General features: G+C 59.9%; 50 protein-coding genes, 3 pseudogenes and 4 other annotated features (2 of these 57 only partly in view). Of the genes and pseudogenes, 19 read left to right on the forward strand and 34 right to left on the reverse strand.

What is annotated here, in order from left to right:
- The 3 genes in view from E4191_RS19440 to E4191_RS19450 are tightly spaced (at most 14 nt apart) and all read right to left on the reverse strand, a layout consistent with a single transcriptional unit that may run on beyond the window.
- Positions 1–360, reverse strand: partial view of an ATP-binding cassette domain-containing protein gene (locus E4191_RS19440; RefSeq protein ID WP_228461853.1) — the 5' portion only. It extends 396 nt beyond the left edge of the window; the window shows 360 of its 756 coding nt (coding positions 1–360); the start codon lies at positions 358–360; its stop codon lies off the left edge, out of view.
- A gap of 14 nt (positions 361–374) precedes the next feature.
- Positions 375–1304: a substrate-binding domain-containing protein gene (locus tag E4191_RS19445; protein WP_139616051.1), complete on the reverse strand. Its 930-nt coding sequence runs from the start codon at positions 1302–1304 to the stop codon at positions 375–377.
- Positions 1305–1306: 2 nt separating this feature from the next.
- Positions 1307–2350, reverse strand: coding sequence for a LacI family DNA-binding transcriptional regulator (locus tag E4191_RS19450; RefSeq protein WP_139616052.1), 1044 nt, complete (start codon positions 2348–2350; stop codon positions 1307–1309).
- A gap of 703 nt (positions 2351–3053) precedes the next feature.
- On the opposite strand from E4191_RS19450, the gene E4191_RS19455 reads away from it, so the two are divergent.
- A complete protein-coding gene (locus E4191_RS19455; protein WP_139616053.1) occupies positions 3054–4010 on the forward strand; it encodes a hypothetical protein in 957 nt (318 codons plus the stop codon).
- Positions 4011–4177: 167 nt separating this feature from the next.
- Here the strand turns inward: E4191_RS19455 and E4191_RS19460 are convergent, their stop codons facing one another.
- The 5 genes from E4191_RS19460 to E4191_RS19480 all read right to left on the reverse strand — a co-directional run bounded on the left by E4191_RS19460 (position 4178) and on the right by E4191_RS19480 (position 8819).
- Positions 4178–5221 (reverse strand): substrate-binding domain-containing protein, encoded by a 1044-nt coding sequence (locus tag E4191_RS19460; protein ID WP_139616054.1) that lies wholly within the window; start codon positions 5219–5221, stop codon positions 4178–4180.
- Positions 5221–5733 (reverse strand): gluconokinase, encoded by a 513-nt coding sequence (locus E4191_RS19465; RefSeq protein WP_139616055.1) that lies wholly within the window; start codon positions 5731–5733, stop codon positions 5221–5223. Before E4191_RS19465 ends, E4191_RS19460 begins: the two co-directional genes overlap by 1 nt.
- Positions 5734–5764: 31 nt before the next feature.
- Entirely contained in the window at positions 5765–7249 is a 1485-nt protein-coding gene (locus E4191_RS19470; protein ID WP_139616056.1) for a tripartite tricarboxylate transporter permease, read from the reverse strand.
- 75 nt (positions 7250–7324) lie between these two features.
- Positions 7325–8275: a Bug family tripartite tricarboxylate transporter substrate binding protein gene (locus E4191_RS19475; protein WP_135816459.1), complete on the reverse strand. Its 951-nt coding sequence runs from the start codon at positions 8273–8275 to the stop codon at positions 7325–7327.
- A 58-nt stretch (positions 8276–8333) separates the two neighbouring features.
- Positions 8334–8819 (reverse strand): tripartite tricarboxylate transporter TctB family protein, encoded by a 486-nt coding sequence (locus tag E4191_RS19480; RefSeq protein WP_139616057.1) that lies wholly within the window; start codon positions 8817–8819, stop codon positions 8334–8336.
- A 381-nt stretch (positions 8820–9200) separates the two neighbouring features.
- Here E4191_RS19480 and E4191_RS19485 point away from each other — a divergent pair, with 381 nt between their 5' ends.
- Positions 9201–10223, forward strand: a complete 1023-nt coding sequence (locus E4191_RS19485) for a Gfo/Idh/MocA family protein (RefSeq protein WP_139616058.1) — start codon at positions 9201–9203, stop codon at positions 10221–10223.
- Between the two features lie 171 nt (positions 10224–10394).
- On the opposite strand, the gene E4191_RS24635 is transcribed toward E4191_RS19485, so the two are convergent.
- From E4191_RS24635 to E4191_RS19515, 7 genes are all read right to left on the reverse strand, one after another.
- Positions 10395–10517, reverse strand: a complete 123-nt coding sequence (locus E4191_RS24635; protein ID WP_269436680.1) for a hypothetical protein — start codon at positions 10515–10517, stop codon at positions 10395–10397.
- 45 nt (positions 10518–10562) lie between these two features.
- Positions 10563–10796: a hypothetical protein gene (locus E4191_RS19490; RefSeq protein WP_139616059.1), complete on the reverse strand. Its 234-nt coding sequence runs from the start codon at positions 10794–10796 to the stop codon at positions 10563–10565.
- 55 nt (positions 10797–10851) lie between these two features.
- Positions 10852–11190 carry a TraR/DksA family transcriptional regulator gene (locus E4191_RS19495; protein ID WP_139616060.1) on the reverse strand — a complete coding sequence of 113 codons (339 nt, stop codon included), beginning with the start codon at positions 11188–11190 and terminating at the stop codon, positions 10852–10854.
- Positions 11191–11275: 85 nt separating this feature from the next.
- Positions 11276–12130, reverse strand: a complete 855-nt coding sequence (locus E4191_RS19500; protein WP_139616061.1) for a universal stress protein — start codon at positions 12128–12130, stop codon at positions 11276–11278.
- A 13-nt stretch (positions 12131–12143) separates the two neighbouring features.
- Positions 12144–13640: a SulP family inorganic anion transporter gene (locus E4191_RS19505; RefSeq protein ID WP_139616062.1), complete on the reverse strand. Its 1497-nt coding sequence runs from the start codon at positions 13638–13640 to the stop codon at positions 12144–12146.
- 72 nt (positions 13641–13712) lie between these two features.
- Positions 13713–13768, reverse strand: a sequence feature (sul1 is cis-regulatory element that is thought to sense ions involved in sulfur or methionine metabolism; They are found in Alphaproteobacteria).
- Positions 13769–13786: 18 nt separating this feature from the next.
- Positions 13787–14380, reverse strand: coding sequence for an NYN domain-containing protein (locus E4191_RS19510; RefSeq protein WP_135816197.1), 594 nt, complete (start codon positions 14378–14380; stop codon positions 13787–13789).
- A 72-nt stretch (positions 14381–14452) separates the two neighbouring features.
- Positions 14453–14511, reverse strand: a sequence feature (sul1 is cis-regulatory element that is thought to sense ions involved in sulfur or methionine metabolism; They are found in Alphaproteobacteria).
- Between the two features lie 253 nt (positions 14512–14764).
- A complete protein-coding gene (locus tag E4191_RS19515) occupies positions 14765–16015 on the reverse strand; it encodes an IS256 family transposase (RefSeq protein WP_139616104.1) in 1251 nt (416 codons plus the stop codon).
- Between the two features lie 168 nt (positions 16016–16183).
- Between E4191_RS19515 and E4191_RS19520 the strand changes: the two genes are divergently transcribed.
- The 6 genes from E4191_RS19520 (at position 16184) to E4191_RS19550 (ending at position 21424) form a co-directional block, all read left to right on the forward strand.
- On the forward strand, positions 16184–17383 hold the full coding sequence (locus tag E4191_RS19520; protein WP_407947090.1) for a D-alanyl-D-alanine carboxypeptidase family protein: 1200 nt from the start codon (positions 16184–16186) through the stop codon (positions 17381–17383).
- The gene (locus tag E4191_RS19525; RefSeq protein WP_139616063.1) at positions 17367–17732 is read left to right on the forward strand and encodes a hypothetical protein; all 366 of its coding nucleotides are present in this window, start codon (positions 17367–17369) and stop codon (positions 17730–17732) included. Before E4191_RS19520 ends, E4191_RS19525 begins: the two co-directional genes overlap by 17 nt.
- 12 nt (positions 17733–17744) lie before the next feature.
- Positions 17745–17800, forward strand: a sequence feature (sul1 is cis-regulatory element that is thought to sense ions involved in sulfur or methionine metabolism; They are found in Alphaproteobacteria).
- Positions 17801–18073: 273 nt separating this feature from the next.
- The gene (locus E4191_RS19530) at positions 18074–18964 is read left to right on the forward strand and encodes a glycosyltransferase family 8 protein (RefSeq protein ID WP_176562813.1); all 891 of its coding nucleotides are present in this window, start codon (positions 18074–18076) and stop codon (positions 18962–18964) included.
- Between the two features lie 63 nt (positions 18965–19027).
- Positions 19028–20059 carry a polysaccharide pyruvyl transferase family protein gene (locus tag E4191_RS19535; RefSeq protein ID WP_176562814.1) on the forward strand — a complete coding sequence of 344 codons (1032 nt, stop codon included), beginning with the start codon at positions 19028–19030 and terminating at the stop codon, positions 20057–20059.
- 699 nt (positions 20060–20758) lie between these two features.
- Positions 20759–20917: an integrase core domain-containing protein gene (locus E4191_RS19545; protein WP_139616066.1), complete on the forward strand. Its 159-nt coding sequence runs from the start codon at positions 20759–20761 to the stop codon at positions 20915–20917.
- Positions 20918–21139: 222 nt separating this feature from the next.
- A complete protein-coding gene (locus E4191_RS19550; RefSeq protein ID WP_228461854.1) occupies positions 21140–21424 on the forward strand; it encodes an HU family DNA-binding protein in 285 nt (94 codons plus the stop codon).
- Between the two features lie 237 nt (positions 21425–21661).
- On the opposite strand, the pseudogene E4191_RS19555 reads toward E4191_RS19550, so the two are convergent.
- Positions 21662–22333, reverse strand: a pseudogene (locus tag E4191_RS19555) (ATP-dependent DNA helicase); the annotation flags it as partial.
- A gap of 314 nt (positions 22334–22647) precedes the next feature.
- Between E4191_RS19555 and E4191_RS19560 the strand changes: the two are divergent.
- Entirely contained in the window at positions 22648–22923 is a 276-nt protein-coding gene (locus tag E4191_RS19560) for a hypothetical protein (protein WP_139616067.1), read from the forward strand.
- Positions 22924–23388: 465 nt separating this feature from the next.
- Here the strand turns inward: E4191_RS19560 and E4191_RS19565 are convergent, their stop codons facing one another.
- From E4191_RS19565 to E4191_RS19605, 9 genes are all read right to left on the reverse strand, one after another.
- On the reverse strand, positions 23389–24018 hold the full coding sequence (locus E4191_RS19565) for a histidine phosphatase family protein (RefSeq protein WP_139616068.1): 630 nt from the start codon (positions 24016–24018) through the stop codon (positions 23389–23391).
- 191 nt (positions 24019–24209) lie between these two features.
- Positions 24210–25016, reverse strand: coding sequence for a phosphonate ABC transporter, permease protein PhnE (gene phnE, locus E4191_RS19570; protein ID WP_139616069.1), 807 nt, complete (start codon positions 25014–25016; stop codon positions 24210–24212).
- Between the two features lie 25 nt (positions 25017–25041).
- On the reverse strand, positions 25042–25842 hold the full coding sequence (phnC, locus tag E4191_RS19575) for a phosphonate ABC transporter ATP-binding protein (RefSeq protein WP_139616070.1): 801 nt from the start codon (positions 25840–25842) through the stop codon (positions 25042–25044).
- 17 nt (positions 25843–25859) lie between these two features.
- On the reverse strand, positions 25860–26747 hold the full coding sequence (phnD, locus tag E4191_RS19580; RefSeq protein WP_139616071.1) for a phosphate/phosphite/phosphonate ABC transporter substrate-binding protein: 888 nt from the start codon (positions 26745–26747) through the stop codon (positions 25860–25862).
- Positions 26748–26998: 251 nt separating this feature from the next.
- The gene (gene tnpC / locus E4191_RS19585; RefSeq protein ID WP_139616072.1) at positions 26999–28555 is read right to left on the reverse strand and encodes an IS66 family transposase; all 1557 of its coding nucleotides are present in this window, start codon (positions 28553–28555) and stop codon (positions 26999–27001) included.
- Positions 28556–28609: 54 nt separating this feature from the next.
- Positions 28610–28963 (reverse strand): IS66 family insertion sequence element accessory protein TnpB, encoded by a 354-nt coding sequence (gene tnpB / locus E4191_RS19590; protein WP_136886773.1) that lies wholly within the window; start codon positions 28961–28963, stop codon positions 28610–28612.
- On the reverse strand, positions 28960–29349 hold the full coding sequence (gene tnpA / locus E4191_RS19595; RefSeq protein WP_139616073.1) for an IS66-like element accessory protein TnpA: 390 nt from the start codon (positions 29347–29349) through the stop codon (positions 28960–28962). The genes tnpB and tnpA overlap by 4 nt, the downstream gene beginning before the upstream one ends.
- Before the next feature lie 681 nt (positions 29350–30030).
- Positions 30031–35343 (reverse strand): ExeM/NucH family extracellular endonuclease, encoded by a 5313-nt coding sequence (locus tag E4191_RS19600; RefSeq protein ID WP_139616074.1) that lies wholly within the window; start codon positions 35341–35343, stop codon positions 30031–30033.
- Between the two features lie 222 nt (positions 35344–35565).
- The gene (locus E4191_RS19605; protein WP_139616075.1) at positions 35566–35868 is read right to left on the reverse strand and encodes a hypothetical protein; all 303 of its coding nucleotides are present in this window, start codon (positions 35866–35868) and stop codon (positions 35566–35568) included.
- Positions 35869–36330: 462 nt separating this feature from the next.
- On the opposite strand from E4191_RS19605, the pseudogene E4191_RS19610 reads away from it, so the two are divergent.
- A pseudogene (locus tag E4191_RS19610) lies at positions 36331–37602 on the forward strand (IS3 family transposase).
- Positions 36618–36734, forward strand: a sequence feature (AL1L pseudoknot). Its footprint overlaps the pseudogene before it by 117 nt.
- 409 nt (positions 37603–38011) lie before the next feature.
- Positions 38012–38419, forward strand: a complete 408-nt coding sequence (locus tag E4191_RS19615) for a BLUF domain-containing protein (RefSeq protein WP_139616076.1) — start codon at positions 38012–38014, stop codon at positions 38417–38419.
- A 600-nt stretch (positions 38420–39019) separates the two neighbouring features.
- Here the strand turns inward: E4191_RS19615 and E4191_RS19620 are convergent.
- The 3 genes and pseudogenes from E4191_RS19620 to E4191_RS19630 form a co-directional block, all read right to left on the reverse strand.
- Positions 39020–39256 (reverse strand): hypothetical protein, encoded by a 237-nt coding sequence (locus tag E4191_RS19620; protein ID WP_139616077.1) that lies wholly within the window; start codon positions 39254–39256, stop codon positions 39020–39022.
- 80 nt (positions 39257–39336) lie between these two features.
- A pseudogene (locus E4191_RS24925) lies at positions 39337–39507 on the reverse strand (HU family DNA-binding protein); the annotation flags it as partial.
- A gap of 1050 nt (positions 39508–40557) precedes the next feature.
- Positions 40558–40809: a WGxxGxxG family protein gene (locus E4191_RS19630; RefSeq protein ID WP_228461855.1), complete on the reverse strand. Its 252-nt coding sequence runs from the start codon at positions 40807–40809 to the stop codon at positions 40558–40560.
- Positions 40810–41388: 579 nt separating this feature from the next.
- Between E4191_RS19630 and E4191_RS19635 the strand changes: the two genes are divergently transcribed.
- Positions 41389–42951: a polysaccharide pyruvyl transferase family protein gene (locus tag E4191_RS19635; RefSeq protein WP_139616078.1), complete on the forward strand. Its 1563-nt coding sequence runs from the start codon at positions 41389–41391 to the stop codon at positions 42949–42951.
- A gap of 269 nt (positions 42952–43220) precedes the next feature.
- Here E4191_RS19635 and E4191_RS19640 read toward each other — a convergent pair whose 3' ends face one another.
- Positions 43221–43637, reverse strand: a complete 417-nt coding sequence (locus E4191_RS19640) for a response regulator (protein WP_139616079.1) — start codon at positions 43635–43637, stop codon at positions 43221–43223.
- Between the two features lie 265 nt (positions 43638–43902).
- Between E4191_RS19640 and E4191_RS19645 the strand changes: the two genes are divergently transcribed.
- From E4191_RS19645 to E4191_RS19655, 3 genes are all read left to right on the forward strand, one after another.
- Positions 43903–44196, forward strand: a complete 294-nt coding sequence (locus E4191_RS19645; protein ID WP_139616080.1) for a hypothetical protein — start codon at positions 43903–43905, stop codon at positions 44194–44196.
- Between the two features lie 246 nt (positions 44197–44442).
- Positions 44443–44688 (forward strand): hypothetical protein, encoded by a 246-nt coding sequence (locus E4191_RS19650; protein ID WP_139616081.1) that lies wholly within the window; start codon positions 44443–44445, stop codon positions 44686–44688.
- 951 nt (positions 44689–45639) lie between these two features.
- A protein-coding gene (locus E4191_RS19655) for an IS630 family transposase (protein WP_135314267.1) occupies positions 45640–46706 on the forward strand; the annotation gives its coding sequence in 2 pieces (ribosomal slippage) (positions 45640–46126 and positions 46126–46706; 1068 coding nt in all).
- A 109-nt stretch (positions 46707–46815) separates the two neighbouring features.
- On the opposite strand, the gene E4191_RS19660 is transcribed toward E4191_RS19655, so the two are convergent.
- The 3 genes from E4191_RS19660 to E4191_RS19670 all read right to left on the reverse strand — a co-directional run bounded on the left by E4191_RS19660 (position 46816) and on the right by E4191_RS19670 (position 52724).
- Positions 46816–48168, reverse strand: a complete 1353-nt coding sequence (locus E4191_RS19660; RefSeq protein ID WP_139616082.1) for an IS5 family transposase — start codon at positions 48166–48168, stop codon at positions 46816–46818.
- A 288-nt stretch (positions 48169–48456) separates the two neighbouring features.
- Positions 48457–49593, reverse strand: a complete 1137-nt coding sequence (locus E4191_RS24930) for a UPF0149 family protein (RefSeq protein WP_407947092.1) — start codon at positions 49591–49593, stop codon at positions 48457–48459.
- Positions 49594–50939: 1346 nt separating this feature from the next.
- Positions 50940–52724 carry a PAS domain-containing protein gene (locus E4191_RS19670; protein ID WP_176562816.1) on the reverse strand — a complete coding sequence of 595 codons (1785 nt, stop codon included), beginning with the start codon at positions 52722–52724 and terminating at the stop codon, positions 50940–50942.
- A 259-nt stretch (positions 52725–52983) separates the two neighbouring features.
- Between E4191_RS19670 and E4191_RS19675 the strand changes: the two genes are divergently transcribed.
- Together E4191_RS19675 and E4191_RS19680 are read left to right on the forward strand one after the other, a co-directional pair.
- A complete protein-coding gene (locus E4191_RS19675; RefSeq protein ID WP_139616085.1) occupies positions 52984–53175 on the forward strand; it encodes a hypothetical protein in 192 nt (63 codons plus the stop codon).
- 583 nt (positions 53176–53758) lie between these two features.
- A complete protein-coding gene (locus E4191_RS19680; RefSeq protein WP_139616086.1) occupies positions 53759–54226 on the forward strand; it encodes an NAD-dependent epimerase/dehydratase family protein in 468 nt (155 codons plus the stop codon).
- 275 nt (positions 54227–54501) lie between these two features.
- On the opposite strand, the gene E4191_RS19685 is transcribed toward E4191_RS19680, so the two are convergent.
- Entirely contained in the window at positions 54502–54954 is a 453-nt protein-coding gene (locus tag E4191_RS19685) for an Lrp/AsnC family transcriptional regulator (RefSeq protein WP_139616087.1), read from the reverse strand.
- Positions 54955–55044: 90 nt separating this feature from the next.
- Here E4191_RS19685 and E4191_RS19690 point away from each other — a divergent pair, with 90 nt between their 5' ends.
- Both E4191_RS19690 and E4191_RS19695 read left to right on the forward strand, forming a co-directional pair.
- Positions 55045–55737 (forward strand): AzlC family ABC transporter permease, encoded by a 693-nt coding sequence (locus E4191_RS19690; protein WP_228461856.1) that lies wholly within the window; start codon positions 55045–55047, stop codon positions 55735–55737.
- Positions 55734–56030, forward strand: coding sequence for an AzlD domain-containing protein (locus E4191_RS19695; protein WP_139616088.1), 297 nt, complete (start codon positions 55734–55736; stop codon positions 56028–56030). The genes E4191_RS19690 and E4191_RS19695 overlap by 4 nt, the downstream gene beginning before the upstream one ends.
- 360 nt (positions 56031–56390) lie before the next feature.
- Here the strand turns inward: E4191_RS19695 and E4191_RS19700 are convergent, their stop codons facing one another.
- Positions 56391–56600: the 3' portion of a RidA family protein gene (locus E4191_RS19700; RefSeq protein WP_139616089.1), read on the reverse strand. It continues 192 nt past the right edge of the window; 210 of the gene's 402 nt are visible here — the last part of the coding sequence; the start codon falls outside the window, past its right edge; its stop codon occupies positions 56391–56393.

Here is a 56600-nt window from a genome sequence, read left to right on the forward strand (position 1 = left end):
GAGAAAGGGGCCCCGTTTCAGCTCGCGCCCCAGAAACAGGTTGCCGACGACATCGACGTGATCGCACAGCGACAGATCCTGATAGACCATCTCGATCTTCTGGGCGCGCGCTTCGGAGGGGGTCGAGAACCGCACCGGACGGCCGTCCAGCAGGATCTGCCCGCCATCGGGGACATAGGTTCCCGACATAACCTTTGACAGGGTTGATTTTCCGGCGGCATTGTCGCCAATCAGGCCGATGCACTCGCCCGCGCGGATATCCAGATCAACGCCGCGCAGCGCCTGGTGCGAACCGAAGGTCTTGGTGATGCCGCGCAGTGATAAGATGGCGGGGGGATGATCCCCCCGCGCCGCTGTCATGGGGGCGGCCTGCATCACTCGAAGACCGCGCGGAAATCGTCCACGTTTTCGGAGGTGACGATGGTCACGGGGACCGAGATCTCGGCCTCGACCGTGCCGCCATCGGACAGCGTGCCAAGAGCATCTACCGCAGCGGCGCCCATTCCCGCCGGGTCCTGCTGGATCACCGCCTTGACGTAGCCCGCATCGATCCCGGAAATCGCCTGCGCGGTCAGATCCCAGCCATAGACGGCCAGATCGGCCTGCCGCCCCTGACTTTCCACCGCCGCGACCGCACCCAGCAAAGCCGGTTCCCCGGTCGCATAGATCGCGGTCAGCGTGGGGTTGGCCGTCATCAGGTTCTCTGCGGCCCCCAACGCCGTGTCCTGGACGTTCTGGCCGTCCACGGTCCCCGCGACGGTGACCTTGGCGCTGTCCAGCGCCTCTTCGAACCCATCCATCCGCACGTTTTGAATGAACGAATTCAGCGCGCCCACGATGCCCAAGGTCGAACCCTCGGCCAGAGCATCGTTCACGACGGCGGCCAGATCGGCCCCGGCCTGCGCATTGTCCACGCCGATCTGCGCCGACTGAGGTCCTTCAGGGAGGATCGCGTCGATCGCCACGACCGGGATGCCCGCATCCACGGCCTGCTGCACGGCGGGCATGATGCCGTTCACGTCGATGGCTACGACCGCGATGCCGTCCACGCCCTCCTGGATATAGGTCTCGATGGCGCTGTTCTGCGCCGCCGGATCGTTGTTCGCGTTGAAGATCAGCAGGGTCGCGCCTGCGGCATCCGCAGCCTCTTGCGCGCCGCGGTTCATGTCGTTGAAGAACAGCGCCTGCTGGTTGATCTGGACCAACGCAAAGGTCTTGCCCTCCTGCGCCAGCGCGGGGAGGGCTGCGGCGATTAGGCCGGTGGTCATCAGCGCACCCAAGGTGCGGCGGGTCAGGGTGGTCATGGTCAGTCCTCGCTGTTGGGGTTGCGGTGGAAAGGGCGGATCGGCGGCGCAACAGAATTCCGTTCGATCAGCGTGACATCCAGCAGCTCCTCTGACGGGGGCTTGTCCGGATCGGTCCCGTCCATGGCCAGCAACCGCCGTAGCGCGCGCTGGCCTAGTTCACGGACAGGCTGACGCACCGCGGTCACGGCGGGTGCGAACAGGTGCAGAGGCCCGACATCGTCGAAACCGATGACCGAAACCTGATGGGGGATGGCGATGCCCGCTTCGGACAGGATCTCGTAAAGACCGATCAGCAGTTCATCCGAGGTGGCAAAGATCGCCGTGGGCCGAGAGGCCGGATCCCGGGCGACAAAGGCATGCCCCGCGTTGCGGCCGGCCTCGACGGTATAAGGGCCGCAGGTTCGTTCGATCCTGTAGTCTGGCCCTGCGACCTCGCTTATCGCAGAGGCGAACCCCGCGAAACGATGAGCTCCGCTGACCATTTGGTCCACTCCGCCAATGAACAGCACGTGTCGATGGCCTGCCTGCGCCAGATGGCGCCCCGCCAGCCAGCCACCTTGCCGATTGTTGCAGAATATTTTGGGGACATGAGTGCCGACCACGTTTTCGTCCACGACCACGCAGCGGGGCAGCCGATTTATCTTGGCGGCCAACATGTCAGTGCCGGCATGGTTCGTGATGAAGATCAGGCCGTCGGCATGCCCCGTGCGCACGAGGTCCAGATAGGACAGCTCTCGGTCCGGACGGTTCAGCGTCGCATAGAGCGCCAGTGCCAGCCCCATATCGCTGGCCTCGGCTTCGACCGCAGCTACAAGCGCCGCGAAAAAGGGGCTCGAGATATTGGGAACGATCAGCGCGATGGTATCCGAGCGCCCCAGGCTGAGACGCCGGGCATGGGGGTTGGGGGTATAATCCAAGTCAATGATCGCGGCATCAATCAGCTTTGCGGTCCTGTCCGGAAGCTCCAAAGATCTGTTCAGGTAACGCGATACAGTCGCCTTGGAGACGCCGGCAGCAGTGGCAACATCCTGCAAATTGGCCAAGCAATCTTTCCCCAACGCTCAATAAAGCGGTTTAGTAAACTGGTTTATAAGAGAACGATGAGGGGAGAGGCAGCGCCTGTAAAGAAAAATTTCACCGGCAGGATGGCCACTGCTCGTTTTCTCAGCTGCGACGACAGTGAAGGAATGGTTGAAACAGTCGGTAGAGTTCCTTTTAACGGCGGCGGCAAACAGTCGCAGAAACGTCAGCTATAAGGAGTCCACCTTGGTGGCAACGTCGGCTCGGCCTGAGTGCTGCAACTACCTACATTGCATTCTGCTTCATATGCGCCCTTATTTGCAGTCCATAAAGGCGATGGATGCCCAGCAGTATGCCACCATTCCGAGATCTAAAATACGTACCTCATTTTCTGACGATTTTTTCGGGGATAGCTAAATTTTCTGGTTTGGGTGAAAACTAATTGAGCTCACAAGTTCCTCGCAGTGGAGCTACTCCGAGGGATAGTGCTCATCCGCTGCCAGTTAGGTGAAGCGCGTCATAGACCCGCATCCCGGCAGCCAACTTTCAAAAATCGCCCTGTCCGCAACATCTATTGTTCATGAGCCAAAACTGTAAGTGAGGTCACTTTGCGACGCCGGCATCATGCCGAAGGCAACAAAATCAGAGGGGCTGGAGACTGAGGTGCAAAGGGCTTATACTTGGCAGGATTGAAGCGAATGTTTCTTGATAAGGAGTACGCCTTTAATGACTGAGTTGCGAATGGGGAATAATAGAGATCGTCATGCAATCAATAACAAGTCTGCCCTCTTTAGCAGGCGGGGGTTCTTGTATGGAACAGCGGCTGTTACGGTAGGAACTCTGATAACATCAGGACTGGCACAAGCGTCCGAATTGAACTCATTCTCGATGCGCGTGGTTCACTCTGGTCATTCGCTGACTGATCCAATTGTGCCTGTATTGGACATGATGGTTGCTGCTGCAGGTCAACAAGAAGCGCGTAGTCGCGTGATCGACCGTTCAACCACCCCTGGCAGTCCGATGGACTGGCGGTGGGATCACCGCAACGAGTACATGCCGGACGCCCGCCACGATATCGCTGACTATGACACGTTAGTGCTTACTGAACGCGCGCCTCTATCCAACACAGTTCAGTGGCATGATTCAGAAAACATGGCGTTGAAATGGTTTTCCCATGCCTGGAACGAGGGAAATAAGGGTGCGGGTGCCCGAACCATTCTGTATGCTACCTGGGTTCACACAGACAGCGGACCCGATTTTGATAATCCTTACGATGACCCAGATGGACATCTAACTTTTCGAGAACGATTGCCACTGGAGATGGAGCGCTGGCAAATTACTGCAGATGAAGTCAATGAAAACCGCCCTGACGGTTCTGCACCTCTGCGAGTTATTCCGGGACCGCTCATCATGGCTGCTGCTCATGACGCTATCGCTGCGGGCACAGCACCGGGCCTGAATGAAATAGAAGATCTTTTTCTGGATACCATTCATCTCAATGCTCAAGGCTCTTACTTAATTGCGCTAGCGCATCTTGCGGTAATATACGGATTTGATCCGCGCAATCTAACGAATTTTCCCGTGCGCGTTGAGGTACCTGATCCTGCGACGGCAGATTGGATGAAGCAGCTCGTCCACGACGTGCTAAAAGACTATCCGGATGCTGCCTATGCAACTTCCTGATAATTAATTCTGGTGAGCCAGCAGAAAAACCGGCGCTGATGATAGGTTGGGTGCCTCCTTCTGCCGGCACTTCCGCTGCTACTTGCAGAACAAGGTCAGGAGGAGAAACTCATCCCGTTCATGATGCTCTGTCTGTTCATCAGTAAACCTCCAAGGCCGTTCTAGATTTAAGATCGTACTTTTCCCGCAGCGCCGACCGTCTCGCCCAGATCGATTTCATAGCCGAGGTCGATCACCATCTGCGCCGCAGGCTTTCCCGCCAGCCGGTCCAGCAGCTCGGACGCGGCGCGGGCGCCGATGCCGTAGCGGTCGGTGCGCACGCTGGCCAGACGGGGGATCATCGCCTGCCCGATATCGAGCGCATGAAACCCCGCGATGGCCATCCGGTCCGGGACGGCGATCTCCTGGCGGACGCATTCGAAATAAGCGCCAATCGCCACGTCGTCATTAGTGCAGAACACCCCGTCGGTCGCCGGATAGTCCGCCAGTACCTGCTGCATCAGGGACGAGCCGCCGGTGAACGAGGATTTCTCAGTCGTCTCAACGCTGACCGGCACCAGACCGTGATCGATCATCGCGGCGGCGTAGCCGTCGAAGCGCTGCAGCGTGCGGGCATCCAGGCGCACACCCAAATAGACGATGTTGCGGCACCCCTCGGCCAGCATGGCCCTGGTCATTGCCTGGGCGGCAGCGAAATTGTCATAGCCGACGGCCTGCTGCAGGGCGGGGCTGCGGCTGTCCATCACCTCGACCACTGGGATGGCGGTGATGTCGATCATGCGCAGCGCGTCATCGGTATGTGCACGGTCGCCCAGGATCAGTCCGTCGATATTGGCGGCGATCAGCGAGGCGATGCCCCGTTGCTCGGCCAGCGAGTCATATCCGTAATGGGCGATCATCACCCGGTATCCGGCAGCCTCGGCGGTTTCCACCACGCCCGCCAGGACCTGCGCGAAGACATGGTTGGTGACCGAGGGCACCATCATCCCGATGGACCTGCTGGGCGCGCCCGCCAGCATCATCGGCGCGTTGTTGGGCAGATAGCCAATTTCGCGCGCCGCCTCCAGGATGCGGTCGCGCAGGGGCTGGCCGACCGAGGCGGGCAGGCGCAGGCAGCGGCTGACGGTCATCTTGGTCGTGCCGACACGGTCGGCGATGGCCTGCAAGCCGGGGCGCCGGCGCTTGCGCCACGGCTCGGCCGGGGTTTCCATCAGCGGGCCGGGGCGGCGCCTAGGGCCGCCAGCGAGGCGTCGATAACCGCCTCCAGGCCGGGCTCGACCGAGACATGCAGAACCCCCTCGTCCCGGGGCTCTTCCAACTGATCGAACTGGCTTTTCAGCATATGCTCCCCGGCAAAGTAATGGTCGTCGCGCGACCGCATGCGGGTGCTGATCGTCCGGAAGCTGCCATGCAGATAGAGGAAGGTCAACGCGGGATCGCTGCGCCGTAGCCTGTCACGATAGCGTCGCTTGAGCGCTGAGCAGGCCAGCACCAGCCGGTCCTCGGTCGCGATCAGATCAGCCAGCGCCTCCAGCCAGCCGGCGCGGTCCGTGTCGTCCAGCGGCTGGCCGGCCGCCATCTTGGCGATATTCTGGGGGCTGTGCAGGCTGTCGGCATCGACGAAGCGCAGGCCGAGGCTGGCGGCCAGCGCCCGCCCCACGGCCGTCTTGCCGCAGCCCGACACGCCCATCACCACGATCCGTCCAGGTTTTGTCTTGTCCATGTCCAGCCTCAAGCGTTATGATTGCGGGGCATCAGGCGCGGGCAGCCTTGCGGCGCATCTGCACGACCATGGCCAATAGTGCCAGCACGATCGCGACTAGCCCCTTGGACAGGTCCGAGGCCAGCAGATACTCGACCAGTCCCTGCCCACGGGCATTCGCGATCAGCAGCGACCGCGACAGGTTCGATTCGATCAGCGGGCCCAGCACGACGCCGATGATGATGGGGGCGGGCGGCACGCCGATCTTCTTGAAGACCGCTCCGATGATGCCCAGGGTGATGGCGATCAGCACGTCGAAGACGCTGTTGCGCAGCGAGTAGGCGCCGATCAGTGACATGACCAACACCGTGGGCACGATGTATTCCATGCGGATCTTCAGAATATAGGCGAAATACTTGATCCCGAAGGCGCCGATCAGCGCCATTGCCACCACGGTCAGGATCATCCCGTAAAGGAAGATGAAGGCCACGTCCGGGCGGGTCTGGAACAGGCTGGGCCCCAGCACGATGCCATGGACGACCAGTGCGCCGGCGATGATCGCCGTGGTCGGGCTGCCCGGCACGCCAAGCGCCAGCAGCGGCACCATCGACGAGCCCACGGTAGCATTGTTGGCGGCCTCGGCGGCGATGATGCCCTCGACATTGCCCTTTTCAAAGGTCTCGGGCTGCTTGGAACTACGCTTGGCCTCGGCATAGGACATGAAGACGGCCAGAGTGGTGCCCACGCCCGGCAAGAGCCCGATCAGGTTGCCGATAGCATTGGCCTTCAGAAGCAGGATCTTGTGGCGGAAGATGTCACGGATGACGGCCAGCCGGGTGATCGACTGTTCAACATAGCTGACCTGCTGGTCCGACCGCTTGCCGATGTTCAGGATCATCTCGGCGATGCAGAAGAGGCCCAACACCACCGGCACGACCGAGACGCCCGTCCGCAGGTCCGGCTGGCCGAAGGTGAAGCGGTCCTGCCCCGACACCTGATCCAGCCCGATGGTGGAGATGAACAGCCCGAACAGCACCGCGAAGGCGGCCTTCAGCAAGCTGCCTGCCAGCGCGCCCACAATGATCAGCCCCGACAGGGAGATGAAGAACATCTCGGCCGGACCGAACTGCAGCGCGAAGCGGGCCAGCGGCGGTGTGAAGAGGATCAGGACGATCACGCCCACGAAGCCGCCAATGGTGCTGGAAAAGATCGAGTAATACAGGGCCTCTTTCGACCGGCCCTGCTGCGTCAGGGGATAGCCCTCCATCGCGGCGGGGGCGGCGACCACGTCGCCCGGCACGTTGATCAGGATGGCGGTGATCGAGCCGCCATACATGCAGCCCATGTAGATGCCACCCAGCAGCAACAGCCCGACCTCGGGCGGCAGCGCGAAGGTCAGCGGAAGCAGCAGCGAGATGCCGACCGCCCCGTTCAGGCCCGGGATGGCGCCCACGACGATGCCGATCAGCACGCCGGAAAACACCGCCGCAAGGACGGGCCAGCTCAGCAGCATGGGAAGATAGGTCAGGATGTCCATGGGCCACGGCCTTTATGCGGGCGGAAAGCGAGGGCAGGCGGTGGGGACCGCCTGCCCGGGGATCAGATCCGCGGATCAGAACTGATCGCGGTTGGCCTCGATGACCTCGGCCAGGGCGGCGTTGGTTTCTTCAACCTTGGCGCTGACCGCATCGCTGTCCAGATAGGCATAGGGCAGTGCTGCCGTCTCGAACCGGGCAATCAGCTCTTCGTCGGTCGAGATCGCGTCCAGCGCCTCGGTCAGGCGGGCGCGGACGTCATCGGGTAGGCCCGAGGGTGCGACCACGACGCGGCCGACCTCCATCACCTGGTCGATGCCTAGCTCGCGCATGGTCGGCACGTCGGGAAACATCTCCATCCGCTCGGCCGAGGCAAAGGCCAGCGGCGTGCCGCCCGCATCCACGATCGGATCGTGGCTCATCGACGAGGTCGAGGCCAGGTCGATATGACCGCCCAGCACCGCGTTCATCAGCTCTCCGCCGCCGGCATAGCGCACCGGGGTCAGCACCGATTCCAGCTTGTCGCCGAAGGCCAGCGCATTGAGCAGGCCAAGCGATCCGCTGTCGCCCACGATCACTGCGCCCGGGTTCTGTTCAGCATGGGCGCGCAACTCGTCCAGCGTCGAGAATGCGGCACCGGGCTTGGCAAAGACGCCCATCGGCGTGCTGTCGAACTGCGCCAGAAAGTCCAGATCCTCGGCGGAATTGAACGCCACCTCCCGGGTGCTCTCGATGACGAAGTTGTCGGGATAGCCGAAAACGCCGATCGTGTAGCCGTCGGGATCGGCCGCCGCGATCTCGGCAATGCCAATCTCGCCGCCCGCGCCGGGGCGGTTCACAACGTTCAGCTGCACACCCAGCTCTTCGCCCAAGCGTTCAGACACGAGGCGCGCGACGGTGTCGCCACCCCCGCCCGCGCTGTAGGGCACGACGACGGTGATCGCCTGGCCGGGGTAATCCTGCGCGGCTGCCGCCATGGGCAGCAGGATCGCGGCGGTTCCGCCCATCAGGGCCTTTGCAAAAGTCATGGTGTTCTCCTCCTTGAAACGTCAGTCGATGTCAGGGTGGTGCCCCGAGAGCGCAGTGTCAGAGCAGCGCCCCTGTGGGCGCGGGCAGGCCGATCAGCCGGTCGAAGACCAGATACAGGACCAGCGTGGCCCCGACCGCCAAAACCAAAGCGACACCCGGATCGCGCCACAGCCGGACGGCTCCGTTCGCGACACGGCAATGCCACAGGTAGACGGCGATAATCAGCAGGGGCGAGGTGAGGTAGAAGCCGATCGCATAGAGCAGCACGCCCGCCGCGATCAGGATGATCGCCGGCACACCGACGCTGCGGCCCCAGTCCGCCTGTGCGGCCTCGGCCGGGCGGCCGCGCATCCCGGCCAGGATCGCAAGCGCCACGATGCCCGCCCCGGTCGCCGTCATCAGCGCCAGGACGAAGCGCGGGAACAGGCCCGGCCCGGGCGCCAGCGATTGCGCCTGCAGAAACAGCGCCAGACCAATGGTGAAGATTACCCCGCCCAGCACGATGTCGCCTGCATGGCTCTTCCACCCGGTACGAATGCTCATGTTCCCTCCCCGAAACAGCTCCCACGACGCTGTTACGCGTAATGTTACGCGTAAAGCAAGAGAAAAATACTATTCCTGGAAACGCCCATCACCTACGTTATGCCTGAAAACCGCTGCCAAAGACGGTGGGTGCAGCCCAAACTCGCCCTGCCCGCAATGCCATCTCTCGCTTCTGGGCGGCGCCGAAGCGGGCGCAAAATGCGGTGTGATCGGGGCCTATACGGTCCTGGAATTTGCGCGGGTGATGGTGTTTGCGCTGGTGGTTAATCGCTGTAGCGTCAGCGGCATGTCGGCGGGCGCTGTCAGGGGATAGGTCTATGGCATGTTACTCGTAGCGCCTGACGGATCGGGGTACGGGCTACGGATGAGGAAGAGGAAGCGATGACCGAAACACGAAAGACAGTCTGGGGGGTGCTGAGCACCGCCAATATCGCCGTCAACCAGGTCATTCCTGCCTTGCAGAAAAGCGAACGGCTGGTTGTCGGCGCGATCGCTTCAAGGGATGAGGACCGGGCTACGGCGGTCGCGCGAAGCCTCGGGATCGCCCGCGCCTATGGCGACTATGATGCCCTTTTGGACGATCCCGAGATCGACATCGTTTACAACCCGTTGCCCAATCACCTGCATGTTCCTTGGACCCTGAGGGCATTGGAGGCGGGCAAGCATGTCCTATGCGAAAAGCCCCTTGCGCTAAGTGCAGCAGAGGCCGCATCTCTGATTGAGACCAGCCAACGCACCGGAAAGAATGTGCGCGAGGCGTTCATGATCCGCGACCATCCGCAATGGTTGCGCGCCCGCGAACTCGTCCAGGGCGGCGCACTCGGGGAGGTCCGGGCAATCCATGTCAGCTTTTGCTACGACAATCGCGATCCGGCGAATGTGCGCAACCAGTTGGATATTGGCGGAGGTGCGCTCTTTGACATCGGCTGCTATGCCGTCGCGGTAGGCCGTTTCATCTTCGCCTGCGAGCCCGAGCGGGTCGTGGCAGAGGTCGATCGAGATCCGGATTTTGGAACCGACCGCCTGACCAGCGCCATCATGGTCTTCCCCGGGGGACGCCGCCTTGTCTTCACCTGTGCCACGCAGCTTGTGCGCAGCCAGGACGTTCAGATTATCGGCACCACGGGGCGGGTCTCGATTGCTGTTCCGTTCAACCAATCTCCCGATCGCGAAGCCCGGCTACTGATGGATGACGGCACGGTCCTCAAGGGCGGGGACCCCGCGGTCGAGACCTTCGGGCCGGTCGATCAGTATCTGCTGCAGGCGGAGGCCTTTTCAGACCTGTGTGTGTCGGGGAGTGTCGACCCGTATGGCCTGCAGGATGCCATCCGCAACATGAGCGTCATCGATGCCCTCTGGTCGTCTGAAGAGACAAGGGGCTGGGCCGACGTCAGGCAGGACTGATATGCGCTGGCCTGCCGCAGAACTTTCCCCGCGGGAGATTAGGTAGGCTGGCCGGGATCTGACTAACTGGCAAATCGGCTGCATGTAATCTGCTATCCGAAGCGCGGTACCAAATCCAGAAGGGGACAGTTCAACGGAGTTGTTGCGGTATCGTGGGCAATAGCCACAATATCATTCAAGCGTGTGGAGTGGTTCTGAGCGCGCAGCGGTCTTGCACGAGCCAAAGTCATTCCTGCGGATAAACCAGAACAAGCAGGCCACGGCGGTGGTGTCCACATGGTCCGGCTTGATCATGAAGTTTCCTTGCGGTGTGATGGTGAGAGTGTTCGCATGCCCCTTTCAAATGGCTGACGGCGCGGGGGGCGGTGCGTCTCCTTCGTTGAGGACGCGCATGTCGATCTCGGGGAACTGGGCGCGGATCAGGGCAAGCGCCTCGACAGAGGCCAATTCAAGGAAGACCTGATCGCCGACCCAGAACGCCGACAGCTCTCCGGGGCAGAACGCGCGCATATATTCATCCAGATCGGACATGGTCTTCTTGCTGATCCGGCCGACGGCAATGTTGAGGGTCATGGTAGGGTCGCCTTGTAAAACTATCAGGGGGTCTGGAAATCGAGAAAGCCGTTGGTTAGCCGCGACACCCCACACAGCGGGTGAAGGTCGGATCAAGCTCTAGACGCTTGACGGGGATCGGATCGCCGCAGTCTTCGCAGGTGCCGAATTCGCCGGTATCGATACGTGCCAGAGCGGCGTGGATTGCCCCGATGCGGGCATGACGACGAACGTCGACCGCGCTGGCCATAGCCTGGTTCTGCATCGCATCCATCCGGGACAGACGACCAACGCTCTGCTGGTCCAGTTCGACCGGCTTGCGGGCCTCGACCGTATCACCCGATGCCTTCTCCAACTGCGACAGTTCCAGCTTCAGGCGGGGCGAAAAATGGGTAGCAGCATCCTGTGGGTCCAACTGCCTCTCCTCGGTCCAATCCGTCAGGTATTCGGTGAACCTGCTCCCGGGCAAGCCGGAAACAGGGTGAGACGTCCGGGCGATCTCAGCGATACATCAGGACCGGGATCCTGACGGCCTGGACCATCGCGGTGGTGGTCGATCCGATGATCAGGCTGCGGATGCGGGAATGGCCGTAGGCGCCCATGACCAGCAGGCCGAAGCCCTCGGCGGCGACCACCGAGTGCAGCACGTCCTCGGGCTCGCCCGGCGCGATGCGCGTGTCGGCGGTCAGGCCTGCGGCCCCAAGGGTGCGCACTGCATCGTCCAGCTTGCCGCGCAGCGCGGGCGTGGCCTCGCCCACATAAAGCAGCGTGATCTGCAGCCCCTGAAAGACCGGGCTGTCCGACATGCGCTGGACCGCCCTCTGGGCCGAGGTGCTGCCGTCGAAGGCCACCAGCACGCGGCTGATGGGCGCGAAGGCGCGCGAGGCCACGAAGACCGGCACCTTGGAGGCGCGCACGATGCGCTCCAGGTTCGAGCCCAGATGCGCCGTGGCGTACTCCGCCCCCTCGCCGCGCTTGCCGATGACGATGGCGCGCAGGTCGGGCTCGACCTCCTGGACGGCCTCCAAGATGTCGCCCTTGCGCAGATGCGGGGTGACCTGGCCCACGCCGTCGGTCTGCAGGATCGCCTGCGCGTCCTCCAAGATGGCGCGGCCCCGGGCCTGGGCCAGCCGGGCGCGGCTTTCGTCGGCGCTGGCCAGCTCTTCCAGCAGGGCCGAGCGTGCGCCAAGCGTCAGCGCCCCCGAAAGGTTCTGCGAGCTGCCGATTTCGCGCCGGCCCAGGACGTGCATCACGTCGACCGCGGCGCTCAGGCGGGCCGCGATCCAGGCGGTGTGGTGGCAGACGCTTTCCGAATAGGCCGAACCGTCGACCAGTGCGAGTATTCTGTCGGTCATGATCTTCCCTCCCTCAATGTGACATCAGCTTGTCGAGCGCGCCGGGCTTGTCGTGGATGGCCAGCTTGTCGACCAGCGTCTCGGACGCCGCGTTCATGCCGATCAGTTCGACCTCGGCCCCGTCGCGGCGGAACTTGAGGATCGCCATGTCCAGCGCCTGCACGGAACTGATGTCCCAGATATGCGCGCCGGTGACGTCGATCACCACCTTTTCCACCGCCTCCTTGAAGTCGAAGGCCTCGGCGAAATCCTCGGCCGAGCCGTAGAACAGCTGCCCCTCGACCAGATAGGTGCGGGTGCGCCCGTCCTGGGACAGGCTGGAGCGGATGCGGAACAGCTGCGCGATCTTGGCGGCGAAGAAGATCCCCGACAGCATCACGCCGACCAGCACGCCGATGGCCAGGTTGTGGGTGTAGACCACCGTAAAGACCGTCGCGATCATCACAACAGAGGACGAACGCGGATGCGTCTTCAGGTTGCCAAGCGACGACCATGAAAATGTCCCGATCGCCACCATGAACATGATTGCGACCAGCGCCGCCATTGGAATGATGGCGACCAAGCCGCCCAGGCCCACGACCATGATCAGCAAGGCGACCCCGGCAGCGAATGACGACAGCCGCCCGCGCCCGCCGGATTTGACGTTGATGATCGACTGCCCGATCATCGCGCAGCCTGCCATGCCGCCGATGAAGCCGGTGGCGGTGTTGGCGATGCCCTGGCCCACGCATTCCTGGTCGCGGCTGGACTTGGTGTCGGTCAGGTCGTCGACGATGTTCTGCGTCATCAGGCTTTCCAGCAGGCCCACGATGGCCACGGCCAGCGAATAGGGCAGGATGATCAGCAGCGTGGTCAGGTTCAGCGGGATGTCCGGGATCAGGAAAACCGGCAGCGTGTCGGGCAGCGCGCCCATGTCGCCCACCGTGCGCACGTCCCAGCCCGTGAACCAGACCAAGGCGGTCAGCACGACGATGGTGACCAGCGGCGAGGGGATCGCCGTCGTCAGGCGCGGCAGCAGGTAGATGATCACCAGCCCCACGGCGACCAGCGCATAGGTCAGCCAGGTGATGCCGGGGACGGACAGGTCCAGCTCGGTCAGCTGCGCCATGAAGATCAGGATCGCCAGGGCGTTCACGAAGCCGGTCATCACCGATTTCGAGACGTAGCGCATGAAGCGCCCCAGCTTCAGCAGCCCCGCACCGATCTGGATCAGGCCAGCCAGCACGGTCGCGGCCAGCAAGTATTCCAGCCCGTGATCGCGCACCAGCGTGATCATCAGGACAGCGGTGGCGGCGGTGGCTGCCGAGATCATCCCGGGCCGGCCGCCCACGAAGGCGATCAGCACCGCGATGGAGAAGCTGGCGTAAAGCCCCACGCGGGGGTCGACGCCGGCGATGATGGAAAAGGCGATGGCCTCGGGGATCAGGGCCAAAGCCACCACCACGCCCGCCAGCAGGTCGCCGCGGACGTTACCGAACCACTGGTTCCGGTATTCAGATATTGAGATCATATACGGTCCATTACCCTGCCTCGGAGGGCCTTCTTGTAAGGCGGTCCGGCATTGAAATCAGGGCTTCTCAAAGATTATCCGGCGGATTGGCGGCCGGAACAGCCACCCGGGCTCTCACCGGGTCCTTGCGCTTGCTGGTTGGGAAGTCAGCCGATCCTGCGGTCAACTCCCCCTAATCTTGGCGGCTCGTGTGGCATGTCCTCGTGCCCATCCTCGGGCATGAAGAACCGGACATCATTTGCCAGATCGATGAACTCATCGGCGAGTTCCACCAATGGTGGAGGCGGAGCAATGCTCTGCGGAACCGAGAGGCTGGAGATAAGCGTGACAGTGACGTCCATCTTCGCCAAGCGTTCCAAAAGCGGGACCAGCTTGGCATCGCCAGCCAGGACGACAATTCGATCGGCCTCGTCAGCGGCTATAATCGCGTCTGATGCCAAAGCGACGAGATTGGTGCCATAGCGTTCCCGGACGTACCAAGGCTCGTTGAAATCATCGACGCCATGCCGGGTGATCGCATGACGTTCGAGCCAGTCGAAAAAGCGCGTCATTCGGGCCTGTTCGGCGCTGTCGCGGCTGTCGCGATAGTAATGCGCAGACACGGAAACGCCGTCTGCGGAGAAATGAGATATCAGCTTCTGAAAATCGATCAGACGACCAAGCTTGGTTTTCAGGCGATCAACATGGCTGCCATCAATCAAAAGCATCGTTCGCGCCAGATCCGGCGTGTCTATGTTCATAGGGTTTCAATAACTCGCCCGAGCATGCCCCGCGTTTGGCGGTCTGTGCATTTTTAGGACGTAAGCTCGGTCAGGTTGCCGGGGGATGGGCGCCCGGAGAAGCCATCCCATCTCAATCGACGGGATCCGATTCGCAGAATAAATGCCACATCGAGATCGTTTTCACAACCATGTGTTTCGCAGCTTGATACAGAGCCACCTGCCGGCCCGAGCCCGATAGGCTTCTTGACCTGTCTTGCTGGCCACGTTGCGCATCGCATCCGAGGTCGCTGCACGCCTCGAGACGCGGGAGCCCTACATCTACCTTCGGAACTTATGTCCGCAAGAGTACAAAATCGGATCGGTTTATCGACCGAGATATACGCAAAAGTTGGTGACGCCTGATCAAGCGGCATTTTGAAGTTGGCGGATGCCGTCCCTGAACTCAACCCCTGCGATGACCTCGGGGAGGCGGTTCTGGCCGTCGAGTTTGCGCCATTTTTTCTGTGCCGACATCATCAGCTTGAACGCCATGGCCAGACCGGTCTTGCGGCTCAGGCAGCCCTTGGTGCGTTTTGTGCGATGCCGAACGGTGGCGAAGGTGCTCTCGATCGGGTTTGACGTCCGGATGTGTTTCCAGTGCTCGGCCGGGAAATCGTAGAAAGTAAGCAGCGCGTCCCGGTCCTTGACCAGCTTGGCGACCGCCTTGTCCCATTTCACACCATAGGTTTCGATGAAGAAGTAGAAGGCGACGTTGGCCTCGGCTTCTGTTTCGGCCTGCCAGATGTCGTGCAGATGGCCCTTGGCCTTTGCCTGCATGGACTTCGGCAGCGCGTTGAGCACATTCATGGTCTTATGGACCCAACAGCGCTGTTCCCGTGTCGAGGCGAACACCTCGCGCAACGCGCTCCAGAACCCCAGGGCGCCGTCGCCGATGGCCAGTTTGGGGTCCTGTTTCAGGCCACGCCGTTTGAGATCGAGCAGCACCTCGCGCCAGCTTTGCGTGCTTTCACGAAAGCCGTCGGTCATCGCCAGAAGCTCCTTGCGGCCGTATTCATCGGCACCCACGATCACCAGAACACATTGCTTTTCCTCAGCCATGCGCGGCTTGAAATACACGCCATCCGCCCAGATGTAGAGAAACCGCCGCGAGCCGAGGTCGCGTTTCTGCCAGGCCTCGTAGTCCTGCCACCAGTCAGCCTTCAGCCGCGTGACGGTCTTGGCAGACAGGCCCTTAGCGTTCGGCCCCAGCAGCGCTTCCAGCGCCTCGGTGAAATCGCCCGTGGACACGCCCTTGAGGTAAAGCCACGGCAGCAGCTCCTCGACCGATTTCGCCTTGCGCAGATACCGCGGCAGGATGCTGGGCGTGAAGGTGATCTTGTCTTCGCCAACGCCCCGATCCCGCACGCGCGGCACTTTCACGGGCACCGGGCCGATGCCGGTAATCACATCGCGCTCCGGCAGGTGTCCATGGCGAACCAGACGCGCCCGCCCGTCATCAAGCCTTTCCTTGGAAAAGGCGTCCATGAGCGTGGCCAGCTCGGCACGGATTGCCTGTTCGATCAGCTTACGTGCGCCATCGCGGATGACATCCGTGAACGCGTCGGCGCTAAATCCCGATGGATCGGGCAGATGGGTGATGGTAGTATCTGACATGTGGCATATCCCTTTCTCGACAGAGAATTGACGGCGCGTGAACACCGCCATGATATGCCGCCCCTCAGGGCATCACCAACTTTCGCGCGTTTCTCTGCTAGCGTCAGTTTATTGGTGACGGACATGCGACAAACGACATGTTCGCTTTGAGGCAGAAAGATAGCGACAGTGAAACAAATCAATTCCACATTCCGCCTATGGCGCCATGTTCTAATAGTCATGGTGCTACTTGTTTCGCCGGCAACCGCCGCGCCGTTCGCGGCCTATGTCATGGACGCACGCACGGGCGAGGCCATTTATCAGCAGAACGCAAACACAAGACTACATCCCGCATCGCTGACCAAGATGATGACGCTTTACATGACGTTCAGCGCCATAGAACGCGGAGAGGTCAGGCTGGACAGCAAGTTCACCATTTCCAGAAAGGCTGCGAATGAGCCCCCGTCCAAGCTGGGTCTGCGCGCCGGGCAGGAGATCGAGCTACGCTATCTGATCCGCGCCGCGGCGGTCAAATCGGCCAACGATGTGGCCACGGCGCTCGGCGAAAACCTTGCCGGATCCGAGGAAGAGTTCACCCGGCAAATGACCCAAATGGCGCGGGCTCTGGGCATGAACAACACTCAGTTTCGCAATGCGCATGGCCTGACAAGCAAGGGGCACTATTCCACCGCACAGGACATGAGCCTGCTGGGGCGCCACCTGTTCTACGACTTTCCCCAATACTACAACCTGTTCTCGCGCCGCTCGGCAGATGCGAGCATCGCGCGGGTCGCGGCGACCAATCGCCGTTTCCTCGATGACTACGACGGTGCCGACGGCATCAAGACAGGCTATACCCGCGCAGCGGGCTTCAACCTGACGGCTTCGGCACAACGCGGGAACAAGCGCCTGATCGCCACGGTCTTTGGCGGCACCTCCACGGCGCAGCGCAATCAGACGGTCGCCAAACTGCTGGACGACAACTTTCCCCGCATTCCTGATCGCGTGCGCGAAACCCCTCCGCAGGCACCCCAGGTCCGGACCGTGTCACGCCGGGCAAATGTGACTGCCAGCGCCGCGGCAACCCGGCCCGAGCCGCACCGGATGGTCCTCCAGGCATCGCGGGCCCCGACAGCCCGTCCGGCTGGCCTGGCGGGCGCGCCTGAAGGCGATGCGCCATCGCGCGCCGATCGGCTGGCTCTGGACAACAGTCCGCGACCCGACAGTCGTGCAGATCTCGGAACCTCCGCGCCGAACGCGACCTCCGCAACAGACATCAGGGCAAAGGGGCACCCGTCGGCCCTGGCCCTTGGTGCATCGTCCCGTCCTGGCGTGAACCCGCGTGCGCAGAGCCCGATCCTGGCATCTGCGAATGACGGTGACGGCTGATCAAAATCGTCAGAAATCCGTTCTAAGTTTTCTGCCGATCACCACGCAGAGCAGCGTGATGGCCCCGCACCACAAGCCCAGAAAACAGGCTTTGGGTTGGAAAGTCGATGCCTGCATCGATCAACACGCCGGTAATCCCGGGGCCGATGGCGGTGGAGATGACCATGCTCGTCGTGGCCATCGACCGGATCGCGCCAAGGTGCGCAGTGCCATAGAGCACCGGAAACAGCACACCCCAGAGCGAGCTGGCCATGCCTTGGGTGATGCCAACTACCCCAAGAGCTACATGCCGCAGTGCATCGGTCCGCCGCAGGGTCCGGTTGATCTTGGAGCCTCTTTCCGTTTATGAGGGAACCAGACGCAAGGACCCGGTGCAATCCCGGGTGGCTCTTCCGGCCGCTCATCCGCCGGATCATCCTCTGATAAACTCTGTATGACAATCGGACCAACTCTATGGAGACAATCCGGTGCAGGGTATTGGACCGCGTATGATTTTAACATCCAAGTGCCGGGACCGGTGGCCCTCTAAGTCCGTGGTGCCATGCTGAGGGGGCCTTTTCCGTTTGGGGCCGGGTGTCGTTCGCATGCCGATCTGAAACGCGCAGTGACACCGCACGTCGTGGTGTCTGCCGCAAACCCATCATATTTTGCATGAACGGAAAGGGGCCTCATTTGCCTGGCACGCCACGCATGGTCAAGATCGCCTACGTCACCGACCGCACCTTCCTGAAGCCGACGCTCCTATCTGTCTGGAGCCTGCTGCAGCATCTGCAGGGGGCTGCTGAACTGCACTTCTGGGGCGATGGCCTCTCCCCTGAAGACTGGGCGGATGTCGAGGCGGTCACTGCCGGACACGCGGGGCTCACCTTGGTCTGCAAAGATATCGGCAGCGGATACCTGGAGGGGGCGCATGGACCGACGGATTACATCACCGCAGCCACGATGGGACGCCTGTTCATCCCGCGGCTGATCGATGGATATGTCCTCTACATCGACGGTGACACGCTGGTCACCGGTGACGTCGGACCCCTGTTCCAGATCGAAATGGACGACGCCTATGCGGGCGTGGTGCGCGACTATCACATCACGCATTGGCTATCCGAGCCGGAAAAGACGACGGCGGACCGGGATGCACGGCTGGCGGAGATCCGGCAGTTCATGGGCCCCGCGCGAGTCGAGGACTACTTCAACGCAGGCATCCTCTTGCTCAACTGTGACGCGCTTCGAGCGCATCCCGCCCTGTTGGCACAGATGGAAGACGTCGCCGCGGCCTCGGCCCGCACCCATGGGGACCAGGATCATCTGAATGCCCTATTCGGGACCGACGTGATGCAGCTTGATCCGGCGTGGAACGCCTCCTGGGGGCGCATCCGCCGACACAGGGGCATGCTGGCCCGATCGGGATTGGTCACCGCAGGAGGGGTGCCCGGCAGTCCGGCGATCCTACACTATCACGGACCAAAAAAACCTTGGCGGGATCGTCGGTGGGATGCCTGGTCGTCGCGTGGCCGGGCAACGCTGAGCTATCGGCGTGCCATGCACCGCTTCGTGCAGCAGTATCCGCATCTGAAGCCTCTCTGAAACACGGTTAGGATGGCTTGCCGCCGCCTTGCAGGATCAAATCACTTCGGGAATTCGCGTGACATGTCCGAGCACCATCAGTCCATAGCCGAAACCAACCAACGCGCGCTTCTGGTCGGACACTTTTCGACCGTTGGTGACGTGGAGGTGCTGCGACAGACGGAACGTCAGCTGCAGGCACTGGGAATGGCCTATGACGTCACGCCCTATACCGACGCGCGCGAGGCGGTCGACAGCACCTGGCTGAACCGCTTCACTTTGGACCCTGCGCGCTATTCGCACCTGTTCGTCATCTGCGGTCCGTTTACCCCGGCGATGGCCGTGCAGCATGAAAGCATCTTTGATCGCTTCAAGCACTGCGTTCATATCGGGGTCAACCTGACGATGGTCGAACCGCTCGCGACCTTCAATCCATTCGAGGTCCTGCTGGAACGGGACAGTGACAGAACCGTGCGCGCAGACCTGAGCTTCCGCGAAGCGCCGTCCCGCGTTCCTGTCATCGGGCTGTGCCTGACCGGGTTCCAACGCGAGTATGGCGATCGCCACCGGGGCGCGTTGGCCGAGGAGAAGCTGCGCCGGCTGATCAAAAACTCGGGGGCGGCGGTCATCGAGATGGACACCTCCGTGCCTGCAGCCATGAACCGTTTCGGCCTGTCGAACGCGGCACAGTTCGAATCCATCTGCGCACGTCTCGATGCCATGCTGACAACACGGCTGCATGGCATGGTGCTGGCCCTGAAGAACGGCATACCAACCATCGCCATCGACCCCGTTGCCGGCGGCGACAAGGTGACCCGCCAGGCACATAAGCTGGGTTGGCGCGAGGTCTTCGAGCCGGATCAGGTCAGCGACGACGATCTTCTGGCGGCATTGACGCGGTGCCTGTCGGAGGCCGGACGTGCCGATGCGGGTCTCGTTCGGGACAGGGCCATCGCATCTCTGGATGGTTTCGACGAGGAATTGGCCATGGCGCTGCAGGCTCGCCCCGACCTTGGATTGCGCGATGACCTGATACCGAAGGTCGGGATGGTTCTTGGATTACGGAAACGGTTCAAGGCATGGAAACGGCGCCGGCGCGCTCAAAACCGCGTGTGAGAAGACACTTGTTTCGCAAATAAGCAGTTCAACCAACAATTATCGTCAATTTTGGCTCGACATTTTCCGCTCTGCTTCGTCTGAACGGTCGTCGGGCGGCGGCCCCCTGGACCAGACGGATCTTAACGGCCGCTATAGGTCAACTGCTCGTACTGCACCTGCATTCGCTGCGGCTGTTACGAGTGTCGGTGATGGGCCTCTCGCGTCAATGTCCGGTCGCGTGCGCCATTGTGGCCACTCGGAATACGCCCGACTTCGAAGGCAGTAAGGTAGACCTGATCAACCCCTGGAATGCAGAATGAATCCCGTTGAATTTGAACAGGCCATCTTCGAACTGGCAGAGCGACCCTCCGATCCTGCCGAGTTTCCTTGTGCCTTTTTGAGGGCATTGCGGAAACCAGGACACGAGCATCAGGCGGCTTCGCAGCAGGGCGACCACTGAACCAGAGTTTGCGGGGCCGGGGGGCGCCGTCCTCCAAACGAACACCATCAACTTGCTAGCCTGCGCGCGTGGCACCGGTGCTGAGCCGTTGCCGGCTTTCACAGCCAGTTCCCTCACACTTACGCGCAGCCCAGGTTCATAATATGCGCCGTTCCTGCCCCATTGGGACCTTGCTTGCATTTAACTTCAAGTTCACTGCCATTGCCGCGACACAGCGCACGATGTCCGCCTGTCGGGCGCAGCCGGTCTTTGCATAGATGCTCTTGAGCTGCGTCCTGACGGTATCCGGCGACGCGCAGGAAAAACTGGAGGATTGGCGTAGGCACTACAACAAGGACCGACCCCACAGCGCGATTGGATATAACGTCCCGGTTGCCCTGCATTATCCCGGCGGCGCAGCCAGCCCGTCGCCATGACCAAGCCGGAAAACTCCAGCATCCGGCAGTCCAAGGTTGGGGAGCAGCAAAAGTGCGGGCAGACCCTCGTTATGATCGAGGGTCCCACGGGGGGCAGGTCACTGCTCGCAGGACATTGCCGCTGCTGCCCGGCAGGACCGCCCCAAGCCGGATTGAGGTGGCACGGCTGGCTGGCATTGGCTATCCCCTGTCAGACATATCCTGAATGGCGAGGAGAGAACCATGAAGCCGATGACCAAGACCGAGTTGCTTGCGTCTCTGGCTGAGAAGTCAGGCCTTCAGAAGAAGGACGTTGGAGCGGTCCTCGATGCACTCTCCGAACTCGCGACCTCAACCGTGGTGGAGGGCGGTGCCCTGACGCTTCCCGGCCTCGGCAAACTTGCATGCCGCGACCGTCCCGAGCGCCAGGTTCGCAATCCATCGACGGGCGAGGCCATGACAAAATCCGCCGATCGGGTGGTGAAGTTCACGGTGGCCAAGGCGCTGAAGGACAGCGTCAATACCTGATGGCTGCCGATCCGGGGAATGGGTCGCGTAGGTGACGCGAACCAGGTGACGCGGCCTTGGTCAAGATCGACATTTGCCTGTGGTCGCGCTCACGTCAGGCTGCGGGGGACCCATCTCGGACGGTGCGCATCTCACTCTGGATAGATTGATCCGGCATCAGGGTGACCACCCGCCTCTCCATTCCCTGGTCGCGGGTGGCACTGGCCGCGACAGAGGGGACGCCTTTGCTGCTTCCGCTCAGCACGGCTTTGCAGCGGCCAGCCACTCGTCGAGCTTTGACAAGCGGCGGCGCCCTGAGGTGTTTTTGACGGCGATGGCCACGGCCCTCTTCTGCCCCACCAGCACGACCAGCTTCCTGCCGCGGGTGACGCCGGTGTAGATGAGGTTGCGCTGCAGCATGGCGTAATGCTGGGTCATCACCGGAATGACCACCGCTGGATACTCCGAGCCCTGGCTCTTGTGGATGGTCGCGGCGTAAGCTGGCACAAGCGTGTCCAGTTCCCCAAAGGCGAAGACGACCGTGCGGCCGTCGAAGTTGACGGCCACCTCGCCTTCATTCAGATCGACGTCCCCGACCATGCCGATGTCTCAGTTATAGACCTCTCAGTCGTAGTCATTCTCGATCTGCATGACCTTGTCGCCGAGGGAAAAGGTCCACCCGAACCGCTCGACCTTTTTGTCGCCTGCCGGGTTCAGGACGGCCTGCAGTTCGATGTTGAGCGACCGGGCGCCCACACCGCCCCGGTTCATCGGGCAAAGGACCTGGATGTCCCTGATCGGATCGAGGCCGAACGGGCGCGGGATGTGTTTGCTGACAAGTTCCACAATGCGCTGTACGGCCTGCTCCGGATCCGCCGCCGGCACAAAGTAGACGTCAGCCTCTGCGTCTGGTGGTGTGAGATCCGGTATCGGCATCGTCGAAGACCAGTAAAAGCGCATTGCCGCCCAGTTCCCGCACCTAATGCCTGTGAGCATGACAAGTTGATAGGGGAGGTTTCCCGCGATGTGCCCCTAAACGGCTTGCATCCCAATTTTTAGGCACGACTAGAATTGGTCATCCGAATGGGGCTCTAGGAGAGTACCGTCGTTATAAAGTCATGTTAAGGGTGCATTTAATTGGTAAATACTCGCAGCACGAGTATGACACCTCGCGATGTCGACGGGATCATGATCCGGCTGCCGTATCCAGAAGAGGCGAAGAGGAAGATGTAATGGACGGGGCTATGCTGACGTTCGAGGGTGTTGCCAGGCTGGCAGGCCGCGTGGAGGCTTCTGAGGACTACTTTGAGTTTCGCACGCATGCGGCCCTGAGCAATGCACAGCTCAATGAGCTTCATCGCGCCACGATCGAAATCGATGGGAGGACCGAAGGCGTACTTGTCGAGAGTACGGATTGGCTGAACCACGCATCCGATCAAAGCCAAGTACCGAACGGCCTTCGGCTAACATTGCGCCGCAATATCCCGACTATCGTCTCCCTCGAGGACGCCGAGTACTAGGGTGATCTTCTGATAGATCTCCAGCGAAAGCCCTTAGAGCCAGCAAAATGCGTCTACTGCCGGGACCAGCCCGCGGAAGATCGCCGCCAAGGATACAGCGAGCATGATGGTAGCCTGTTGGGATGCCACTCAGAACTGACCCAGCAGCAGTAGCTTGAGCAGTAAATAATAGCACACCTTAGGGGTGACAAACTCTACCCGAAAGGACATGTTTTTACCTCATACAAAAGGAGGCTATTGTCCCGTTGTTTCGTGTCCGGAGTTGGTAGTAATGATCAAGAATGAGCCTCATGCAATCTATCTGCCGGTGATCAGCCGGAACGATTGGACCCTCATTTCACAGGCTCTTTCTGCATACGGGCACAACCGTGAGTATCAAGGACTTATTCAAAAGCTGACCCGGCAGATAGGCGACGTTGAAATGACCTCTCCCCAGGGAACACTGACCAGGAAGCGGAACGTCCGCTAACGGACAAATCCTTCCGCCGAATATTCTGACGGCTGACGCCCGACGCGTAAGGTTTCCATGGGTTGCCATTCCTGCAACGGCCGTCGCTCTTCGGCCTCAAACGAGAACCAGAACCCACCGCCAGGTCCCTGATCAAAGCGCCGGCTGATCCCGACGTTCGACAGGGCACAATAAAGAAGCGTCCCGACACCGCCGTGTCCGACAAACAAGACGTCACCCTCTTGCGAGACGGCAAGGCAAGCCTCAACCGCGGCAACGATACGACACTGGGCATCGATGGCTCGTTCCCATCCACGTACGTCTTTAAACGGATTGGCAAAGAATTGGTCTGCCACCCTCTCGAACTCCTTGGGAGGCAGGAAGCCAGTGGCGGTGCGATCATTTTCGTGCATCTGCGGATCAACCTCAAGTTCCAGGCCCAGGGCGGCAGCCAGAGGCAGCGCCGTCTCCAGCGCTTTCACTTCGTCACTGCTGATCACTTTACCGGTCTGTTGTAGGACCTCAGGTCGTGCGGCCAGTGCGGAGACCCGAGCACGCCCAATGGAATTCAGTGACCATTGGCGGACATCCTTTGTGGGCTCGATAAGAACTTGAGGATGCGTCAGGTAGCGAACAGTTCGCGCCATGCCAAACCTTTTGAGAAGATCTGCCGAGTTCGACTTTCGAGGTACGCCGTCGCCCCGTCAACGCCAGAGTTCAGATGCACATCTGAGCGTCGTACGCTGGTCATCAACATGACGCAGTTAACTCATCTCTCTTTTCGCCATTTCGTCGTAATCACTCGGCTTGGGCGCGACGTTTGCGATGTCCTTCCCGGTCAGATCACTTTGCTGCGGATGAATGAGGAGATCTGCTCGAACGCAATGACAACCACCAGAATGACGAGGATGATCGCACAGGCCTCGTCGAAGTTGAACAGGCGCATGGCGGTGGACAGCTCGACCCCGATCCCGCCCGCGCCAACCAACCCGAGCGTCACAGCAGACCGGATCGCCTTTTCTACCGAGTAAAGGCTGGTCGCTGTGATCGAGGCCAGCGTTTCAGGTACGATCGCCCCCAGGATCACCGACAGCCGCCCCGCCCCGGTTGAGGTCAGCGCCTCGGCCGGGCCCGGCTTGACCTCTTCGATGCGTTCGGAAAAGAAGCGCGCGCAGAACCCGATCGTGTCGATGATGATCGCCAGGATCCCGGCAAGCGGCCCCAGTCCCACGGCCACGACAAAGATCAGTGCCCAGATCAGGTCAGGAATGGTGCGCATCGTGGCGATGATCAGCCGGGTGATGGTGCGCACGACCGGATGGGGTGTCATGTTGGACGAGGCCAGCAGCGCGAAGGGCAGGCTGAGGATCACGCCGAAGGCGACACCCACCACCGCCATGTTCATCGTTTCCAGCATCGACCAGGCGATCACGTCCAGTTTCGAAAAGTCCGGCGGAAAGGCCAGTGACACGAACCGCCACAAGTTGAACATGCCGCGCCACAGCCGCTGCGGCGTGATATCGGCAGACATGAGGCCCTGGATGAAGAAGGCCGCAAAGGCGAGGATCACGATCCACGTCACGGCTGAAGGGGCGGCAAAGCGGGGGGGCAAGGCGGGCTTAGACTTGCTGTCGATGGGGGGCATGCGTTGGTCCGTTCGTCCGGAAGGGTCAGGCATGGGCAAGATCGGCGGTCACCGTCCCGGCTGGTTGGTCGACGCGCACCGCGCCATGGTAGAGACCGTCCAGCTCGGCGCGAGGCAGGTCGTCGGCCGCGCCGTCCACGACGATGCGCCCGGCCTTCATGCCGATGATCCGCTGACCGAACTCGGTTGCCAGATCCAGCTGGTGCAGGGTGCACAGTACGGTCAGCCCCTCCTCCGAGACGATACGGAACAACAGTTCAAGCACTTCGCGTCCGGCCTTGGGATCCAGGCTGGCAATCGGCTCGTCCGCCACCACGATCGAAGGCGCCTGCATCAGCATTCTCGCGATGGCCACCCGCTGCTGCTGGCCACCTGAGATTTCCGAAGGACGCGCCGCTGCCTTATCGGCCAAGCCGACACGCTCAAGGCAGGTCATCGCGCGGTCCCGGTCCTCGGCCGAGGCAAAGGCCGACCAGGTCCGCAACAGCCCATGTCGGTTGCGGCCAAGGGCTCCGAACAGCACGTTCTGAAAGACGCTGACATTTGGGACCAGGTTGAAGTGCTGAAACACATAGCCGACCTGATGGCGCACGGCGCGCAGCCCCGCGCCCTTCAGTGTGGAGATTTCAGTGCCCAAGATGGTGATCGTGCCACCATCATGCGGGGTCAGGCGATTCAGGCATCGCAGTAACGTGGATTTCCCACAGCCATTGGCACCCAGCAGCACGACCCCCTCGCCCGGCGCGACCGACAGATTGATCCCGCGCAGCACATGGACATCGCCATATCTCTTGTGCAGGTCGTGGATCTCGATCGCGGGGGGCAAGGGGGCCACTGTCACGCTTACTGCTCCAGCTGGATGCCGGCCGCGGCATAGGCGTCGCGGACGATATCGTAATCGGCCGCCGTCGTCTCGAAGCTGAGGCTGGCGTCGTTGTCCAGGAACTTGTCCTCATTGCGCGGCGTCTCGATCAGCGCGGTCCACAGCTCGTCGGAATTCTCGGACAGCACTTCGCGCAGGGCCGACTTGCATTCATCGTCCAGCGTTCCGCGCATGATGATCGGATCGCCTGGCAGGATGCCGCTTTCAGCGATCACGCGGTATTCGCCCTCTGGGTCCAGTTGCATGATGTTGTCCATCTCGCGGTTGCCACCGCCCATGGCATCGACATCGCCATTGACCAGCACGGCGACCTGCGCATCGGCGGCCATCACGATCTCCAGATCGCGGTCGATGTCCAAGCCAGCCTCGACCAGCATCTGGCTGGGAAAAATGTGACCCGAAGTCGAGCCGACATCCTTGAGCGCCACCGTCTTGCCGCGCAAATCGGACAGTGTCTGCACGTCACTGTCCGCCTTCACGTAAAAGCTGCTGCCGTATTGCGGGCGTGCGATCGAGAACAGTATCTCGATATCGGGCTGACGTTCGGCGAACAGCACGAACTCCGACGGGCCCGCAAAGACCAGATCGACCTCGTCAAACTGCAGGGCGGTGCCGGCGGCAGTACGGTTGGATAGGCCGAACATTTCCAGTTCGACACCCGACACTTCGGCGAATTTTTCTCCGAAGGGCCCGAAGGCTTCCGCCAGACCACCCATTCCTTCGATGCCGGTATCGGCCATGCGCAAGCTGGCGGGGCAGACATCGGCCGCGGATTGCGCATGCACCGGCAAGGCACTCGCGACTATGGTCGAAAGAAAGGCCAGAGCAGTCATTGGTTTCGTCGTCATGATGATCTCCTGTGTGGTGCGACACGGGATGCGCCGTTAACTGTCGGGTCGGTCTGCATGACGGGTGTGACGAAAGGACGACTACGGCGCGACAATCGGATGACAGTTTCTCGTCGGTCCGGACATCATGGCCTTGCTCTGCCCCTGAGGACTGGACCGTTGCAAACCTGAGTTTTCGGCCGATCATCCTTGGCTAGAGGAGGAGTTGCCGGAAGAAGAATGGTAAGCGGTCGCTGGCCCCCACTGTCGACTTAGCTTGACGGCTTGAAGTTCCACGGTAGCAGGTCATCGAGGCGGCTTTGTGGATGGCCGGTGGCGATCGCCGTGAGGGTGGCCTTCAGATAGGCAAAGGGCTCAATGCCGTTGATCTTGCAGGTCTCGATCAACGAGGCGATGCGGCCCCAGGCAACGCCGCCTTCGTCGTGACCTGCGAAGAGCGCATTCTTGCGATTGAGGGTGATGGGGCGGATCAGATTTTCGACCCTGTTGGAGTCGATCTCGATGCGCCCGTCGGTCAGGAAAGCTTGCAGCCCTTCCCAGTGGTTATGGATATAGGTGAGTTTTTCGCCCAACCGGGATTTGGTGGAGATCTTTCGGCGTTGCGCCTGCAGCCAGCCGCCGAAGGCGGCCACCAGCGGTGCGGTGCGGGCTTGGCGGGCCGAGAGGCGCTGGCCGGGCGAGACACCGCGGATGTCGGCCTCGACGGCGTAGAACTCGGCGATGCGGCGCAGCCCCTCAGCAGCGATCTCGGAGTCATCGCGGTCGAAGACTTCCTTCAGTTTGCGCCTTGCATGCGCCCAGCAATGCGCGACCCGAATGGGGGCACCGCCCTTGCGGATCGGTTTGGTCAGCCGGTTATAGCCTGTGTAACCATCGATTTGCAGAATGCCATCGAAGCCTGTCAGGAAGGTCTCGGCATTCTCGCCTGCGCGGCCGGGGGCATAAAAGTAGACCACGCCGGGCGGGTCCTCGCCGCCCCACGGCCGGTCATCGCGCGCCAGTGTCCAGAGATATCCGGTCTTTGTGGTCCCACGCCCCGGGTCCAGCACCGGGGCCGTTGTTTCGTCCATGAACAGCTTGCCCGACCGTTTGAGATGCTCGGCCAGCCGGTCCACCACCGGCATCAGATGGAACGCGGCCTTGCCCACCCAATCGGCCAGAACGGCGCGGTGCAGATCAAGGCCCGCCCGCGCCAGGATCTGGCTCTGTCTATACAACGGCAGATGGTCCGCATACTTGCTGACCAGCACATGGGCGAGCGTCGCCTCGGTTGGCAGCCCGCCCGTGATCAGGCGGGAAGGTGCTGATGCCTGAGTGACGCCGTCGGTGCAGGACCGGCAGGCATATTTCGGGCGGACGGTGACGATGACGCGCAGCTGGGCAGGCACGATGTCCAGCCGCTCGCTGCGGTCTTCACCGATCTTGTGCATGATGCCGCAGCCGCAGGGGCAGATCAGGCTGGCGGGCTCGATGACCTCTTCGATACGCGGCAGTGCAGCCGGTAGGTTGCCGATATTGCGCTTCGGCGCGGGCCTGGTCGCCCCCTTGTCCGTCCTGGTGGCCTGCGTTTCCCTCGAAGCCTCGACCTCGGCCAACGCAATGGACAGGTCCTCGAAAGCCAGCTGCCGCTCATCCTCGGTCAGCTTTTCCGACCGCTTGCCATGCAGGGCATGGTTCAGCTCGGCGATCAGATGCTCCTGGCGTCTGGTGATGTCCTTGAGAGCCGCCACCTCTTCCAGCAACGCCTGAACCGCCGCGCGCTGCGCGTTGGGAATGGCGGAAAGATCGAGAACAGAGGCTGCGAACATGCTCTGATTTTATCAAGGATCTCCGGCAAAAACATGGAAAATCAGGCAACTGATTCATTCTGCCGCAGCAGGGGGGCGGGTTTCCAGAGCTTTGACCTTGCGCCAGTCGAGCCCGGCAAACAGCGCCTCAAACTGGGCATGGTTTAGCGCCATGATCCCGTCCTTGATGGCCGGCCAGGTAAAGGTTGTATCCTCCAGCCGCTTGTAAGCCATTACCAGACCGGTGCCGTCCCAATACAAAAGCTTCAGCCTGTCCGCCCGGCGCGAGCGGAACACGAACACCGTGCCGGTGAACGGATCCTTGCGCAGCACCGACGACACCAGTGCAGCCAGGCCATCATGCCCCTTGCGGAAATCGACGGGTTTGGTCGCAACCATGATCCTCACGCGGTTGGAGGGGAAGATCATGGGGTAGCCGCCAGGGCGCGCACGACCATGGCAATCCGCTCCGCCGAGGCCCCGACTTCCAGACGGATCACCACCGCGCCCGCGACGATCTCCGGCCGGGCCACGGCACCGACATCGGCCCGCGGCGCATCTTCAGCGGGGCCGAGCAACAGCGCCGCAAACTCCACCGGATCTTCAGGAGCAGGCAGCACCAGTCGCCCTTTCCGCGCCAGCGTCCGCCAAGAAGAGACATGGTTCGCCGGCACCCCGTGCCGCCGCGCAACGGTATTCACGGTCACGCCCGGCATCAGCGTCTCCGCCACAATCCGCGCCTTTACCTCATCCGGCCACTTCCGGTTCCGACGGCCGCGGCCGCCACCCGGGAGAAGCTCCAATGCAGACTCCATGGAGAAACTCCGTCCCAACAATCATCACGGTCCAATGAACCGATCAGAATGCCGCGCGGAAGGTGGGGGGCAGAGAACGCTTACGAAGAATGGACTTCAATCCAAGATGGTCAGAGCGATACGCTTGGCTGCAACGGGCAACTAGATATCTCGGCCCATGCCATCTCACCCCACTGAGCACTGAACCGGGGCGCCCTATCCTGTCTGTCTCGTCCCTGGCGGGCAGGCGCGGACCCAAAATCGCATCCGGCTGTCCAGTTGCACGCTGAAACGACCTTGGGAGTGAAGGCCCGCGACCACAGCACGCCCGTGAGAGACGTCGACGATCGAGGAACAACAGCAGGGTGCGGCCTGAGTGATATGGTGCGTCTGACCATTCCTCGTAGACGATTTCACAAAGATCACCGCAGAGGTAATGCGAGCAAGACTTAGGGGCATTTGGACAAGCCAAACGCCCCTAGCATTCATCTTGCTGCTTCCTGCGATAGGCAGGCCTCCCTCCGGGGAACCGCGGTTTTCCCGACGCATTGCAGTCCATCATCAGCGTGATCGACGCCGCCAGAATCAATGAGTCGGGCCGCAGGGATCCGGTTCCACACCCGCCAAAGCCGTGCGTGACCTACGGCGCCGAGACTGAACCGGCGCATCAGGCTTTTCCTGGCCGCGACCAAGGCGAGGACCTCACGCGCTCAGCAATAGATAGTCCTGTTCAAAGGTAAGGTCGGCAATCGTGACATCTTCGCCTCGCACAACGATCACATCGTCACGACCGCAGGGGTCGTTCAGACGAACAAAAACCTTGTTTCCTGCCTGCCGGATGGCTGCCAATTGCACGTCCTCGCCCAGGGCGATGACATCCTGCCCGACCTCATAGTCCCAGATTGTCGATCGCTCGCGGACGCCGTTCAGGGCCTCGAAGCCGAAATAGAACGTATCGGCCCCTGCCCCACCCGTCATGAAGTCGTTGTTGCCTGCGCCCGAGATGAACAGGTCATCTCCGTCCGTCCCGACCAGTTTGTCTCGACCGTCAGTACCCATCACAATGTTCAACGGCGGCGCCTCATCGATAACGCCATCCTCTCGGTAGAGGAGGTTCTGAATGCGGTCATCGCCCCCATAGGCCTCATCAGCCTGATCGTATGCGGTTTCCGGGTTGCCAAAGTTACTTGCCAGGTATTCCGCAAAGGCGTCCTGTTCGGTGCCGTTCGCCGTGAAACTTGCGGCCCCGTCCCGGGTGTCATCAGCCACGCCGTCATCGTCCAGGTCGGCCAAGTTGACCCGCTCGATGCCAGCCCCCGTCGGGAAGGGATAGCCGTCGCCACCATCGGCCAAGAAGCCGAGGGTCACAACGCGCACCTGACCTTCGGGATTGCCGACCAAATCGCCGCCCCGCACCAACACGTCCAGGTCGTTGCCGTCCTGATCGGTGATGGCTGCGCTGACAATCCGGGAGCCAGCCGGCTGCGCCGGATCAAAGCTGAACTGGATGCCGGACACCTGCGCGAACTGGCCCGCAGCTTCTGGCGCGGCCGCGACAGCATATTCCAGAACCTCGACGAGTTCCGCCCGGCTCATCGTCAGCAGCGTCAGATCGTTGTTGAAGGCCAATGCAGTCTGGATGTCGGCCTGACTGATCCCACCCTCGGGCTTGATCAGATTGCCTGCGCTGTCGCGCAGTTCTCCGGTGGGCTGGCGCTGGAAATCAGTGCCACCTGCCGGAACAACGACCTCGCCGATCGAAGCGCGAATGCCGCCCCCGTTCTTGATCGAGACAGTGACTGTCTCGTCATATTGCTGCGCATAGGCGAGATTGGCATCCGCCGTCAGGTTCCCAAGGTTGGTCTCCTGGGTCCGCACCCCATCGGGATTGCCGTCCATCGCCACGCCCGAACGATTGCCGTTGAGGTAGACATTCGAAACGCCAAAGACATTGCTCTCGGTCGCCACGATCTGGTTCTCGATCGCATCGGCGATGGCCTGGAGCTCAGGATCGACGAGGTCTTCAGCATTCAGATCAGCCACGCCTTGGGCGTCGGTCGCATAAGCGCCCGACACCTCGGGGTCATAGCTTTCGGCAATGACATTGCCGTCCTGGTCGAAATCCACCACCAGCCGTCCAACGTACTTGTAGTTTCCGTCCGTGTTGACCACGGCGGTCACGCCGCCATCAGCGTTGGTCACGAACTGAGGATAAGTGCCTTGGGAAACATCGCCGTCAATGGGGCGGTCATTCTCATCCAGCAGTCGCGTGTTCGAGCCTCCGGCGATGACCACGTCGACGCCCGACAAGCGCGATGCCAATTCCATCTCTATGCTCAGGACCTGCATATGAGCTTTGAGAATCACCTTGTTCAAACCCGGGTTTTCGGCGAGCAAAGCATCCACTTCGGTCTGGATCACGCTGGCCAGCGCATCAAGTTCGGTGGCGGTGGGTGTGGTGCCTGCCCAGACCGGCGCGACAGTCACGCCCCCTGAGGAGGAGATGCTTGCCAGTGTGGGCGTGGTTGCGCCCACAATACCAATCAGCTCTCCGCCGCGCTCGGCGACCACGGAGGAGGTCACCGAGTTCGCCATTGCCTGTTGGCGGCCCTCCACGAAGAGCGGTGCCAGAGCGGGATCTGTTGTCACGTCCAGATTGGCAGAAAGATAGGGCATGTTTGTGCCAGTGAAGTCCTGCCCCTCCAGCGAGGTGCCCGCCAACGCATCAAAGTTGCCCGGGGCCGAGCCGTCAATCAGCGCCGCCAGTGCCTCGGTGCCCTTGTCGAACTCATGGTTGCCCAAGGTGATCGCGGCAAAGCCCAGTTCATTCTGGATCTGGATGTCGGCAATTCCACCCGATCCGAAGACCGCTTGCGAGGCGTCGAAGAACACCCCTGGGATAAACGCATCCCCAGAGGACAGACGAATGGTGTTGTCGGCGATGCCGTCATTTCCCAGATCCTGTGCTTCGAGCGCATTCATGACTGCTGAAGCGTTCGGCGCATAAAGGGTGGACGAGCCGTTCCCTTCCTGGTCGGCGAGGTGCAGAATTTCCAGTGTATACGTCATTGGCGAGATGCCGAAATCGAGCCCCACCACAATTGGATCGTGGTCAGACGAGCGATAGGCGTCGGGTGTGAACAGCGACGGGTCGCGCCCGAAATCGAGGTTGTAGTCCAGTGCGTCGGCTTCGTCGGCATTGATATTCCAGTAAGCCGCGCCCGTCACTTTTTCCATCAGCGAGGCGTTGGCCAGCGCATAGTCCAACGTGCCGGTCAGGCCGTCAAAGACATAGCTGTTACTGTCAGGATCGAAATGCGCGCCGAGGTCTGTCAGGTCATCCGCGGTTCCCAGGATGCCGTCAGAGCCTGCGCGCAGCGCGGTGATCGCATCCTCCATCCGGTAAGCGTTCAGATCACCCAACACCAGCACGTCATCTTCACCCGTACCGGTGGGATCATTGGCAATCCAATCAGCCAGTGCCTCCGCCGCCGCGGTACGGACGTTTGCATTGGCCCCTTGCCCGTCGCCCGTGTCCGCATCGCCATCGACAACGGAGCCCTTTGATTTCAGGTGATTGATCACGGCCGTGAAGCTCTCGCCGCTTTCCTTCTCGGTGAAGGTCTGGGCAAGAGAGGCGCGTTGCGTTTCTACCGTCTGGAACCGAACGTCCACGGTCTCGTCCAGCAGCGCAAAATTGCCATTCAACTCGACCGTCTCGGTGTCATAGAGGAAAGCGAGCTTGATTGCGTCGCCTTCCAGCGCACCACCCTTGGCGCCTTCGATCGGGCCGGTTTCGACAAAAGCCCAGGTGCCGCCCGCCGCGTTCAGCGCCGAGGTCAGTGCGACCAGTGACGTCGAGCCCATCGGATCGTTCTCGATCTCGGTAAGGCCCACCACGTCAGCGTCCAACGCGTTGATGGCAGCGACCAGCTTGGCCTCCTGCCGATCGAATTCGGCCTCATTGTTGGCCCCTCGCGGCGACAGGTTGCCGGCCGGTCCCGTACTGCCTGCCAGGGTGGTGAAATAGTTCAGGACATTGAAGCCTGCGACCTTCAGCGTTCCGCCCACGTCTTCAGGCTCGGCCGGGCGGGGGTTTTTCTGGATCAGCGTGCCTTCGGTCGGCAAGTGCATACGATACTCGGGTTCTTCACTGCTGGCGGCACTGTCTTCAGAAAAGCTGAGAACGCCCGCCAATCCCTCGTAAGCATCCCCCATGCGGATGCTGTCATCCGCGTCCAAAATGCCGTCATCTCCCAGGAAAGGGACAAGGATGTCAGCGGGGTTCTGCAGGCCAGTTCCGTCATCGATCATCAACGAACGCGAGGCAACCTCTTTCAGGAAGTCTCCATAGCCATCAACACTGGGGGCATTGGTTTGGGTATAAGTCTCGATGCGCCCGTCCGAGGTCAGGCGGATGGTGCCGAAACGATCCAGTTGAAAGAGCTCACTGACGGTCATCTCTTGTGCCACGCTGACGCGCATGCCCTCGTAGGCCTCCAAATTGGCGACGTAATCACCATCAGCATCGCGAAGGACGGTCGCTGTCGGGAAAACAATCTCAGCCGCATCAGGGAGCGCATGTCCGCTGCTCTCCACGGCTACGGAGGCCGCGGCAATGCGGGTCTCACCGCCAGTTTCGCCCACTGTTCCTTCAACGGTCACGAGATCGCCGACAGCCACGGGGACCGATGAGGCCACGAAGATGCCCTCGGACGAAAAGGCGTCGGTGTCGGCGTCGCTTTCCTCTTCCTGAATATAGTACCCGCCGAGGCCCGGCATCAGCTGGGTGACAACCGCCTGTACGCGGACTGCTTGACCCAGCAACGGGCTTTCGTCGGCAGCACCAGGCACCCCGACCAAGGTTTCATCACCCAGATTTGTCGATCCCTGCACCGTGTGGATCCGGACATCCTGATAGCTGTCCGAAGGGATCTCATAGGTACCAGCAGTAGGCTGGTTCACGGCGGGATCGTTGTTGAAGTTGGCGAAGCGAAAATCTGCGGCTTGGTCGGTATCGACGCCATTCTCAACGCGAATCGCTCCAGCGGGCAGAAAACTTCCGTCAGGCCCCACCACGGGAGCGCCAAGATGAAACGAGGATGCGGCCTCGCCATCACTGATACCCACCGCGTCGACCGCCACCTCCGCACCCGTCACAGCGTTTCCGGTCAACGAGGCGGTTTCAACTAGGCCAAGCGTATAACTGGAATTCTCGATGAAGTCGTTCGCGACAAGAGCGTTCGGCGTGACGCCATAGGTCGCTTGGACCAGCTCATTACCTACCAGGAAAAAGCCGTTATCGCCGACCTTATGGTCAGCCGTGAAATCGATGCGAGCGTCGATCTGCCCATTTTGGGCAATGGCATCGGATTCAATGACGACAAGGCTCAGGCCCTCCAGTGATTGACCTGGCTCACCGAAAAGCTCGACGAACTCGGTATCGGTCCCCGTGGTCGATCCGAGGATCTTATTGATGACCAGAGGTTGAGCAGATACATAGCCCGCCACCGGGAACGGCGTGGCCGCTGCAGCATTGGACGCCGTACCATCCAGCGCATCCGCGCCGGAGAAGCGCCATTCAGTGGGGTCGAAGACCGGGTTCGGCCCGGAACCCGGCAAGCGCGCTGCCCATCCGTCCAGGTAATCCCAAGCGGTTCCGGTGCCATCAATATCGGGCTGGCCGAACAGGTCCACGACCTCGCCGTTCAGGAACAGTTCGATCGCATCATCGCCGTTGATCGCTGTCGCGGCAATATTCACGAAGTCGGGGGCGAAGCCGAAATAGCTGCTGAAAGCCTCGGTTTCATTGGACAGATACAGATAGCTGCCTCGTGCAGCGGGTGCTGCCGGAAAGGTAAATTCTTCTCCGTTCGAACCACCGCCATTGTTGGCTGATCCAACACCGTAGATGGAAAGGTCGGCGATATCGGCGCTTGCGTAAAGCTCGATCGCCTTGGGTAGCCCACCCGGAAGGGGACCGTCGATGATGCCCGTGATCACAAGATTTGACATGGCTTGCGCGCCCCTTCAGAGGAAAATTCCTATTCTTGATAGGCTCCAGTCGCATCAGTTTCCTGACAGCGCGTTAACCATTTTGTAATATTCCCGTTACGCCCGGTGCGAAATTGCGGACCTCACAAAAGTAATCGGCAGGTCAGCGTTGGCCACAGGAACGGGCCTAGGTCCAGCGTTCAGTTCCTGAGATCGGACGTCTGCTCTTCCGGTAATCGTCAGTCAAAAGGCGGCAAATTCCACTCTGATGTGCCCGAAGTTCTGAAAGCGCCTTAACTGCTCTGCCTTTTCATTGTCCTCCTCAGCTTCCTTCGACAGACGGTCGGTCACCATCCGATTGAAGGCACCTGCACGTGCAACGAGCTCGGCAATCTCGGCATGAAGGGCCTCTGCCTCTTCCCGTTCCTGTGAGGTGTACGGCCGGGCATCCTCGTCGAGGAGCCTGCGCTCCTGATAGGCGGCCTGCTCCACGGCACTCTTGACCCGCATCCTCATGGAGCGCCCGGCAGAGGTTTCATCAATCAAAAAACGTCCCCTCTCGTGACCTTCGATATTACTCCGTCGCAGTCGGCTATGCCATGGTAGCTTCATTGACCCGCCGAGGTTTGCCACCAATGGAGGTTAATTGGAAGGTGAAGTGCAAAACCCCACTACGTCACCTGGCCATCCGGCACGCGAAAGCTGTAACGATCCACAAAGGGAGCGGTCATGTCATCACTGCCCTTTGACGAGGTCATGTTGTCAAGTCCGGGCGTGGCCGTAAATGATGGATCTCTGCCGTCGGTGCGTCGTCTTGGTAAGAGGCAGTAAGTAGCGCCACAACTTCCATATGCAGATCACCCGACGACCGCATGTTGGTCAAACCCGAGCAAAGGCATTCGCGGAATTGGAGCTATCATCGACGATAATAAACTCGAAGCGCACCCCTGCATTCGGTTGAACCGCCCCGGGTTTACCGGAGAGTAAAACTCTCAAAAGGTGAGCCTCATGACAGACAAGAAACACACTCCGAGCTACACGGCCGAGTTCCGCGCTCGCGGCGTTCGGCTTTTCCACGACCATCGTTCTGATTACAGCAGCGACAGTGCCGCCTACCGGGCAATTGCCTCGAAGCTGGGTTGTTCGCCTTTCAGCCTGCGGGACTGGTGTCGGCGCGCCGCGCGTGATGCAGGCGAACTGTCCGGACCGACGAGCGAGGAGAAAGCACGGATCAAGGTCCTGGAGCGTGAGAACCGTGAACTCAAGCAAGCCAACGAGATCCTGAAGAAGGCCAGCGCATATTTCGCTGCGGCGGAGCTCGACCGCCCATTCCGCAAATGATCGCGTTCATCGATGATCACCGTTGTGTCCATGGTGTCGGGCCGATCTGCCGGGTTTTGGGGATCGCACCATCGACGTTCTTTGCCTTCAAAGCCGTAGAGTGCGATCCCGACCGGGCATCGGACCGGGCCAGGCAGGATCGGCTGGACATGGCCGCGATCAAGCAGGTCTTCGATGGCAGTCGGGGGCGATATGGGGCTCGCAAGGTTTGGCACCAGTTACGCCGCGAAGGGCGCGCCATTGCCCGCTGCACGGTGGAGAGGTTGATGAAGGTGATGGGGTTGCAAGGAGTTGTGCGCGGAAAGAAGGTCATCACCACCAATCCGGATGCGGCACAAGTTTGCCCGGACGATAGGGTGAACCGAGCCTTCGTGGCGGACATGCCGAACCAACTGTGGGTCAGCGACTTCACCTATGTCTCAAGCTGGCAGGGGATGGTCTCGTTCGGGGCCCTGCTCGGACCGATGGCGCACTGGCCCCTCACCTTTCATCATCGACGTCTTCGCCCGCAAGATCGTCGGCTGGCGTGTCTCGACCTCGATGGCGACCGGTTTCGTCTTGGATGCCCTGAACCAGGCCATCTGCCAGAGGGCGCCGTCTGAGGCTGACAAACTGATCCATCACAGCGACCGGGGCAGCCAATATCTGTCGATCCGATACACCGAGCGGCTTGCAGAGGCCGGCATCGACACCTCGGTCGGCAGCGTCGGGGATTCCTATGATAATGCTTTGGCCGAAAGCATCATCGGCCTTTTCAAAACCGAGGTCATCAAGTTCCTCGGCCCCTGGAAGTCCGTTGGTCAGGTCGAATGGGAAACCCTGAAATGGGTCGACTGGTATAACAACACCCGCCTGCACAGCGCCATTGGCTACGTCACGCCGCAAGAAGCAGAAAAGGCCTTCTATGCAAACTTGAACGCTGTCGAAAAAGTAGCCTAATCATTGAACCAGAAACTCTCCGGTAAACCCGGGGCGGTTCAATGCCTGGACATCTGGCAGGCATCACGCGCAGATAAGGGCACCGCAGTCCTGCTCGGCGTCATCGCATTTTTTACCGCCATTGATGCGGTTATACGGAAATGTGGTTGGCGACGTCGATGCGAAGGCCGCCAACGGCACGAGCGTGCTGTACCTGACTTATGAATCCCATCGAGGATTCGGCGGTGCTGCCTCTCTCACGGCTCTCGCGTTTGCTGCACATCGATCAAAACCACGATAATTGGCCGAGGGCATGGCATTGCCCGCTTGCGCCTTGTCTATCAGCAGTTGTAGCATTGAATGCTTTTCTACCTAATAGGTTCGCACGCTCATTCACTCAGCCAAACCAGATTGATAGACAGGAAATGCCATGGAGTTAACCAAGCTTGTCTACGCTTCGAGCCACGGCGGTATTGAAGAAGATACGTTGCGGGAGATCATGCAAGACTCCCGTACTTGGAACGAACAACATGACATCACCGGCTTGCTTGTCGTTGGTGAAGAAGATTTCTTTCAGGTTATCGAGGGCCCGCGGAGCAAAGTGGCGGCTTGCTTTATGCGGATCATGCAGGACTCACGGCACTGTGGCATTCACGTATTGTTGGCGGGACCCATCGCGAACCGGAGTTGTCCGGATTGGCGCCTGCATGAGATCCCCGCTCCCGACCTTACATCCACAATGATTGACCGGTATGGGGTAGATGGCGAGTTTCAACCGCATAGGATGTCAAAAGATCAGATCGAAGGTCTTATTGAAGAATTAGCGACAGCAGTTTGATCCTTGATGAAGACGTTTGGTCGAGCAATCACGGTTTAGTCTGAAACTTTCGACCGATCGCCCCTGATATTACCGAGGGCTTACGCGGACGTTTTGCATATATAATTAAGCCTCGGGGTCCTACTCAAGCATTTCCAAGGTCTGCGCCAAATCGTACAGAAGCAAGATTGGTAAACTGTAGCGCCCGGCATCGGCCAGATCATTCGGTGAATGCATCGGCAATGTTGCCAAGGATTTTTGTCTGGGAGTGGGGCATTGATAAAGCCGGCTTACATAGTTCAAACTGAGATCAGCCATGGCGGGTCGCTTGGGAACGCGAGTACTTCGAACTGTAAAAGGCCTATTGGTGAGATAGTTTCGGTGATAAAAAATTTTGACGGTGAAAAGTGGTACCTTATCCCCGCCACCATGATGAGCGTCTTGGTAAGGCAAATGGCCGGGCTCAACCTTCGATAACTGCTTTGCTCGTACTTACGCTATGTATCTGACAACCCCGGAGAGAGGGTTCGCTCCGGGGTTGTCAGCAAAAGGAAACTCTTGATTAGGAACGCGCCTTTAAGGCGAGTAATCGAACTAAAGTTCCCGTGGAAATTTAGCTTGCTAGTCACTTTGTTCGCGGAGCCATGCCTCGATCTCGGGCTTGGGCGCCCCAAAGAGCATCAGATTGTCGAGTTCCTGAAGGCAGGCGGCCGCGTCCTTGACAGGCTTGGGCCGCTTCCCCGGATCCGCCCGCCATAGCCATGCCACACGGCTCTCCTTGTCCAGTTCAGCTATCAGCATCGCGCGCTTGTCCATGTCGTTCACTGTACCTGAGTAGAGTTTCAATTGTGCAGGCATGCGCTCCTCAACGATCCAGCGCCACATGACCAAAAGGCTAAGGAAAAAAAGACAGCAAATTTTGGCGCGGTTGAATGCGCTCAGCTTTTCCCATTCAGCCGCGCCAAGAGCAGCTTTGAAGCCCTGAAAGTCGGGACCTGCTTAGCCTCCACCTTCACCGGGTCGCCATTTCTTGGGTCCCTGCTCATCCTGTGCTTCCGCATCTTGCTCGCAAAGTTTCCGAAGTCCCGGAACTCGACCCTCTTGCCCTGCGCGAGACTGTCAGCCCCTGCGCGAGACTGTCAGCGATTTGGTCGAGGATTGACTCAACGGCAGTTTCGACCACCAGTGGCGACAGATGCGGGTGGGCCTTTGCAAGCTTCCGGACGAGCTCGGAACGGATCATGGGCATTCCTCTTTCGATATTAAGCCCGCTCTAACGCCTTCCGCCGGATTTCCGATGCCAGGCCGATGACCAAAATCCTCGCTGCCCCGTCCGCTCAATCCCCAGCCTATGGTTTTTGCAATAGGTATTTCCGCGGGAGCGACGACACATGCTCACATTTGTTCATAAATTAGAACAGATAATGAACAAACCAGCATATGCACAACCTAAACGTGCAGAACATCGTTGAGGCGTTATGTGCTAGGGGTGTCTTAGGTGGGTCCTTGATCTGGCTGGATGTAGGCCGCTGAATTGGTCCCGTCTGCGAGCTTCAGATCTGGAAATGCCCTGCACCATTCGATGTCAAGGCCCCCTGCCCAAACGCGGGCGGCACTTGCAGATGCGGTAACTGCGTTTTTAGGTAACCACCGCATGCAGGTTTCGATTCCGGAAAAGCAGCCTTCGCAGCACAAGGAAGGTCCGGCAATCACGATCACCGTAGGACACGCAACTTTTGATTGAGTGCACAGTTAAAGCGACGCGAGCAAAAAATGGCGGATCTAACCGTGCAGAAAAGAATGATTGTAACCACCACAACGCGGGACGATCTGACGCTGATCGTCACGGCATTGTCGGCTTACCAGCACAACGCCCGGTATCGGGCGCTTTATGAACGGCTGATGGCTCACCTGCAATAGGGCGGCGGCAAGGTCACGAGCGTTGCTGCTTTCCTCTTGAGAAACACTGCCTGCAACGATGCTCACGTAGGAAAGATAGGCATGGTTGCCCTGTAAGTGTGGCCTAGATGGCTTCCTGACAGGTAACCTTCTACGCAACTGGCGTTTGCGAGAGCGTCGATCACCTTGCTGAAGCCTTCCCGGACATGGTGCGCAGGTTACCCATTCAGTGTGAGTGGGTAATCTGTAATTTCTCAAGATCAGAGACGTTTAGTTGTCGTGGTAGGGACGTCATCGCGCTGACGTCCCTTCAAGCCGGCGAGCCCGAGCAGTCCCAAGAGGCCGAGCAAGCCCCAATCGAAACCGTCATCCCGCTCAACTCCGACCGGCGGCGCGTTCGCAGGCTCTGTCGTCGTCACCTGGGCTAAAACGGGGCTGCTGGCAGCGAGTGCGAGAGCGACCGTGCAGATGCGAAGTCCTTTAGACATGATGAATTTCTCCTGTTCTGCCATCCTACCAGCCTGGCGCGGTCCTAACAGCACGCGAGGTGAGATGTTCCTGGTGATCGAGAAGCGCCCTCTCCATTCGCCTTCCGACAAGTCCTGTCCTTCCTACCTCCTGATCAGGCTGGAGGCCGAGATGTTCCTGGCTCTCCCGTCTGTGCTAGAATGGGTTATGGAAGAACATGAGTTCCAGGGAATGTTTCTGGAGGCGGGCATGCCAGAGGATCACATTGATGCGGCGCTGACACGCTTTCACGCCTACGGGGGACTCGCCCAAAATCCTGTCCCAGAACGACTACGTGACTGCAAAGGCAATCTATGCCGTGATGGATGCCCGCGTAGACCCTGATGACGCCCACAGCGCTGTCGGGCGCTACCTTATCTCTCTCGGCGCGCGCATAGCCGATTGGGAGGACAAGATTGCCCAGCTCACCCCTTGATAGGTGCCCTTTCCCGTGATGGCTGTTAAGGGGTGAATTTCATCGGCAAGGCTTTGGACCGGTTAGAGCGAGCGCTGACACGCTACTTACCGCACTGGGCGCAGCTAGTTTGAACATAGCATTCACCCCTATCCACCACGGAACAATCATGGAAAAAATCAAAATGGATGCAGCCCAGGAAAAGCAGCTGTCGCAGTCTTTGTCCGATGCTCTGGATCGGAACAACCTCCGTCAGCACCTTAAAAGGGTATGGGTGTTTGATAAGCAAATTCTCGTCGTGGATTTTGCTTATAGAAACGTTCATTTTGGTTTCGACATGACCCCATTATCGGACAAAAAACTTTCTGTTGATCTCCTAAAGAGGGACAGATCACAAACCTCATTCATAATAACTTCCGCTGCACAAGGGAAGCATAGATTAACGTCGAGCACGGTCCCGGATGAGGCAGTTAACGTGGTTATAGATAAAGCAATCGACTTGGTTAATCGGATTGATCGACACTACAAAGCAATTGAAGACGGATTTTCACTACCTGTTTCCGGCGACATACACATCCATGAAGCAGAAAATAAAGGTCCACGCCCCGATACCAAACCTCACAAAGTTGGTATTTTTACACTCCCTCTTGGGAGAAATTATGGGGGCATTCTTCAAGCTTATGCTCTAATGAAAACAGTACGAGATCTTGGATGCGACCCCATCTTGATTAATAGGCGGTTTGCTGACAAAGAAGCTTTACTTACCACGGAAAGAGATGAAAACGATATTATTCCAGCGATTACCAACACGATTGATATGGAAGTAGACCTAGAAACTCGCTCATTTATCGAAAATAACATTCTCCCTATAAGTCGACCCTTTCGCACTTCAGCCGAGCTAAAGAAAAATATAGCCGATTACGACCTGCACGCAGTGATCTCTGGCAGTGACCAGGTATGGCGCGCAAAATATGCCCGCGGCCTGCTGAAAGACTTCTTTCACGGATATCTTGATCCAAAAGATTGCCGCATTAAGCGTATTAGCTATGCCGCTTCCTTCGGGGCTGATCAGTGGGAGTTCACTGAAGAGCAAACAAAAATGGCGGCACGTTATGCCAAGCTCTTCGACGCTATCTCTGTCCGAGAAAAGAGTGCGACTGAACTATGCCGGGAACATTTGGGAGCCGATGCGCGGCACGTTTTGGATCCGACACTCCTGCAGACGCCAGAATGTTATCGACGCTTATTTGCAGACCGGGTGAAGGTCGCGCCGGGGCGGCGTATCACCAGCTATATTCTGGATGCTAGCCCAGAAAAAGCTCAATTCATGAAGAAAGTTTCTGATCAGCTTGGAATGAAGATCGTTGCAGCGAATAGGCGTTTTGATAGCGCTGGCACCCTTACTCCTGACAGGACTGTCGAAGGATGGCTGGTAGACTTTTATCAAGCTGATTTTGTTTTAACAGATTCTTTCCATGGCGTGGCATTTTCCATACTATTCAACAAGCCATTTATTGTGTTCTCGAATCCGATCCGGGGATTGGCGAGATTTTCGTCAATACTTGGACTCTTTGAACTGGAAGCCCGCATGGTTAAAGATGTTGGCTCTGCCGATCTTGAGGCGTTATTAACTCCTATTGACTGGATAAAGGTCAATATGCGCCTGGACGAATTACGCCATCAATCAATAGAGTTCCTGCGTAACGCGCTCGAAATTCCGCCCAAAACGTAAAGCAGCATGCCTCCCTATCCCGCGAGCCGCCCACGAACTACTCGGTCCTTCCCAGTCTGCTGCCTTTGCTGCATCAGCGTCGATGATCAAGCTGCCTCACTCGATGCCTACCGTGCCCTGTTTCCTGTAACAGGGAATATCCTGCGGGCCGCGGCATGGCACAGCGTGTAGGGGTCCGCCTCCGAACCGCCCTGCCACTCGTGGGCAGGGCAGCGCTGCTAGAGGGAACGCTTAGGGAACCTATGACAAAGGCCTATTGATGCTTTTATTCATTTTCCTATGGTTGTTCTTCGGCAGTTATTTCCGGCACTACTCCCATTTTTGGGAACAGGAAACAGCTTCTCCGCCACGATCACCATGTTAATCGGCTTGGCGACAAGCGGGACGTTCGCATACCTGTCCGGAATGGTTGCCCTGTCCTCGCTGCTGGCGAAGATGATTGGAACACATGCGGCGAGGAGATCATCCGCTAAGGGATACGATGTGTCATTGCCAAGCCGATTGTTGAGAATGCCGCCATCAGGCAGAGGCTTTTCCTTAAGGAGCATATAACCGCCATCCAACGTTGATGACGGTCCGACCACCACTCCGCCGCAATCGCTGATCTGCCGGCAGATCTCGAGGCTCAAGATAAATTCGTCCTCTACTACCAAGATGCGCCGTCCAGCGAGATCGGGTTTGTCCATGGATCACCTTCAAAACTTGCAAACAGGTGAGTTGAGCCATTGTTCCCGCTTCCCTGGAGGTGCCACTCCTCATGGGCATTTTGGTCTGCACCGTCCACCCCCCCCCGTTCAACTCCAAGCCTGCTTTGTACCCCGTATTCGTGTCATGAATTTTATTTTCATCTTAGGGTTGAAATCGGCCCATAACCCGGTAGATCGGTGATCCGTATCCACGCCTAAGTAGGCTGGACATTACTGCCTTCTCATTCAGACATCTGGAGTGCCTATGAAGCATCGCGACTTCCGAAAGATGTTTTTGGCGGCGGGTATGCCGAAGGATCAAGTTGACGCCGTCCTCGATCATTTCCATGCCAATGGCGGTGCCGCCGACATCACTTCGGTGTCCGAGTATGAGGCGGCAAAGTCAATCTATGCCGTGATGGATGCCTCTGTCCCTTCCGGGGATTTCCATACTCCGGTGGCGCGCTATCTTATCTCCCTTGGCGTTCGGATCGTAGCTTGGGAGGACCAGGCGGCTGTTGTCCCTGACTTCACCCCCAGCCTGCCCTCTCGCCCGTAAGCAGGTTTTATGAAACCGAAAACCCCGGCGCGAAAGATCGCACCGGGGCTGTCAGGACAACGTAACTCGAGACCACATGAATGTTCCGTAAAGGCGAGTGGCCGGCTTAGAGTTCCCGTTAGAACACAGTCCATCGGAAAAAAGATGGGGAAGCTACATTCTATATTTCCCAGCATCTTCTTCGAGGTTGAAGTGTAAAGGCGGCCAGAAACGCAGACGTCAGTTGTTTACTCTCGGAGAGAGCCAATGGACCTGAAAGACAAATTTGAGCTTGAGCTTCTACGAGTGATAACCACCCGCATCATCGCAGTTGTCGATGCGCAAGGCTACGGCTGGCGTGATGATTTGAGAGCGGGCGCAGCTAGCGATCCAATCCGCTTTCAAACGCATGCTCAGCCAGGACAAAATATCGAGGAGGCCTTGGAAGCCGCGTTCAAAGACGTTGCTATTCGACTTGGCTTTGAGCCGCAGGATCTTCCGACGCGTCACTAGGGAACGCACTCTGCCAATGCGGCGAACAGCCCCGCTGACAGCGGCGTGCCGATCACCACTGGCGCATCGATGTCCGTTTCAGCTTGTGCCAGATCTTCGAACCATCGTGGCCGGGCGACGACTCCTCCCAAAGTGCCGACCGGCCTATTAGGATAGTAGGCCCACCAGTTGCTCTAGCAGCGTATCTTTTTTGGTAAGCAGTTTGCCCTTACCATCGTGCTAGGTTTCTCAGGAACCCGTTGCCCCTTGTGGAAGCTCTCAACGGCAGCACCGCAAACGCGGACATCGACCTCTTGCTGGATCAGCCCGAACGGCCCCAAATACTACAAGCTGTCGACCTCGACGTGATAGTCGGGCGCCACGCGGGCCTGCTTCCAGCAGGCGAACCTGTAAGGCTCCGTCGGCAACGGCGCCAGGTTCGGGACATATGAAAACGAATAGTAAAGCTTACTTTAGTTGGTAAAGTGCGCAAAAAGGTTCTACTCATCGAACTTGACAACCTGGAGTTGCCGGTAACTGATGGCTTTATCGGCTTGATAAGGATGTGGCTGTGACCAATTTCGGAGGCGGAATGATTGGAGATAATTCTCTCGAGAGGGAAGGGTCATATGCTTTGGGAGTAAGGGGATGAATGGTTCAGCTGCGTTCGAACAGTCTGACTGGCTAAACCTCTCAGGCGCAGATCAAGACACCCTACGCATCTGGTTGCAAGCAACAACAGATCTTCTGCCACTTGCGAAGGCAGCTGGAGTTGACCAAAAAAGCAAAGCTTCCATGATTTCTCAAGGGCTGGCATTTGAAGATAACCATGCATTTTACGGCTACAGCTTGAACCTTACCGATAAAGGATGGCTGGCAATTGAATGGGTTATACCAACAGCCCTAAGCTCTGACTCACGGGATTCCCTTCGACCTGAAAATCTGAATCATTGCCATCAAGAGATGGAGGTTCTGATGGCGATTGAGATCACTCGAACGGATATGTCGACAAGTGAGCTTCGGGCGGCGGCGGCGCGCACAAAGGATGCAAAAGCGGTGCGGCGGATTTTGGCGATCGCTCTTGTTCTGGAGGGCGCGGATCGCAAGACGGCGGCGGAGGCCTGCGGCATGGACCGGCAGACCCTGCGCGATTGGGTTCATCGCTACAACGCCGAGGGGATCACCGGTCTGTCGAACCGGTATTGGGCAGGCCCGACGCCGCTCCTGAACTCTGAGCAGAAAGCGGAACTTGCCCGGATGGTCCGTGAAGGGCCTGACCTTGAGGCCGATGGGGTGGTCCGCTGGCGCTGCGTCGATCTCAAGCGCAAGATCGAAGATCGCTTCGGCGTGGTCATGCACGAGCGGACGGTCGGCAAGCAGCTGGCAGCCCTTGGCTTCCGCCGCCTTTCAGTGCGCCCACAGCACCCCAGATCCGACCCGTTGGCACAGGAGGCATTTAAAAAAACTTTGCCGCTACGGTAAAGGCCGCCCTGCCGGAGACGGCGCACGGGAAGCCATTGGAGGTGTGGTTTCAGGATGAAGCACGCGTAGGTCAACAGGGGACGCTCACCCGGACCTGGGCCGAGTGCGGAACCCGGCCTCGTGCGCCGCGCGACACCCGCTACAAATGGGCCTATATCTTCGGCGCCGTCTGTCCATCGCGCGCCACGACCGCGGCACTTGTCATGCCACGTGCCGATACCTCGGCCATGAACGCTCATCTCGCTGAAATCGCGAAAACCGTCGCGTCGGGCGCCCATGCCGTGCTCGTGATGGACGGCGCCGGCTGGCATAACTCCAGCGCTCTGCGCATCCCCGACAACATCACCATCGTGACGCTTCCGCCCTATGCGCCAGAGCTGAATCCGGTTGAGAACATCTGGGCCTATCTGCGCGCAAACTGCCTCGCCATCACCGTCTTTGACACCTACGCAGACATTGTCGACCGATGCTGCAGCGCATGGAACGCCTTCGCAAACGACCCCGAGCGCGTCCGATCGATTGCCACGCGTGAATACGCAAAAGGGGTCAGTGCTTAGGGCCGTTGGTATTAGCCGCAACGATATTGTTGTTCCACTCTACGGGACTTTGGAGACCCAACCCCAATCATCGGTGCTTTCTATATAAACTACCATGGCGATAATTGGTTCAGGCTGAACAACGCTGCCCGTGGGCGAGATAGCCATTAGCTGTCCTGATCACTCGGAAGATGGCGGTCAGAATGAGGGCCAACAAAGCCCTGAGGTGGGCCAGGATCTTGCGGATGTTGTGGCCGCAGCCGCAGAGCACGGCAAAGATGGCGTCGCCGAACGTGCCTTTCAGCGGGCAGCGCGATAAGCGTCCGTCTGTTTTCATGTGTCCGATCTCGGGCTCGATGGCGCTGCGTCGCCTCAGCAGCGCTTTCAGCTTCGGCGTCAGGCCGCGGCGGGTGCCGCTGATCAGGACCTTCGTTCCCGATACCCCATGGCCGCGATACCCGCGGTCCACGACGGCCAGATCCGGGATCTGGCCGGTCAGGATCGCAATCTGCTCCAGGGCTTCGGGCAATGTGTGGCCATCGTAGGGATTTCCCGGCAAGGCGCGCATGCCCACGACGAAGCCCTCGTCGATGGTGGTGGCCAGACTGACCTTGGTGCCGAACTCGTAGCGCTTGCGGGCTTTGCCCTTTGAGATGCAATCGACCTCGGGCTCATGCAGGGCGTAGATCTTGCTGCGGCTTTTTGGAGATTGATGGAGCAAACGACCGACGAGCACGAGGGTGTCCAGAACCCGTCCCCGGAAGGGCCCCTCCGCAATCCCGTCCAACTGCCGGCGGATATCCCTCAGGACACGACCGGCGTATCCCTTCAGCTGTTTCAGAGCCTTGCCCATGCGTTTGAACTGCCGGGCATGGGCGTAACGCCCGATCTGCACGGCCAGGCGCGGTGCGAGACGATTGTAGTTCTGCCGCAACGTGATCCCGCCCTCGCCGGCGAGGGCGACAAGCTTGCCGCGTGCCTTCTTATACAAGCGCGCATCGGTCGGGTGGGCGATGTTCTTTTCCATCACCGTCGTATCCACGGCGATGCGCGACAGGCTGCGATCCTTCACCGCCCCTGAGCTGCGCCCTGCCTCTATCGTCTTGGTCAGCAGCCACTCGGCCCCTTCCTCTCCGATCCGCTTGCGCCACCGGGTCAGGGAAGACGGGTCAATCGGCAGGCGGTGCTGGAAGAAGACCTCGCCAGTGAAATGCTGGTAGTAGGGGTTCTCAACCCAACGGGCGACGACAGCTTCGTCAGACAACCGATAGGCATGCTGAAGATACAGCAGGCCCGCCACCAGCCGCGGCGAGGTTGCCGGCCGCCCTGTCGGGGAGGGAAAGAAACCCGCCCATTCGGTCTCGAAGAACTCCCAGTCAATCAGCGCGGCGAGTTTCGCCAGTTCATGGCGCAGATCGATCATCTCGGTCAGACGGGGACGCAGGAGATCATCCTGTTCTTCAGCGCGCGGACGAGGCTTCATCACAGCTCCGGAATTCGCAAGGTTTCGAATACCAACATACGAAACCTTGCAATTCCCCGCTAACGTTTTGAGAGGATAAGCGATCAAATCTAGACAGTTAAATGTTGTTCAGGCCGGTCTAATTGATTATTAATAGCATATTTAATAGAAATAACTTCTGCGTGTCTTACACGCGGGACCGAAGACAAAGCCGGATTCTGCTTTTGCCTTGCGCCTTCATGAGGATGTGAAAGCTCATGGAGCATCTTCGCCATGACTGGTTCCAGCAATCGTGGCCGAGTTGCCACCTCACATCTGCTGATCAGCGAAGCGTTGCCTCAGCCATTCCGGCAGGGATACCGACAGTTCGGTGTTGTCGAACCGACCATCCGTCGCCTGTTCAAGCATTTTGCGGATCGACTTGCCTTGCGCACCGAGCACCTTGGACGGCCAGTTTGGCTTTGTGGCCTCCCAAGCAGTCAGATAGCCGTCTGCCCATATGGGGATGAGCGGGATCTCGGTGGGGATCAAAGCCAAGTCATCCGCCGCCCGCATCTTCGAGACGGTGTCATTGTAGCGCAGCATGAGGAGTTCGACAAAGCACGACAGCTTCTTGTCAGTCTTTAGGTTGAACGCGACAAGATTGAGGAGAGGGCTGAGCCAGTCAAGAGGCTCGACAAAAAGCGGCGCCGTGCAGACCCCGGTGAGGTAGCCGTCGAGCCAGGGCTCGGTCAGCCCGGCCGGACGCAGCAGTTTTGCCAGCTCGTCCTTCTTCTCGGCCGCGAAGGCGGGCGCCGGGAAGTTTGCTGGCACCATGGACGATGAGACGAAAGGCCCCTCCACGTCGGGGTCAAGCAGTCCGCTTGGACCATCCTTCCGGTCAATCCAGACCAGGATGGATTGATCGCAGATGAATTTCATGACCGGGATTTTCTTCAGATCCCGCCCGTTCATCAGCGCGGCAGCGACAGCAATGAATTCCTCCGCGTCGTCGGTTCCGGCTGCGCTGAGCAACAGCGCATTGCGGGCGATGATGGCGGCCCATTGCACACGGCGAGCTTCCAGCACACTCCACATGCTTCGGGTCAAGGCAGTGTGGGATCTTGCGCTCTCCAGTCCGGCGACCGTCTCGTCGCTGTCCTCGAACCAGCTCGCCAGCATCCGATACTGGTCCGGCCAATACTGGCTGGCCGTGATCAGACGACCGCGCGATTGGACGGGCAAGCCTGCGATGCGACCTTCGGGATCGGCTAACTCCAGGATTGCCTCGACCGAAGACGGAAGAGGGCGCAATCCGGCGAGGCCGCAGGACTGGACTACATCCACGAGCCCCGGTACGGGGGCGAGGGCTGCCTCAAGGCCCTCGGCCAATGCGAGGCCAATCGCCTCCGCCATGTACGCGGGTGAAACATCAAAGGCCTCGATCTCGTCCGTGATCCGGGCCATGATAGCGCGCTGCTCGGTAGCGCTGTCGCAGGGCATGACATAGGCATCCTTAACGCCGAACCCTTGTTTCAGCAGCACCACGGCAACGCTGCGGGAACTCCCCGTCTGAACTGTCGCCGCCATGCTCTGCGCCCCCGAGCCATCAACCAGACTTGCGACAATCCGATGCAGCTTGCGCTCGGGCTCGCTGATGGCTCTTGCTATCCCTTTGCGCATGGCATCACGAACAAGCCCATCCAGGCGGTCGCGCAGCACAGCATCTGCCATCCAGCTTCGCAGGATCGTGAGGCGGGCCAGCACCTCTGCAGAAAGCTGCCCGGAAGCAAGTCGATCGGCCAAGCCCTCCACCGCGCCGGATCGGATGTCTGCACTGGCGTCGAGCAGCCAGGCGCAGCCAAGTTCGGCGTAGATTTCCGGCGGGCGCCCCACGGCGACCCGGACCAATGCCTGGCGTGCCCCGGGCGGCATGATGGGGAGCATCTCGGCAAACATCGCGTGGAGAGCCGAACCGCCACCGTCCTCCCGGATCAACGGGCCAACCAGGCTGTCGAGCAGGGAGTCAAAATCAGCTGGATCTTGGCTGTCCCCAATGACCTCGTTGAAAGCATCCTCCCGCGAGGCGAGGCTTTCAGGCGGCGTCAGGCTGGCGCGCACCCATGCTCCCGATACTGCCAGACGGCCTCTAAACGTTAAACTGCCTGTTACAACCAGCATGCCCAGATGGGTTTCGAGGCTATCAATGAAGAGCTTACCCTGCTGCTGCCCGTTCTCCCGCGCTATTCTGGCCTCGTCTAGAGCAGCACCGAGCAGGTGACTCATACGCTCCTCGGCAACGCCGACCGAAGAGATGCTGGCCAGTGCCCCCAGCAATCCCGCCGCATCCGCAGGTGCCCTTAAAAGTACCCGCCCGAACCGTGTCAGCGTTTCCGGCTGCACCTTCGGAGTGGTGTTCTGAGCAAGGTCGGTGAGCATGGTCTTGACAGAGCTGGGCAGCATGGGGGTCCCAAGTAAGCTAAAGGCAGACCATGTTAATTCTGCATCGACTCATGCTGCAGCGCAAGCGGAGGGAGATCGCTTGAGGTGGTGCGCCACCGATACACCAGACGCCGTCCTATCCTGGCAACGTGTGGCCCGGCCGCGGCGTGCGATTAGACCGGATGTGGGTCTCGCCGGCTAGCGCTGCACCGTTTGCGACCTATGCCCGTCACAATCCGGTTCTAAAATTGGTCGATCAGCGCCTCTTGGCGCCCGGCAAACCCCACAAGGTCGTTATCGCCGCCATCGCAAACGCAGTCCTCAAATCAGACATCCTTTGGCAAGCGAAGCCAAGGGTTTGGACAAATTTACTATGAAGCGGCGGTCACGAGGCGCGTCAGCACTGACTTGAGTTCCACTCGATCGGTCGGTTTCGGCAGGATCATCGCCGCCTTGAAGCGAGGGGGCAGTTCGGAGGCATCGACATATCCTGTACAGAAGGCGAACGGGACGTTCATTCCGGCAAGCTTGTCAGCGACTGCGAAGCTGACATCGCTCTCCCCGAGGCTCACGTCGAGAAGGGCCGCCTCGGGGCGTGAGTCAGAGATCAGACGCATCGCCGCCTCGACCGATGAGGCCGGACCCAGCACCTTGCATCCCGCATCAAGTAGCATTGACTCCATTTCCATGGCGATCAGGGCCTCGTCCTCGACGAGCAACACCACAGCGCCAGCCAGGGCTGCTGGGGACGCAGTCGGCGGACGAGGGCTGCGCGGCGGGGCTTCAGGGATGATGCCCTTGCCCGCCGGTACTCGGATCACGCAGAGCAGTCCCGTTTCGCGCCATTCAAACTCGATCTCTCCCCCCAGCTGTTCAATGGAGCTGCTGATGAGGGCCGATCCGAACCCCTTGGAAACGGGGTGCGCCACGCTCGGCCCGCCGGTTTCGCTCCACGTCAGTCGAAGCAGGGACTGATCAGTCGCATTTGCCTCGAGGGTCCAGTCGAGTTCCACTCGACCCTCGGGCATAGAGAAAGCGCCATATTTCGCGGCATTGGTTGCAAGTTCATGCAGAACCAGACTTAGGGGCTGGGCACTTGCCGGCGGCAAGCGCAGCGCAGGGCCGGCCAGCCGGGATATCATGTTCTTCCCCGCAAAAGCTGCCAACTCCTGATCCACCAGTTCCTTCAGGTTGATGGCGTCCCACCGCGACTTCGACAACAGGCCATGCACGCGGGCAAGTGCTTGGATGCGTCCGGTCACGGCCTTGCGGAAGCTCACGGGATCCTCGCTTCTGCTTAGATTTACAAGGGACTGAATGATGGCCAGCATGTTCTTGGCGCGATGATCCACCTCGCGGGTCAACAACCGCTCGCGTTCCTCGGCCTCTCGCCGCTTGGTCACGTCCCTGGTGACCCCGACGATCCCGATAACATGATTGTCCTCATCGCGCAGCGGTGCCTTGACCGAACGATAGTGTCGAATGCCGCCTTCCGGGCCGACATAACTTTCGTCGATATCGAGGGTCTGACCGGTGTCGATGACATGCCGGTCATGGGCCATGATGGCGCGGGCCTGTGCCTCGTCGGGGGCATAATCAAGATCCGTAAGTCCAAGGATCTCTTCGGGAGGCCGACCTACTGCCTGCTGCACGGCCGCGTTCACATAGAGGATCCGCCCGCTGTTGTCTTTGGCGTAGATCAGGTCCGGAGTCGAATCCCCGATCAGACCAAGCAACGCCGATGTCTGTCGCAGCTCGTCGCTGGTTCGCTTGAGTTCGTCAACATCTGTGCAGGTTCCCATCCAGCGAACGATCGCCCCCGTGTCGTCGCGCACGGGCAGAGCACGTCCCAAGGTCCAGCGGTACACGCCGCTGTGGTGACGCAGGCGATACTCGATCTCGTAGGCATCGCCAGTGTTAAGACTGAGTTGCCACCTGGACCTTGCACGCTCCTGATCCTCAGGATGGAACATGTCGTTCCAGCCCTCGCCATCGGTTGTTCCCTTCGGGACACCCGTGAATTCGTACCAGCGGTCATTGTAGAAATCGTGATACCCGTCGGGGCGTGTCGACCATACCATCTGCGGTATAGCATTCAGGATCAGGCGCTGTTGCTCCTCGGCAAGCTCTGAACTCTCCACCCGTGCCTTGGACATCTTGCCTGCCTGCTTCATATTCTCCCACCCACCGTCTGATTTCGTCCCGAACCGCATTGTCAATGAACCACTCCGCTCGGATGGTTACCGATGCGGGACAGCCCGCCGGGGCTTGCTGTGGCATCCGAGCATGAACGGCGGCACGCGCGGGCCTTGTTCCATCGTTTCGCATGATCACAGTGCTGCCGATCGCTTATCAGGTACCCGCAGGAATACCGACTGTATTTAGAGCCCTCGTGCTGAACAGGCGCGTCCATTTATGCGCAGCACCTTACTGAGCTACCCCCATCCTTGGACAGATTTCGCGCTGCTTTACTACTGTCTGCACCTGCTCATCCGTTTGGATATTGATGAAACAAACCACAGCAAGCGGCTGCCCGCCATGGGAAGTGAGAAGCCGCTTGTGATCGAAGACGCCAATCCCGCGTCTGACAGCGGCCTCGGCCTGTGATCCGATTTTCCACCATTGATCGATCATCATCGGATGCCCACCATCTACGGCGGCCAATTCCGAAACTGTGCGCGCGTCCTTAACAGTTTCCAGAGCCACGCGCGCTGCTACGCGCAAAGGCGATCAATGCCACAATAAGGCTGTGACACCCTAATAAGCTGAACGGCGTGTCGTCGCACGATGCCTGCTTGCGGCCATGCTTCGGGTCCACTCCGGAAACCCTTTAGAGGCGTGCAGCCAGAATACCTCAGGATCCAGTCCGGCGTTTGTAAGCAAGGAGTCCTTAAAGGCTGTCCTGCGCCGTAACCACCGCTCGGCTTCTCCGCGCGCTAAGACCTCGGCTTTTTCCATCCCTTGAGAGTTCGCATCAGTTAAAAGTTGGAAGATGATGGCGCAGTTGAGTGCCGGATATCCATGCATTCATCTTCTCCTTTTAATTGTTTTCAGGTGAGCATACACAACCTTTTAAACTGCGCAACTTGGGTGGTGGCCGGGTGGAACTTACGGGCTGCTTTTGCGACTGACCGGACATGATGGCGCGTTGCACGGCGAGCGGGGATCTGTACTTGGAGACGACGCTGGAATGCGAATTTGTGTTACTGGGGCAATTGGCTTCGTCGGCTCTGCTATTGTTTTTGAGTTGCTCGGCGCCGGGCATCACGTCATTGGACCCGCCCGAACTGACGCGGCAGTCGCCGCCCTTCGTGATTCGGGCGCAGTGGCGCAGCAAGGCGCCCTTGATGGCCCAGACAGACTGCGCCGCGGCGTGGAGCTTGCGGATGGCGTCATTCATGCGGCGTTCGATCATGACTCCTCGCGGTTTGGCGAAAGCTGCGAAGCGGATCTCTGGACAATTGAGGTGATTGGCCAGGTAATGGCCCGGAGCGGACAAGCTGATGATCATGCAGCTGCATCGTCACGGACGAGGACATCGCACCGTCCGCGGGGCAAGGCACGCCTTGGGTGCCGGAACGGTCGCGACCCTGTTCGACACGCTCATGGTTGGGATCGCCCCATCGGCGCGGGATGGCGCCCGCTGCGAGGAACGTGAAATGGCCAAAGGGTTGGCTGCGATAAGCGGGAGCCCCCCTTCCCAGCAGGACAATAATGTCCTCGATCATGCGAACCATTTTGCATCCTCGCGCTCAGCCGTCTCAGCGGGTCGAGTGCCAGCTTGGTTTGTCCCGCATCGCAGACCTCAAGACGCCGTCGCCGATTGGCGGCCTTGCGGGCCCAAGCTTTCGTTCACGAAATCTGCACGTGCCGCCACTGGGCTCCCAAAAATGATACAGACCAGCCATACTCCGGACCTGAGCTGCAATGTCGTCAGATCGGCAGCTCCGACGTGGCCTTCTCCGTCGAGACCACGATGGACGTTCGAAATTTCCGGACGTTCTTGTCCGCGAAGAAAAAACGGTGCGTGAACGCCTCGTAGTCTCCAATATCCTGCGCCATCACGATGAGGATGAAGTCAGCATCCCCGGCAATGCAATAGAAATGGGTGACCTGCCGATCCTCCCGTGCCTTGCGCTTGAAGGCGTCAATCTGGTCGACACGATCCCGCTCAAGCTCGACCGCCACGATGGCAGTGATGCCCAGTCCCAGGGGCTTGGGATCCAGGATGGCGACCTCGCGCCGGATCACTCCTGCGTCCCGCAGCAGGCGCATGCGCCGCTGTACGGACGCAGTCGAGATGCCGGTCGTCTCGGCAAGTGACTGAATCGACGTTTTTGCGTTCTGCTGCACCTGATCCAGTAACTTGCGATCTATCGCATCCATGATCTCATCCCGCCGTTTTCTCGTCATTGCTGACACGATCGGATCATCTTATTGGAGATGTCTGTATATTTAACATCACAGCATGTTCGTATGCTGCAAGTCATGAAACACGGTGCTTTAGCAATTCTTCCTCTGGCTCTTGGTGCAGCCGTCTACGGTTTCGCCTTCGGACTGCTGGCCGCGCAGGTTGGCTTTCCCTGGTGGGGGGTGGGCCTGATGAGCGCGTCCGTCCATGCGGGCTCATCGCAGATCGTCGCCGTAGAGCAGTTCGCCACGTCCGGGACGGTCTTGGGCGCTGTGTTGGCCGGGGCCGCCCTCAATCTGCGCTACATCGGTATCATCGCCTCACTGTCGGATGTGCTGGACGGGCTGTCGCTGCGCGCGAAGCTGCTCGCCATCCACATCACAGGAGATGAGAACTGGGCCCTGACCATGGCGGAGCGCGCGAAGTCACCGGATGTGGGCGCGGCGTTTCTGATGGGATCGGGCCTTGTGATGATCTCCGTCTGGACAGCATCGACCGCGGCAGGTGCGATGCTTGGGGCGGTGCTTCCCGACCTTGAGCGCTTTGGCCTTGGCTTTGCGTTCACGGCCGCCTTCATCGCCATGGCGAGGGGGCTTTGGCGAGGGCACTCACAATTCCTGCCATGGGCTGTCGCGGCCGGGGTCACGGTGACTGTCGTATCTCTGGGTTTGCCCAAAGCCTATGGGATCATTGCAGGCGCGCTCATGGGGCTGGCAGCCTGCGCCCTCCTGCGTCGCCGCAAAGCAGTCATCGGATGAGCGAAACGTCTTGGGCTGTAATCGTTCTGTTGGCCGTCGCGGCATTCTCCATCCGTGTCGCGGGACTGGTTGCAGGAGGCCGCATTCGGGCATCACGACAGGCCTGGATGCTGGAGGACCTGCCAGGGCTGATCGTGGTCAGCTTGGTGGCATCTTCGCTGGCCGGACAATCATCTTCTGCCTGGATTGCCGCCGGGGTGGCACTTGGCGTCGCCGTCATGACGAACCACGTTATCGCGACCATGGCCGTAGGCGTGGCGGCCTACGCAGGGCTGGCGTGGCTAGGCGTGTAGCTGCATGACCGGAGAGAGCCACCAGCGACATCCGCGCTAAGTGGCCGGCCCTCGGCTGTCGTTCAGGTTGTCGGCCGTGCCGCGGTGCGGCTTCTCGAAAGCGCCCCGCGTTCTTGCCTGGCCCAACCTCCTGCCAATTGCCTCCACGGCAAGGGGAAGAGCCACAGCGCGAGGGCGGTCTTGGGCCAGTCTAAAGTTTGTGGCGGCCGTGCGGGCGGCTTTCCGTTCGCATGAAGGATGCCGGGATCTTCGACGCGAGACGGGGAAAGACCGGGCCCCCTACCGACGCAGTCCAATGCGAGATGGACGGCAGCTTTCACCGCCGCCCGTGTGGCTCGCATCCCCCGCTTCCATCCTCGATCATGCGCCGGGGATGCGGGCGATGACCTTGATCTCCAGATCAAAGCCGGCCAGCCATGTCACGCCGACAGCGGTCCAGGCGGGGAATGGCCTGCTCGGGAAATAACGCTCCTTTACAGGCATCAGAGCGGGAAGCTGCGCCTCGGGATCGGTATGGAAGGTCGTGACGTCGATGATGTCGTCAAAGCTGCAGCCGGCTGCTTCCAGCAC

Source organism: Paracoccus liaowanqingii (genome assembly GCF_004683865.2).
In the GTDB taxonomy this organism is placed as follows: domain Bacteria; phylum Pseudomonadota; class Alphaproteobacteria; order Rhodobacterales; family Rhodobacteraceae; genus Paracoccus; species Paracoccus liaowanqingii.

What these genes read in the sequence shown, in the direction of transcription:
- E4191_RS19630 (WP_228461855.1), bottom strand. Translation starts at nt 40,809, where the DNA reads ATGGCAGAACAGGAGAAATTCATCATGTCTAAAGGACTTCGCATCTGC.
- tnpC (WP_139616072.1), bottom strand. Translation starts at nt 28,555, where the DNA reads ATGTTCGCAGCCTCTGTTCTCGATCTTTCCGCCATTCCCAACGCGCAG.
- E4191_RS24635 (WP_269436680.1), bottom strand. Translation starts at nt 10,517, where the DNA reads ATGATCAAGCCGGACCATGTGGACACCACCGCCGTGGCCTGCTTGTTC.
- E4191_RS19470 (WP_139616056.1), bottom strand. Translation starts at nt 7,249, where the DNA reads ATGGACATCCTGACCTATCTTCCCATGCTGCTGAGCTGGCCCGTCCTT.
- E4191_RS19480 (WP_139616057.1), bottom strand. Translation starts at nt 8,819, where the DNA reads ATGAGCATTCGTACCGGGTGGAAGAGCCATGCAGGCGACATCGTGCTG.
- E4191_RS19645 (WP_139616080.1), top strand. Translation starts at nt 43,903, where the DNA reads ATGAAGCATCGCGACTTCCGAAAGATGTTTTTGGCGGCGGGTATGCCG.
- E4191_RS19510 (WP_135816197.1), bottom strand. Translation starts at nt 14,380, where the DNA reads ATGAACATAGACACGCCGGATCTGGCGCGAACGATGCTTTTGATTGAT.
- phnE (WP_139616069.1), bottom strand. Translation starts at nt 25,016, where the DNA reads ATGCCCCCCATCGACAGCAAGTCTAAGCCCGCCTTGCCCCCCCGCTTT.
- E4191_RS19680 (WP_139616086.1), top strand. Translation starts at nt 53,759, where the DNA reads ATGCGAATTTGTGTTACTGGGGCAATTGGCTTCGTCGGCTCTGCTATT.
- E4191_RS19455 (WP_139616053.1), top strand. Translation starts at nt 3,054, where the DNA reads ATGACTGAGTTGCGAATGGGGAATAATAGAGATCGTCATGCAATCAAT.
- E4191_RS19465 (WP_139616055.1), bottom strand. Translation starts at nt 5,733, where the DNA reads ATGGACAAGACAAAACCTGGACGGATCGTGGTGATGGGCGTGTCGGGC.
- E4191_RS19690 (WP_228461856.1), top strand. Translation starts at nt 55,045, where the DNA reads ATGCTGCAAGTCATGAAACACGGTGCTTTAGCAATTCTTCCTCTGGCT.
- tnpA (WP_139616073.1), bottom strand. Translation starts at nt 29,349, where the DNA reads ATGGAGTCTGCATTGGAGCTTCTCCCGGGTGGCGGCCGCGGCCGTCGG.
- E4191_RS19675 (WP_139616085.1), top strand. Translation starts at nt 52,984, where the DNA reads ATGCGCAGCACCTTACTGAGCTACCCCCATCCTTGGACAGATTTCGCG.
- E4191_RS19525 (WP_139616063.1), top strand. Translation starts at nt 17,367, where the DNA reads ATGACGGTGACGGCTGATCAAAATCGTCAGAAATCCGTTCTAAGTTTT.
- E4191_RS19515 (WP_139616104.1), bottom strand. Translation starts at nt 16,015, where the DNA reads ATGTCAGATACTACCATCACCCATCTGCCCGATCCATCGGGATTTAGC.
- E4191_RS19650 (WP_139616081.1), top strand. Translation starts at nt 44,443, where the DNA reads ATGGACCTGAAAGACAAATTTGAGCTTGAGCTTCTACGAGTGATAACC.
- tnpB (WP_136886773.1), bottom strand. Translation starts at nt 28,963, where the DNA reads ATGATCTTCCCCTCCAACCGCGTGAGGATCATGGTTGCGACCAAACCC.
- E4191_RS19535 (WP_176562814.1), top strand. Translation starts at nt 19,028, where the DNA reads ATGTCCGAGCACCATCAGTCCATAGCCGAAACCAACCAACGCGCGCTT.
- E4191_RS19545 (WP_139616066.1), top strand. Translation starts at nt 20,759, where the DNA reads ATGCTCTTGAGCTGCGTCCTGACGGTATCCGGCGACGCGCAGGAAAAA.
- E4191_RS19615 (WP_139616076.1), top strand. Translation starts at nt 38,012, where the DNA reads ATGGAGTTAACCAAGCTTGTCTACGCTTCGAGCCACGGCGGTATTGAA.
- E4191_RS19490 (WP_139616059.1), bottom strand. Translation starts at nt 10,796, where the DNA reads ATGACCCTCAACATTGCCGTCGGCCGGATCAGCAAGAAGACCATGTCC.
- E4191_RS19685 (WP_139616087.1), bottom strand. Translation starts at nt 54,954, where the DNA reads ATGGATGCGATAGATCGCAAGTTACTGGATCAGGTGCAGCAGAACGCA.
- E4191_RS19660 (WP_139616082.1), bottom strand. Translation starts at nt 48,168, where the DNA reads ATGAAGCCTCGTCCGCGCGCTGAAGAACAGGATGATCTCCTGCGTCCC.
- E4191_RS19620 (WP_139616077.1), bottom strand. Translation starts at nt 39,256, where the DNA reads ATGCCTGCACAATTGAAACTCTACTCAGGTACAGTGAACGACATGGAC.
- E4191_RS19460 (WP_139616054.1), bottom strand. Translation starts at nt 5,221, where the DNA reads ATGGAAACCCCGGCCGAGCCGTGGCGCAAGCGCCGGCGCCCCGGCTTG.
- E4191_RS19485 (WP_139616058.1), top strand. Translation starts at nt 9,201, where the DNA reads ATGACCGAAACACGAAAGACAGTCTGGGGGGTGCTGAGCACCGCCAAT.
- E4191_RS19600 (WP_139616074.1), bottom strand. Translation starts at nt 35,343, where the DNA reads ATGTCAAATCTTGTGATCACGGGCATCATCGACGGTCCCCTTCCGGGT.
- E4191_RS19560 (WP_139616067.1), top strand. Translation starts at nt 22,648, where the DNA reads ATGCTGACGTTCGAGGGTGTTGCCAGGCTGGCAGGCCGCGTGGAGGCT.
- E4191_RS19695 (WP_139616088.1), top strand. Translation starts at nt 55,734, where the DNA reads ATGAGCGAAACGTCTTGGGCTGTAATCGTTCTGTTGGCCGTCGCGGCA.
- E4191_RS19530 (WP_176562813.1), top strand. Translation starts at nt 18,074, where the DNA reads ATGGTCAAGATCGCCTACGTCACCGACCGCACCTTCCTGAAGCCGACG.
- E4191_RS19640 (WP_139616079.1), bottom strand. Translation starts at nt 43,637, where the DNA reads ATGGACAAACCCGATCTCGCTGGACGGCGCATCTTGGTAGTAGAGGAC.
- E4191_RS19635 (WP_139616078.1), top strand. Translation starts at nt 41,389, where the DNA reads ATGGAAAAAATCAAAATGGATGCAGCCCAGGAAAAGCAGCTGTCGCAG.
- phnD (WP_139616071.1), bottom strand. Translation starts at nt 26,747, where the DNA reads ATGACGACGAAACCAATGACTGCTCTGGCCTTTCTTTCGACCATAGTC.
- E4191_RS19500 (WP_139616061.1), bottom strand. Translation starts at nt 12,130, where the DNA reads ATGACCGACAGAATACTCGCACTGGTCGACGGTTCGGCCTATTCGGAA.
- E4191_RS24930 (WP_407947092.1), bottom strand. Translation starts at nt 49,593, where the DNA reads ATGGCCCGGATCACGGACGAGATCGAGGCCTTTGATGTTTCACCCGCG.
- E4191_RS19505 (WP_139616062.1), bottom strand. Translation starts at nt 13,640, where the DNA reads ATGATCTCAATATCTGAATACCGGAACCAGTGGTTCGGTAACGTCCGC.
- E4191_RS19670 (WP_176562816.1), bottom strand. Translation starts at nt 52,724, where the DNA reads ATGTCCAAGGCACGGGTGGAGAGTTCAGAGCTTGCCGAGGAGCAACAG.
- E4191_RS19550 (WP_228461854.1), top strand. Translation starts at nt 21,140, where the DNA reads ATGAAGCCGATGACCAAGACCGAGTTGCTTGCGTCTCTGGCTGAGAAG.
- E4191_RS19475 (WP_135816459.1), bottom strand. Translation starts at nt 8,275, where the DNA reads ATGACTTTTGCAAAGGCCCTGATGGGCGGAACCGCCGCGATCCTGCTG.
- E4191_RS19565 (WP_139616068.1), bottom strand. Translation starts at nt 24,018, where the DNA reads ATGGCGCGAACTGTTCGCTACCTGACGCATCCTCAAGTTCTTATCGAG.
- E4191_RS19445 (WP_139616051.1), bottom strand. Translation starts at nt 1,304, where the DNA reads ATGACCACCCTGACCCGCCGCACCTTGGGTGCGCTGATGACCACCGGC.